The 56,980-nt window shown below is 69.0% G+C and carries 51 protein-coding genes, 1 tRNA gene and 1 pseudogene (1 of these 53 cut by a window edge); 29 read left to right on the top strand and 24 right to left on the bottom strand.

What is annotated here, in order from left to right:
• Positions 1-919: the 5' portion of an NAD(P)-dependent alcohol dehydrogenase gene (locus EXE45_RS10795; protein WP_137694330.1), read on the bottom strand. It extends 122 nt beyond the left edge of the window; only the first 919 of its 1,041 coding nucleotides appear in the window; it begins with the start codon at positions 917-919; its stop codon lies beyond the left edge, outside the window.
• A gap of 133 nt (positions 920-1,052) precedes the next feature.
• Here EXE45_RS10795 and EXE45_RS10790 point away from each other — a divergent pair, with 133 nt between their 5' ends.
• Complete coding sequence (locus EXE45_RS10790) at positions 1,053-2,114, top strand: amidohydrolase family protein (RefSeq protein WP_137694329.1); 1,062 nt, start codon at positions 1,053-1,055, stop codon at positions 2,112-2,114.
• Entirely contained in the window at positions 2,114-3,046 is a 933-nt protein-coding gene (locus EXE45_RS10785) for an iron-sulfur cluster assembly protein (RefSeq protein WP_092921241.1), read from the top strand. Before EXE45_RS10790 ends, EXE45_RS10785 begins: the two co-directional genes overlap by 1 nt.
• Positions 3,047-3,129: 83 nt before the next feature.
• Here the strand turns inward: EXE45_RS10785 and EXE45_RS10780 are convergent, their stop codons facing one another.
• From EXE45_RS10780 to EXE45_RS10760, 5 genes are all read right to left on the bottom strand, one after another.
• Positions 3,130-3,330, bottom strand: a complete 201-nt coding sequence (locus tag EXE45_RS10780) for a hypothetical protein (protein WP_137694328.1) — start codon at positions 3,328-3,330, stop codon at positions 3,130-3,132.
• A gap of 32 nt (positions 3,331-3,362) precedes the next feature.
• Positions 3,363-4,154: a metallophosphoesterase gene (locus EXE45_RS10775; RefSeq protein ID WP_137694327.1), complete on the bottom strand. Its 792-nt coding sequence runs from the start codon at positions 4,152-4,154 to the stop codon at positions 3,363-3,365.
• Complete coding sequence (locus EXE45_RS10770; protein WP_137694326.1) at positions 4,151-4,981, bottom strand: J domain-containing protein; 831 nt, start codon at positions 4,979-4,981, stop codon at positions 4,151-4,153. Before EXE45_RS10770 ends, EXE45_RS10775 begins: the two co-directional genes overlap by 4 nt.
• A gap of 107 nt (positions 4,982-5,088) precedes the next feature.
• The gene (locus tag EXE45_RS10765; protein ID WP_092921237.1) at positions 5,089-5,346 is read right to left on the bottom strand and encodes an MTH865 family protein; all 258 of its coding nucleotides are present in this window, start codon (positions 5,344-5,346) and stop codon (positions 5,089-5,091) included.
• A gap of 7 nt (positions 5,347-5,353) precedes the next feature.
• Entirely contained in the window at positions 5,354-5,572 is a 219-nt protein-coding gene (locus tag EXE45_RS10760; RefSeq protein ID WP_137694325.1) for a hypothetical protein, read from the bottom strand.
• Between the two features lie 95 nt (positions 5,573-5,667).
• Between EXE45_RS10760 and EXE45_RS10755 the strand changes: the two genes are divergently transcribed.
• Together EXE45_RS10755 and EXE45_RS10750 are read left to right on the top strand one after the other, a co-directional pair.
• On the top strand, positions 5,668-6,846 hold the full coding sequence (locus EXE45_RS10755; protein WP_092921236.1) for an inorganic phosphate transporter: 1,179 nt from the start codon (positions 5,668-5,670) through the stop codon (positions 6,844-6,846).
• Between the two features lie 113 nt (positions 6,847-6,959).
• Complete coding sequence (locus EXE45_RS10750; RefSeq protein ID WP_137694324.1) at positions 6,960-8,018, top strand: M42 family metallopeptidase; 1,059 nt, start codon at positions 6,960-6,962, stop codon at positions 8,016-8,018.
• A gap of 23 nt (positions 8,019-8,041) precedes the next feature.
• Here EXE45_RS10750 and EXE45_RS10745 read toward each other — a convergent pair whose 3' ends face one another.
• Positions 8,042-9,343, bottom strand: coding sequence for an MFS transporter (locus tag EXE45_RS10745; RefSeq protein WP_137694323.1), 1,302 nt, complete (start codon positions 9,341-9,343; stop codon positions 8,042-8,044).
• Positions 9,344-9,636: 293 nt separating this feature from the next.
• Between EXE45_RS10745 and EXE45_RS10740 the strand changes: the two genes are divergently transcribed.
• Positions 9,637-10,527: a substrate-binding domain-containing protein gene (locus EXE45_RS10740; RefSeq protein WP_137694322.1), complete on the top strand. Its 891-nt coding sequence runs from the start codon at positions 9,637-9,639 to the stop codon at positions 10,525-10,527.
• Positions 10,528-10,580: 53 nt separating this feature from the next.
• Here the strand turns inward: EXE45_RS10740 and purN are convergent, their stop codons facing one another.
• Entirely contained in the window at positions 10,581-12,185 is a 1,605-nt protein-coding gene (purN, locus tag EXE45_RS10735) for a phosphoribosylglycinamide formyltransferase (protein WP_137694321.1), read from the bottom strand.
• Between the two features lie 168 nt (positions 12,186-12,353).
• Between purN and purB the strand changes: the two genes are divergently transcribed.
• The 6 genes from purB (at position 12,354) to EXE45_RS10705 (ending at position 18,319) form a co-directional block, all read left to right on the top strand.
• Positions 12,354-13,835: an adenylosuccinate lyase gene (gene purB / locus EXE45_RS10730; RefSeq protein ID WP_137694320.1), complete on the top strand. Its 1,482-nt coding sequence runs from the start codon at positions 12,354-12,356 to the stop codon at positions 13,833-13,835.
• A 93-nt stretch (positions 13,836-13,928) separates the two neighbouring features.
• Positions 13,929-14,267, top strand: coding sequence for a zinc ribbon domain-containing protein (locus tag EXE45_RS10725; protein ID WP_092921230.1), 339 nt, complete (start codon positions 13,929-13,931; stop codon positions 14,265-14,267).
• Positions 14,268-14,316: 49 nt separating this feature from the next.
• The gene (locus EXE45_RS10720) at positions 14,317-15,231 is read left to right on the top strand and encodes a sensor domain-containing protein (RefSeq protein ID WP_137694319.1); all 915 of its coding nucleotides are present in this window, start codon (positions 14,317-14,319) and stop codon (positions 15,229-15,231) included.
• Positions 15,232-15,273: 42 nt separating this feature from the next.
• On the top strand, positions 15,274-15,954 hold the full coding sequence (locus EXE45_RS10715) for a hypothetical protein (RefSeq protein WP_092921228.1): 681 nt from the start codon (positions 15,274-15,276) through the stop codon (positions 15,952-15,954).
• A complete protein-coding gene (locus EXE45_RS10710; RefSeq protein ID WP_137694318.1) occupies positions 15,955-16,632 on the top strand; it encodes a metal-dependent hydrolase in 678 nt (225 codons plus the stop codon).
• 85 nt (positions 16,633-16,717) lie between these two features.
• Complete coding sequence (locus EXE45_RS10705) at positions 16,718-18,319, top strand: NAD(P)/FAD-dependent oxidoreductase (protein ID WP_137694317.1); 1,602 nt, start codon at positions 16,718-16,720, stop codon at positions 18,317-18,319.
• Between the two features lie 39 nt (positions 18,320-18,358).
• On the opposite strand, the gene EXE45_RS10700 is transcribed toward EXE45_RS10705, so the two are convergent.
• The gene (locus EXE45_RS10700) at positions 18,359-18,916 is read right to left on the bottom strand and encodes a PAS domain-containing protein (RefSeq protein WP_137694316.1); all 558 of its coding nucleotides are present in this window, start codon (positions 18,914-18,916) and stop codon (positions 18,359-18,361) included.
• A 162-nt stretch (positions 18,917-19,078) separates the two neighbouring features.
• Between EXE45_RS10700 and EXE45_RS10695 the strand changes: the two genes are divergently transcribed.
• On the top strand, positions 19,079-20,599 hold the full coding sequence (locus tag EXE45_RS10695; RefSeq protein WP_092921225.1) for a Matrixin: 1,521 nt from the start codon (positions 19,079-19,081) through the stop codon (positions 20,597-20,599).
• Positions 20,600-20,949: 350 nt separating this feature from the next.
• Here the strand turns inward: EXE45_RS10695 and EXE45_RS10690 are convergent, their stop codons facing one another.
• Complete coding sequence (locus EXE45_RS10690; RefSeq protein ID WP_092921393.1) at positions 20,950-21,270, bottom strand: hypothetical protein; 321 nt, start codon at positions 21,268-21,270, stop codon at positions 20,950-20,952.
• Between the two features lie 201 nt (positions 21,271-21,471).
• On the opposite strand from EXE45_RS10690, the gene EXE45_RS10685 reads away from it, so the two are divergent.
• Positions 21,472-21,675, top strand: coding sequence for a type II toxin-antitoxin system HicB family antitoxin (locus tag EXE45_RS10685; RefSeq protein WP_092921224.1), 204 nt, complete (start codon positions 21,472-21,474; stop codon positions 21,673-21,675).
• Positions 21,672-21,920: pseudogene (locus EXE45_RS10680) on the top strand (type II toxin-antitoxin system HicA family toxin); the annotation flags it as partial. The gene EXE45_RS10685 and the pseudogene EXE45_RS10680, both read left to right, overlap by 4 nt.
• Positions 21,921-22,111: 191 nt before the next feature.
• Here EXE45_RS10680 and EXE45_RS10675 read toward each other — a convergent pair.
• A tRNA-Ala gene (locus EXE45_RS10675) sits at positions 22,112-22,183 on the bottom strand.
• A 69-nt stretch (positions 22,184-22,252) separates the two neighbouring features.
• On the bottom strand, positions 22,253-22,828 hold the full coding sequence (locus tag EXE45_RS10670) for an SRPBCC family protein (RefSeq protein WP_137694315.1): 576 nt from the start codon (positions 22,826-22,828) through the stop codon (positions 22,253-22,255).
• 501 nt (positions 22,829-23,329) lie between these two features.
• Here EXE45_RS10670 and EXE45_RS10665 point away from each other — a divergent pair.
• On the top strand, positions 23,330-25,414 hold the full coding sequence (locus EXE45_RS10665; RefSeq protein WP_137694314.1) for an ABC transporter ATP-binding protein: 2,085 nt from the start codon (positions 23,330-23,332) through the stop codon (positions 25,412-25,414).
• 18 nt (positions 25,415-25,432) lie between these two features.
• On the opposite strand, the gene gltB is transcribed toward EXE45_RS10665, so the two are convergent.
• The 3 genes from gltB to EXE45_RS10655 all read right to left on the bottom strand — a co-directional run bounded on the left by gltB (position 25,433) and on the right by EXE45_RS10655 (position 31,953).
• Complete coding sequence (gltB, locus tag EXE45_RS10660; RefSeq protein WP_137694313.1) at positions 25,433-30,178, bottom strand: glutamate synthase large subunit; 4,746 nt, start codon at positions 30,176-30,178, stop codon at positions 25,433-25,435.
• 232 nt (positions 30,179-30,410) lie between these two features.
• Positions 30,411-30,578 carry an HEWD family protein gene (locus EXE45_RS20450; protein WP_167603374.1) on the bottom strand — a complete coding sequence of 56 codons (168 nt, stop codon included), beginning with the start codon at positions 30,576-30,578 and terminating at the stop codon, positions 30,411-30,413.
• Between the two features lie 100 nt (positions 30,579-30,678).
• A complete protein-coding gene (locus EXE45_RS10655) occupies positions 30,679-31,953 on the bottom strand; it encodes a PGF-CTERM sorting domain-containing protein (RefSeq protein ID WP_241989463.1) in 1,275 nt (424 codons plus the stop codon).
• Position 31,954: 1 nt separating this feature from the next.
• Here EXE45_RS10655 and EXE45_RS21300 point away from each other — a divergent pair, with 1 nt between their 5' ends.
• A complete protein-coding gene (locus tag EXE45_RS21300; RefSeq protein ID WP_241988333.1) occupies positions 31,955-32,227 on the top strand; it encodes a hypothetical protein in 273 nt (90 codons plus the stop codon).
• A gap of 1,956 nt (positions 32,228-34,183) precedes the next feature.
• Here the strand turns inward: EXE45_RS21300 and EXE45_RS10650 are convergent.
• Entirely contained in the window at positions 34,184-34,867 is a 684-nt protein-coding gene (locus tag EXE45_RS10650) for a DUF6517 family protein (protein ID WP_137694312.1), read from the bottom strand.
• Positions 34,868-35,007: 140 nt separating this feature from the next.
• Between EXE45_RS10650 and EXE45_RS10645 the strand changes: the two genes are divergently transcribed.
• Positions 35,008-35,748 carry a hypothetical protein gene (locus tag EXE45_RS10645; RefSeq protein WP_137694311.1) on the top strand — a complete coding sequence of 247 codons (741 nt, stop codon included), beginning with the start codon at positions 35,008-35,010 and terminating at the stop codon, positions 35,746-35,748.
• A 58-nt stretch (positions 35,749-35,806) separates the two neighbouring features.
• Here the strand turns inward: EXE45_RS10645 and EXE45_RS10640 are convergent, their stop codons facing one another.
• Together EXE45_RS10640 and EXE45_RS10635 are read right to left on the bottom strand one after the other, a co-directional pair.
• Positions 35,807-36,316, bottom strand: a complete 510-nt coding sequence (locus tag EXE45_RS10640) for a hypothetical protein (protein WP_137694310.1) — start codon at positions 36,314-36,316, stop codon at positions 35,807-35,809.
• Between the two features lie 79 nt (positions 36,317-36,395).
• Positions 36,396-37,742, bottom strand: a complete 1,347-nt coding sequence (locus EXE45_RS10635) for an alkaline phosphatase family protein (RefSeq protein ID WP_137694309.1) — start codon at positions 37,740-37,742, stop codon at positions 36,396-36,398.
• Between the two features lie 177 nt (positions 37,743-37,919).
• Here EXE45_RS10635 and EXE45_RS10630 point away from each other — a divergent pair, with 177 nt between their 5' ends.
• The 8 genes from EXE45_RS10630 (at position 37,920) to EXE45_RS10590 (ending at position 46,180) form a co-directional block, all read left to right on the top strand.
• Positions 37,920-38,828 (top strand): PhzF family phenazine biosynthesis protein, encoded by a 909-nt coding sequence (locus EXE45_RS10630; RefSeq protein WP_137694308.1) that lies wholly within the window; start codon positions 37,920-37,922, stop codon positions 38,826-38,828.
• Positions 38,829-39,230: 402 nt separating this feature from the next.
• Positions 39,231-40,181 (top strand): calcium/sodium antiporter, encoded by a 951-nt coding sequence (locus EXE45_RS10620; protein WP_137694337.1) that lies wholly within the window; start codon positions 39,231-39,233, stop codon positions 40,179-40,181.
• 82 nt (positions 40,182-40,263) lie between these two features.
• Positions 40,264-41,718, top strand: a complete 1,455-nt coding sequence (locus tag EXE45_RS10615; protein ID WP_137694307.1) for a D-aminoacyl-tRNA deacylase — start codon at positions 40,264-40,266, stop codon at positions 41,716-41,718.
• Positions 41,719-41,868: 150 nt separating this feature from the next.
• Complete coding sequence (ftsZ, locus tag EXE45_RS10610; protein WP_092921213.1) at positions 41,869-43,023, top strand: cell division protein FtsZ; 1,155 nt, start codon at positions 41,869-41,871, stop codon at positions 43,021-43,023.
• Positions 43,024-43,084: 61 nt separating this feature from the next.
• The gene (locus EXE45_RS10605; RefSeq protein WP_006628863.1) at positions 43,085-43,261 is read left to right on the top strand and encodes a protein translocase SEC61 complex subunit gamma; all 177 of its coding nucleotides are present in this window, start codon (positions 43,085-43,087) and stop codon (positions 43,259-43,261) included.
• Positions 43,261-43,713, top strand: a complete 453-nt coding sequence (locus EXE45_RS10600) for a transcription elongation factor Spt5 (protein ID WP_092921212.1) — start codon at positions 43,261-43,263, stop codon at positions 43,711-43,713. The genes EXE45_RS10605 and EXE45_RS10600 overlap by 1 nt, the downstream gene beginning before the upstream one ends.
• Positions 43,714-43,813: 100 nt before the next feature.
• Entirely contained in the window at positions 43,814-44,776 is a 963-nt protein-coding gene (artA, locus tag EXE45_RS10595; protein ID WP_092921211.1) for an archaeosortase A, read from the top strand.
• Between the two features lie 156 nt (positions 44,777-44,932).
• A complete protein-coding gene (locus EXE45_RS10590; RefSeq protein WP_137694306.1) occupies positions 44,933-46,180 on the top strand; it encodes an MgtC/SapB family protein in 1,248 nt (415 codons plus the stop codon).
• Positions 46,181-46,224: 44 nt separating this feature from the next.
• On the opposite strand, the gene EXE45_RS10585 is transcribed toward EXE45_RS10590, so the two are convergent.
• The 3 genes from EXE45_RS10585 to dph5 all read right to left on the bottom strand — a co-directional run bounded on the left by EXE45_RS10585 (position 46,225) and on the right by dph5 (position 47,983).
• Positions 46,225-46,599: a cyclic nucleotide-binding/CBS domain-containing protein gene (locus EXE45_RS10585; RefSeq protein WP_092921209.1), complete on the bottom strand. Its 375-nt coding sequence runs from the start codon at positions 46,597-46,599 to the stop codon at positions 46,225-46,227.
• 102 nt (positions 46,600-46,701) lie between these two features.
• Complete coding sequence (locus EXE45_RS10580; protein ID WP_092921208.1) at positions 46,702-47,088, bottom strand: CBS domain-containing protein; 387 nt, start codon at positions 47,086-47,088, stop codon at positions 46,702-46,704.
• A gap of 97 nt (positions 47,089-47,185) precedes the next feature.
• Positions 47,186-47,983, bottom strand: a complete 798-nt coding sequence (gene dph5, locus EXE45_RS10575; protein ID WP_092921207.1) for a diphthine synthase — start codon at positions 47,981-47,983, stop codon at positions 47,186-47,188.
• A 173-nt stretch (positions 47,984-48,156) separates the two neighbouring features.
• Between dph5 and EXE45_RS10570 the strand changes: the two genes are divergently transcribed.
• The 3 genes from EXE45_RS10570 to lrpA1 all read left to right on the top strand — a co-directional run bounded on the left by EXE45_RS10570 (position 48,157) and on the right by lrpA1 (position 51,506).
• Positions 48,157-50,052, top strand: coding sequence for a 2-oxoacid:acceptor oxidoreductase subunit alpha (locus EXE45_RS10570; RefSeq protein WP_092921206.1), 1,896 nt, complete (start codon positions 48,157-48,159; stop codon positions 50,050-50,052).
• A 3-nt stretch (positions 50,053-50,055) separates the two neighbouring features.
• Positions 50,056-50,994, top strand: coding sequence for a thiamine pyrophosphate-dependent enzyme (locus EXE45_RS10565; RefSeq protein WP_092921205.1), 939 nt, complete (start codon positions 50,056-50,058; stop codon positions 50,992-50,994).
• 83 nt (positions 50,995-51,077) lie between these two features.
• A complete protein-coding gene (gene lrpA1, locus EXE45_RS10560; protein ID WP_092921204.1) occupies positions 51,078-51,506 on the top strand; it encodes an HTH-type transcriptional regulator LrpA1 in 429 nt (142 codons plus the stop codon).
• Positions 51,507-51,539: 33 nt separating this feature from the next.
• Here the strand turns inward: lrpA1 and EXE45_RS10555 are convergent, their stop codons facing one another.
• Both EXE45_RS10555 and ileS read right to left on the bottom strand, forming a co-directional pair.
• Positions 51,540-52,010 carry an N-acetyltransferase gene (locus tag EXE45_RS10555; protein ID WP_092921203.1) on the bottom strand — a complete coding sequence of 157 codons (471 nt, stop codon included), beginning with the start codon at positions 52,008-52,010 and terminating at the stop codon, positions 51,540-51,542.
• Between the two features lie 140 nt (positions 52,011-52,150).
• The gene (ileS, locus tag EXE45_RS10550; protein ID WP_137694305.1) at positions 52,151-55,303 is read right to left on the bottom strand and encodes an isoleucine--tRNA ligase; all 3,153 of its coding nucleotides are present in this window, start codon (positions 55,301-55,303) and stop codon (positions 52,151-52,153) included.
• Between the two features lie 107 nt (positions 55,304-55,410).
• Here ileS and EXE45_RS10545 point away from each other — a divergent pair, with 107 nt between their 5' ends.
• Positions 55,411-55,716: a hypothetical protein gene (locus EXE45_RS10545; protein ID WP_137694304.1), complete on the top strand. Its 306-nt coding sequence runs from the start codon at positions 55,411-55,413 to the stop codon at positions 55,714-55,716.
• A gap of 45 nt (positions 55,717-55,761) precedes the next feature.
• Here the strand turns inward: EXE45_RS10545 and EXE45_RS10540 are convergent, their stop codons facing one another.
• Positions 55,762-56,883 (bottom strand): pyridoxal phosphate-dependent aminotransferase, encoded by a 1,122-nt coding sequence (locus tag EXE45_RS10540; protein ID WP_137694303.1) that lies wholly within the window; start codon positions 56,881-56,883, stop codon positions 55,762-55,764.
• Positions 56,884-56,980 lie beyond the last annotated feature (97 nt).

Genomic DNA, 56,980 nt, shown 5'->3' with positions numbered 1-56,980 from the left:
CGACGAGCTCCTGGAGCTCGGCGTACCGGCCGACGATGTTGCCGACGAAGGAGAACTCGCCGTTCACCAGCGCCTGCGACGGCTCGTGGACGTGGCCGCCGTAGCCGATGATGTGGTGGTCGCCGCCGGCGGCGGTGATCTCGGGGGCGTACGAGGTCGTCACGTCCTCGCCGACGAAGTCGAGCACCTGCGCCGCGCCGGTGCCGTCCGTTATCCCCTCGATCTCGGCCGCGACGTCCTCCTCGCCCGGATTTATCAGGTGGTCGGCGCCGTACCCCTCCGCCAGGTTGAGCGCCGACTCCTTCAGATCGACCGCGGTGATCCGGGCCGCGCTCATCGCGTCGAGGCACTGGAGGCCGATGTGGCCGAGGCCGCCGACGCCGATGACGACGGCGTGGTCGCCCGGGTTCAGGTCGGCGACCGCCTTCTTCGCGGCGTGGTACGCGGTGATCCCGGCGTCGGCGTGAGGCGCGATGTCGATCGGCTCGACGCCCGACGGGAGCGGGATCACCGAGCGCTCGCTGGTGTGGAGGTACTCGGCGAAGCCGCCGTCGGTGGTGAGCCCGTTGAACGCGTCGTTCTCGCAGTACATCGTCTCGCCGAGCCGGCACGGGCGACACGTCCCGCAGGTCTGGACCGGGTGGCAGATCACCGGGTCGCCCGGCGAGACCAGGTCGACGTTATCCCCCGTCTCGACGACGGTACCGGCGTTCTCGTGGCCCAAGGTCAAGGGGAGCTCCTGCGGGACGTACTCGGTCCACATCCCCTCGATGATGTGGTTGTCCGTCTGGCACCACCCCGCGCCCTCGACCTCGACGATCACGTCGTCCGGCCCCGTCGCCGCCGGTCGGTCGACCTCGTCGATGCTGAGCCCCTCGCTCATGTCGTCGGTGTACTCGTGGAGTCTGGCAGCTTGCATGTGACGTACTCTCTCGCAGCCTATGTCATAAACGTTCGTTCTGGTGTCAGTAGCGAGGTAAACGGGAAACGAACAGGTAATTTACCTGAACGATCCTTATAGTTATATGTAAACACGTCACAGAGTAACTCGTATGTACGAGATGGACGGCGAGGAGATCTTCGTCATCGACGGCCACGTTCACCTGTGGGACGCGCGGGAGGAGAACATCATCCACGAGGGGGGCGAACAGTTCCTCCAGTGCTTCTACGACTACCACACCGGGTTCACCCCGGAGGAGGAGCAGTGGGACATCGACACCTATCGGCACTACGGCGCCGACAAGATGACCGAGGACCTGTTCGGCAACGCGGCCGCCGACATGGCGATCTTCCAGCCCACGTACCTCGACGACTTCTACGACGAGGGGTTCAACACGACAGAGCAGAACGCCGAGCTCGCCGAGGAGTATCCGGAGCGGTTCGTGTTGAACGGGAGCTTCGACCCGCGCGACGGGGAGGAGGGTCTGCGCTACCTCGAACACCTCAAAGCGGAGTACGACATCCCCGGCGTGAAGCTGTACACCGCCGAGTGGCGCGGCGAGTCGAAGGGGTGGCGCCTCGACAGCGACGAGGCCTTCGAGTTCCTCGAGAAGTGCGCCGACCTCGGCATCGAGAACATCAACGCCCACAAGGGGCCGACGATCCGCCCGCTCAACCGCGACGCGTTCGACGTGAAGGACATCGACGACGCCGCCTCGTCGTTCCCGGAGCTCAACTTCATCGTCAACCACGTCGGGCTCCCGCGGCTCGACGACTTCTGCTGGATCGCCGCCCAGGAGCCGAACGTGTACGGCGGGCTCGCGGTCGCCTCCGCGATGTCGACGAACCGCCCGCGGAAGTTCGGCGAGATCATGGGCGAACTGCTCTACTGGCTCGGCGAGGACCGCGTCCTGTTCGGCTCCGACTACGCGCTGTGGAACCCCGACTGGCTCGTCGAGCAGGTGCTGAACGCGGAGCTCACGGACGAGCAGCGAGACGAGTACGGGGTCGAACTCGACGTGGAGACGATGAAGAAGGTCATGGGCGAGAACGCCGCGGAGCTGTACGACATCGACATCGAGGAGAAGAAGCGCCAGTTCCGCGACGACGAGGTCACCGAGCGGTTCGATCTCGAGTCCCACTACGGCGGCGACGCGGGGGCCGCGGCGGACTGATGTCGGGGAGCAGCGCAGGCCCGACGAGCGGTCCCGGCGGCGACGCCGCGAGCGACATGACCGGCGACGCCGGCGACTCGACGGACGACCCGAGCGGAGATCCGGACGGAACGTCGACGGTCAGGGACCGACTGGACCGCGTCGAGGACCCGGAGCTCGCCCGCTCGATCGTCGAACTCGACTACGTCGACGCGATCGAGGTCGACGGCGACCGCGTCGAGGTCCGATTCACGCTTCCGACCGCGTGGTGTTCGCCCGCGTTCGCGTGGATGATGGCCACCGACGCCCGCGACGAGGTCGAGGCGCTCGACTGGGTGCGGGAGGCCCGGATCGAGCTGTGCGACCACATGCACGGCGAGGAGATCACGACCGGCGTGAACGCGCGCGACACCTTCGGGGAGACGTTCCCGGACGCGGACGGCGGCGTGGCGGCGGTGCGTGCGGCCATCGCCGACAAGGCTCGGGTCTCGACGCAGCGCGAGGCGGTCAGCGAGCTGCTCGACGCCGGCGTCGACCCCGAACAGGTCGTCGCCCTCGAACGCTCGGAGGTCGAGGTCGCCGGCGACGAGGCGCACGTCTCGCTCGACGGCCTCGCGGTCGTCGTCGACGCCGAACCGGTCGCCGACTACCTCGACCGCGTCGAGACGAGCGGCCACGTGACGGAGCCCGACGACACGCTGTTCCTGACGCCGGAGGGCGACCCGATCCCGGCCGAGCGACTCGACGTGGTCCAGAAGCGCTCCCGGCTGGCGAGCGTGAACATGGGCGGACAGGGCGCCGTCTGCGACGCGCTTCACCGGGCGCGCCACGGGCCCGACGGCCCGGACGGGTCCGGCGCGTCGTACGTCGACCAGTCGGGCGACGGTCCCTCGGCGTACGACGGCGACGTCGACGAGTTCACCTCGACGTGGACGCTCGGCAGCAACGACTGACTCGCGGTCGGCCCCCCGCCTCGTCCGCTGTCGCGTTCCGCGCCCTCGGTCTCGTTCCTCTCCCTCCGTCGCGGTTTCCCGCCTCAGCGGATCGGTCCGAGTCCGCTGAGCCCCCCGCCGCCTTCCGACCGGCCGTCCGTCTCTGGCTCGCCGTGCCCCTCCCTCTCCAGTCCGTGTCGACCGCTCGCGGCCCACTCGTCGCGGTCCCAGCCGCACGCCGGACACTCGCTTTCCCCCCAGTCGAACGGCTCGCCGCAGCCGAGACAGGCGTTTTCCGTGTTCATGGGTCACAGTACTCACGAGAGGGCAAAAGCGTTCACAACAGCTCGCGAAACCGTCCGAGCGGCGGGAACCGTAGCGACTCCTCGCGGTCGGGATCGTACACCACCGGGGCGAGGGCGGCGGCGTCGGAGAGGAGCGGGGAGTCGAGTCCCGCCGTCGTCGCGTCGTTGACGGTCACGCCCGGGGCGAGTCGGGTGAACGCGGGGAGCACGAGGAGGTCGGCGTCGCGGTACGTCCCGTCGCCGCGGAGGAAACAGGGGCGCCTGTCGCCCTCGATCTCGATCGTCGGGTGGACGTGACCGATCACGTATCGGTCCGCCGCCGTCGCGGGCGCCTCGTGACCGTGACAGACGACGGTGCGGTGCGCGCCCGGGTCGCCGTCGGTCGCGTCGTCACCCACCCGCGTCCCCTCGGTGTCCCGATCGCGTTCCGCGCCGAGGACCAATTCGTCGCGGATCGGCCCGTCCCACGCGTTCGCGAGCGCGGCGTCGTGGTTCCCGGCGACGAGTTCGAGGGCGGCGCCGTTCGCCTCGCAGACGTCGCGGAGCGCGTTCAGGGTCTCGCGGCTCCGGCCGGTGACTCGGTCGAAGGTGTGTATCGCGTCGCCGGCGACGACGACCGTCGCCGGGTCGAACCGATCGAGGAGCGCGCCGAGGCGGTCGCGGAGGTCCGCACGCTCGCCGAGCGGGAGGGAGACGGCGGAGGCCTCGTCGCGGCCGACGTGGAGGTCGGCGACGACGAGCGCGTCGGGTCCGGCGAGGTGTATCGCGCGCTCCGCGAACGCGACGCCGCCGTCGGGGGCGGGGTCGACGTCGGGATCGGTCACCGTCCGAACCCGGGCGACCGCTCCCCGCGTCGGCCCGCGTCGGGGTCGCCGGACCCCTCGGTGCGGTCCGCGTCCCGGCCGCCGGAACGGCCCCGCCCCCCGGCGTTTGCTCCGCCGTCGGCGTGGTTGCGGGCGGTCGCGTACGCCTCTCGGACGCGTCGGAACGACTCCTCGTCGCCGCCTTGGTCCGGGTGGGTCTCCTTGGCGCGCTCGCGGTAGGCGCCCTTCACGGCGTCGAGGTCGGCGTCGCGGTCGAGGCCGAGTTCGTCGAAGGCGACGCCCACGGGGTCGGCCCCGCCGCCGGGACCGCGGGGCGTCGACCGCCCGACGGATCGGTCACCGCCGAACCGGTCGCTCCCGAATCGACCGCCGTTGAACGGGCCGGAATCTGAGCGATCGGCGCCCGAGTCGTTCGGGCTCGCCCAGTCGGGTTCGTCGACGTCGAAGGGGAGGCGACGACCGAGTCCGCGCCCCGGCATCTCGTGTTCACAGAGGACGGTGTAGACGCCCTCGCCCTCCAGCCGGAAGTAGTCGTGCGCGTCGAAGGTGATCGCGACGCCGCGGTCGGGGAGGTAGAACGGGACGGCGACGTCGTCGAACGCGTGGTCCTCGTCGAAGCGCTCGCCCGCGGCGTTCAGGTACGACCGGATCTCGCGACGGCGACGCTCGTCGCCGGCGGCGCCGCGGCGGCCGGTCTCCGCGGCGCGGGGCGGCGCGAACCGGTCCCCGAGGTAAAAGGCGAGCGCGACCACCCCGGTGGCGGCGGTCCCGAGGGCGATCCCCCAAAGGACCCACGGCGGCAACAGTCCGATCAGGTCGGCGGGCACACCCGCGGTAACGGCTCCGCGGTAATCAACCTCCCGCCGGCGTGTGGGCTACGGGGCACCGGGCGCTGCGGATCGTCGGCGGGACAGTCCCGCTCGTCCCGAGCGACTCAGATCATCTCCTTCGCCTCGAGCCCGTCGAGGATGTCGTCGACGAGGGCCTCGGCGGAGTCGTAGGGGAACTCCTGTTCGCTGCCGAGCTTCGCCGCCAGCTCCATGGCGGTGAGGCTCACGTCGCCGGCCTCGAACTTCGTCGCCGGACCGTCGGGCAGCGCCGGAACGAGGTCCATCTGGTTCTCGACGGGGAAATCTGCGCCGCCGAACGCGTCCAAGAACTGTTCGCGGAGTTCCGCTCTCACGTCGCTCATACACGTTTCATCCCGAGAGCGACCGCAAAAGGGTTCCGAAACAACGCTGAACTCGTTTAGCGTTGAACGGAGCCGCGGGACCACCGATCTCGATGACACGAATACGGCGTTCGGAGACCGGTTCGGTGGAACCCGCCGACGCGTCGATGCTCACCGGTTTGGTGGAACCCGCCGACGCGTCGACGCTCACCGGTTTGGTGGAACCCGCCGACGCGTCGCCGCTCACCGGTTCAGTGGAACCCGCCGACGCGTCGACGCTCCGACGACGCGTCTTCGGCTATGACGCTACTTATTTTACGGGGGTGCGTGTACCGTTCGATAATGGTCGAGACCGTTCTCGTAGTCGGCGTTATCGCGGCTATCTTCGTCGGATTCAATATCGGCGGCTCGTCGACGGGAATCGCGTGGGGGCCGCCCGTGGGGGCCGACATCATCAGGAAGACGACCGCCGCGGGGCTCATGACGTTCTTCGTGTTCCTCGGCGGGTGGACGGTGGGACGGAACGTCATGGACACGCTGAGCGAGGGCATCATCACCACGGAACTCGGGCTCTCGGCGGGCGTCGCCATCCTCTTTTTCATCGGACTGGGTATCCTCGTCGCCAACATCTTCGGCGTCCCCGTGCCGACCTCGATGACGACCGTCGGCGCGATAGCCGGGCTCGGACTGGCGACTGAGACGCTCAACTACGAGACCATGTCCGGCATCATTTCGTGGTGGATCGTGACGCCGATCATCGGATTCTGGGTCGGCGGCGTCGTCGGACGCTACCTGTACCCCGAGGTGAACCGACGGGTGGAGATCGACAAGTCGGACGGTCCGCTACTGGTCTTCGACCGGAGCGGAGGAGTTCCGAAACCGGAGTTCGGTCCGAACACGACGTGGTCGGAGCTCCTCAGCACGGTGGTCGTGATCCTTATCGGCTGTTACATGTCGTTCAGCGCCGGGGCGAGCAACGTCCCGAACGCCGCCGCACCGCTGGTCAGCGGCGTCGGCGGACTCCCCGACGACACCGCGATTATCATCGCCACGCTCGCTATCGGCGTCGGCGGCTTCACGATCGCTCGCCGGACGATGGAATCGGTCGGCGGGGAACTGAGCGACATTCCGCTGCTTGCGGCCCTGTTCGTTATGCTCACCGCGTCGACGATCACGACGGCGCTTTCCGCGATCGGCATCCCGATCAGCCTCGTGATGGCGACGGTCATGACGATCGTCGGGATCGGCTGGGGCCGCGCGACCCGTCCCGTCACCGTCCGCGAGGCCGTCACTCGGGACACGGGGGAATCCGAGATCGTTCCCGGCGCGATCACCGCCGAAGAGATGGCGGGGAAACCAGCCGCACCGATCGGGGAAAATGAGCCCGACGAGGTGCTCGAAGCGGGAGACCTGTTCAACCCCCGGGCGATAATGAAGTACGTCTCGATGTGGATCATCGGCCCGTCCGTCTCGACGATTCTGGCCTACGGGTTCTTCCGCCTCGTCCCCGGGATCGCCTGACGACGGAACGTCCGTAGCCGGACGGCGTCCTCGAAAGTCGTCCCGCGAACTCCCGATCCGAGCGGCGTACCGGATCCTGCGGAATTTAGTCGGTGGCGCGGTCACCACGTGGTATGCCACGCGAGTTCGACTTCGAGTTCGACCTGCTCCGAGAGCTGACCGAGGCCCGCGGTGTCCCCGGCTACGAGGACGACGTCCGCGAGATCGTCCGCCACGAGTTCGCAGACCGCGTCGACCGCGTCCGGAGCGACGCGATGGGCAACGTCGTCGGGACGATCGAGGGCGACTCCGACTACTCCGTCGCCGTCGCGGCCCACATGGACGAGATCGGCTTCATGGTCCGCCACGTCACCGACGAGGGGTTCGTTCAGGTCGACCCCCTCGGCGGCTTCGACGCCCGGGTGCTTCGCGCGCAGCGCGTCACCGTCCACGGCGACGAGGACCTGACCGGGGTCATCGGTTCGGTCCCGCCGCACACGCTCACGGAGGAACAGCAGGAGAAAGCCGACGAGGTGAAAGACGTCTTCATCGACCTCGGGCGCGACGCGGAGACGGTCGCGGACCTGGTGAGCGTCGGCGACCTCGTCACCCTCGACCAGACCACGACGCGCATGGGCGACCGCGTCACGGGGAAGGCGCTCGACGACCGGATCTGCCTGTTCGCGATGCTGGAGGCCGCCCGCCGGATTGAGGATCCGGACGTGACGGTCCACTTCGCGGCGACGGTCCAGGAGGAGGTCGGCCTGCGGGGGGCGCGGGCGCTCGGCGTCGACGTCGACCCCGACCTGGCCGTCGCCTTGGACGTGACCGTCGCCAACGACGTGCCGCAGATCGGCAGCCCGGCCGACGCCGTCACCGAACTGGGCGAGGGGACCGCGGTGAAGCTGAAGGACTCCTCGGTGATCACCAGCCCGAAGGTCCACGGTCGGCTCACCGAGGTGGCCGAGGAGGAGGGGATCGACCACCAACACGAGGTGTTGCCGGCGGGCGGCACCGACACCGCGGGGTTCCAGACCGGGGCGGGCGCCAAGCCCGTCGGGGCCATCTCGATCCCGACGCGATACCTCCACACCGTCACCGAGACCGCCGACGGCGGCGACGTCGAAGCGACGATCGACCTGCTGACGGCCTTCTTGGAGTCCGAAACGGGCGAACACGACTACACGCTCTGAACGAGATTTCCCGCTGATCGGTGTCAGTCGTCGCCGGGGACGGTCGGTCCCGGATCCCGGCCGGCGCGGTGGGCCCGCCGCGCCTGCCACGCGAAGCCGGTGGTCGCGAACGCGATGAACCCGGCCGCCAGCAGGAACCCCGTCTCGGTGGTCGTCACGTCCATCGTGGTCCCGACCAGCACGGGACCGACGACCTGGCCGACCTTCCACGAGACGGAGCGCAGGCTCATCGCGCTGGCGACGGAGTCGTACGCCTCGCCCTCGCTGACGAACAGCGACATGCTCGCCGGCAGCCGGATCGAGTCGGCGATCCCGAGCAGCGAGTAGGCGGCGAACAGCGCGAAGAAGGCCCCGCCGAGCGTCTGGAAGCCCCCGAGGTACGAGACGGTGACCGGCGAGAGCGTGCCCTCGAAGTACGCCGCGAGGGGGATGATCGCGGTCCCGACGCCGTAGAGGAGCGCACCGACCGCGACGAACGGGTACGTGCGCTCGTAGCGGTCGGTGAGGTCGCCGACGAACCCCTGCGTGAGCGCCTTCGTCGCCTTCCCGCCGGCCATGATCCAGCCGATGGCGAACGCGGAGATGTCGAACGACGTCCGCGCGTAGATGGGGAGGAAGATGATCACCGCCATCTTCCCGACGCTGAACGTGAACCGGAAGAAGACCAGCGCGCGCAGCATCGGGAGCCCGAGCAGCGACCGGAACGTCTCCAGGCCGCCCGCGTCATCGGGGTCCTTCCGGCCGCCGGGGTTGTCGCGGAGGAACGCGAACACCAGGACGAACGCGGCGAGCGTGACGAGCGTCAAGACGAGGTACGTCTCCGCGAACCCGTAGGCGTACAGGAGGTAGCCGCCGACGAGGTCGCCCGCGAGCGACGAGACGGAGGCGAACTGGTTGTACGAGCCCAGCCACCGCCCCTGTTCGTCGTCCGGGCTGATCTCGCCGATCACGGTCGCGCCCGTGATCCAGAGGACGCTCGCGCCGAGCCCCTGAACCATCCGCACGAGGATGACGTGGACCGAGCTGTCGACCAAGGCGAAGCCGACGAAGACGGCGACGTTGATCAGGAAGCCGCCGAGCAGCCACCGCTTCGCGTTGCCGGTGTCGACCTTCCGCCCCAGCGGGAGGACGATGACCAGTTGAACGACCGCGAACGCGGTGCCGAACAGCCCCTCGATGAACCCCGTGGTGCCGAAGAGGTCCGCGTACAGCGCGAGGGCGATGAGGATCGTCGAGTACGCCTGACTGCGCGCGAACGCGGTCCCGGCGAGCGCCGCGAACTCCCGGTCCCCGAGCAGCCGTACCGAGTTGCCGAACTGGGCCACGGTCGTCTCCGATCGGGGCAACGACGGCCCGAGAAAAAAGCGCCGTCGATCCGGCGGTCCGCGTGGGGTTATCGTTTCAGGCGGTCGATATTCGGGTCGGACTGTCCGCGTGAGCCACCGACGGCGGAGACGCCGCTGCTGACTCCGATCGGCGGCGAGAACTCGCGGGGAAGACTCGCGTCGCGGTCGAAGAGACGATCCGCCGCGCGGATCCGACGCGTATCGCGCGAATCCCGGCTGGGATAACGAAAAATGCGTACTTTTTTCACGAGATGTAACTATATTCGGCTATCGTGGGTACGCGTCGGCGACAGTATCTGCGGGCACTCGGCCTCGGTGGCGCCGTCTCGGTGGCCGGCTGTGCGAATCGGACCGAGGAGACCCGACCACGCCTCGGCTCGTTGACGCTCGCCACCGCCACGACCGCGTACGACAGCGGTGTACTAGCCGTCCTCAACCGAGCGTACACCGGCCGGTTCGGGTCGGGGGTCGACGCGGTGGCGCGCGGAACGGGCGCGTCGCTCCGTACCGCCCGGGACGGCGACTGCGACGTCGTCCTCGTCCACGCCCGCCCGCTGGAAGACGAGTTCCTCAGGGAGGGGTACGGGATCAATCGGCGCAGCGTGATGGTCAACGACTTCCTCGTCGTCGGTCCGCCCGACGATCCGGCCGACGTCGCCGGAAGGGGCCCCGTGTCGGCGTTTCGAGCGATTTCGGAGGCGGAAGCGACGTTCCTGTCGCGGGGCGACCGGTCGGGGACGCACGTTCGAGAGCTCCGGATATGGGAGGCGGCGGGCGTCAGTCCCGGCGGCGAGTGGTACCTCGAAACCGGCCAGGGGATGGGTGATACGCTCGTCGCGGCCCGGCAGTCGAACGCCTACACCCTCGTCGACCGCGGCACGTTCCTCGCCGTCGGCGGCGACGGCGGCCTGACGCGGCACGTCGACTTCGGGATCGACGACCCGCCGCCGCTGCTCCGAAACGAGTACGCGGTCATCCCGGTCAACCCCACCCGACACGACGTTTCGTACCCGCTCGCGATGTCCTACGTCGGGTACCTCACCGGCCCGGGACAGTCGGAGATCGAGGCGTTCCGGGTCGACGGGGAGCGGGCGTTCCGGCCGCTCGCCCGCTCGGCCGACCCCGAGTTCGACCAGTACGTGCCGAGCGACTGGCGGGAGTAGCGGCGCGAGCGCGGCGACGCACCGAACGGTCGGCGGGCTTCCGCCCGCCGAGATCAGTCGTGCCGGAAGCAGCGCGACCCGGTGAACGCCATCGCCATGTCGCGCTCGTCGGCCGCGGCGATCACCTCCTCGTCGTTGACGGAGCCGCCGGGCTGGATCACGGCCTCGATGCCGGCGTCGGCCGCCTCCTCGATCGCGTCCGGGAAGGGGAAGAAGGCGTCCGAGGCCATCACGGCGCCCTCGGCGGACTTGCCCTCGGCGTCCTTCTCGGCTTTCATCGCCGCGAGCGTCACGGCGTCGACGCGGGACACCTGTCCCATCCCGACGCCGACCGTCTCGGTGCCGGTCGCGAAGAGGATACCGTTCGACTTCACGTGTTTGAGCGTCTGCCACGCGAACAGCATCGTCTCGACCTGCCCGTCGGTCGGCTCGCGCTCGGTGACGAACTCGAGGTCGTCGGCGGTCGGTGACTGCCGGTCGCGCTCCTGGACGAGGCGGCCGCCAACGATGGGTTTCTCGGTGAACCGCTCGGAGAAGCGGTCCTCGCCCTCGCCGAGCGGGCCCACGTCGAGCACGCGGAGGTTCTTCTTCTCGCGGAGCACGTCGAGCGCGCTGTCGGTGTAGCCGGGCGCGACGACGACCTCTTTGAACGAGTCCGCGACCGCGGTGGCGGTGTCGGCGTCGCACTCCCGGTTCAGGGCGACGATGCCGCCGAACGCCGACTTCGCGTCGGTCCGCAGCGCGCGGTCGTACGCGTCCGCCAGGTCCGAGCCGACCGCGCAGCCCGCGGGGTTCGTGTGCTTGATCACCGCGGCCGCGGGGTCGTCGAACTCCTTGACGAGGTCGAGGGCGGCGTCGGCGTCGTTGTAGTTGTTGTACCCCATCCCCTTCGCGCCGGGGTTGCGCTGGTCGGCCTCGACGACGCTCGCCTCCTCGCAGCCGTCGTCGACGTACAGCGCGGCGTCCTGATGCGGGTTCTCGCCGTAGCGCAGCGAGGCGGTCCGCTCCTCCGAGACGAAGCGCCGCTCGGGGAAGTCGCCGCCCACGTCGCCCTCGACCGCGACGTCGACGGGCTCGCCGTCGGCGTTCCGCTCGACCGTCACGCGGTCCTCGGCGAACCAGCGGACCGCTCGCGGGTACGCCGTGAACTCCGCCTCGCGGAGGACGCGCGCCTTCAGCGAGTCGGTGTCGTCGTCCTCGTACACCGGGATCGGCTCCTGGGTGACGACCGGCCCCGCGTCGACCTCCTCGGTGACGACGTGGACCGTACAGCCGGTCGTCCGGACGCCCGCGTCGAGCACCTGCTCGTGGGCGTCCGTGCCGGGGAACGACGGGAGCAGCGAGGGGTGGACGTTCAGCGTCGTCGGGACGGCGTCGAGGAACTCGTCGGTCAGCACCCGCATGTAGCCGTCCAGACAGACCAGGTCGACATCGTAGTCCGACAGGCGCTCGACGATCCGGCGCTCGTGCGACTCGCGCGACTCGCCCTCGTCGCGCTCGACGACCTCGGTCGGGATCCGGCGCTCGGTCGCGGCCCCCAACACGGGCGCCTGCTCGCGGTTCGTCAGGACGACCGACAGCGCCGCGCCGCCCGGCGCGGCGTCGGCGATGTGTCTGAGGTTCCGTCCCCGGTTGCTCGCGAGTCCCGCGATCTTCATGTCCGAACCCTCCGACCGATCGGGTATATCGATTGCGGTCCGCGCCGCAGTCCTGTCCACGTTCACGGATCGGAACGGGGTATCGTCGCGGCGCGAGGACGCCACAGATCCACGTCCGTGCGTCGATCCATCGACACGCTTTTGCTGGCTCCGGGGGCAGTCGCGGACATGACCGACGACTTCGAACCGACGGCGGACGACGCCATCCCGGGGCTCTCTCGGTCGGACCCGCTCGCGGCCGTCTCGCCGCTCGACGGCCGGTACGCCGGTCGGACGGCGCCGCTGTCCCCGTACGCGAGCGAGGCCGCGCTGATGCGCGCGCGGACCCGCGTGGAGGTCGAGTACCTGCTCGCGCTGGGAGCGCTCGACGCGACGCCGATCGCGTTCGACGAGGCGACCGAAGCGGCGCTCCGCGGGGTTTACGAGGCGTTCGACGCCGAGGACGCGCGCCTGATCAAGGCGCTGGAGACCGAGGGCGCCGCGGGGTACGACGCGACCAACCACGACGTGAAGGCGGTCGAGTACTTCCTCCGCGTCCGGCTGGCGGAGTTCGCCGAGGACGGAGCGGACGGGGACGCCGCCGCCCCGCTCGACGACGCCGAGTCGCTGTTCCCGTGGATCCACTTCGGGCTCACCAGCGAGGACGTGAACAACCTCGCGCACCGGCTCCTCGTCAAGCGCGCGGTGAGCGAGGTGATCGTCCCCGCGGTCCGCGAGGTACGCGACGCGCTCGTCGAACTGGCGCACGAGTACCGCGACGCGCCGATGCTGGCGCGCACGCACGGCCAGCCCGCGACGCCGACGACCTTCGGGAAGGAGATGGCCGTCTACGCCGCGCGGCTCGGCCGCGCGCTGGGGCGGGTCGTCGTCGCGAACGAGGACCTCTCGGGGAAGCTCGCGGGCGCCTCGGGCACCTTCGCCGCCCACCGCGCGGCCTACCCCGACGTCGACTGGCGGGGGTTCTCCGCGTCGTTCGTGCGCGGCCTCGGCTTAGAACACACCGCGCTCGCGACGCAGGTCAACCCCTGCGACGACCTCGCGGCGCTGTTCGACGCCCTGCGGGGGGTCAACGACGTCCTCCTCGATTTAGACCTCGACGCGTGGCTGTACGTCTCCGACCGTTACCTCGGGCAGGAGGCCGTCGAGGGCGAGACCGGCTCGTCGACGATGCCGCATAAGGTCAATCCGATCGACTTCGAGAACAGCGAGGGGAACCTCTCGAAGGCGAACTCCGATCTCACCTTCCTCGCCGACTACGTGACGACCTCCCGGCTCCAGCGCGACCTCTCGGACTCCACCGTCAAGCGCAACGTCGGCGCCGCCCTCGCGCACTGCCTGATCGGCTACTCGAAGACCGCGGACGGGCTCGGGAAGGTCGTCCCGAACGAGACCGTCATGCGGGAGGAGCTGGACGCGACCCCCGAAGTCATCGGCGAGGCGGTCCAGACGATCCTGCGCCGCGAGGGCGACACGGAGGCCTACGAGCGCGTGAAGGCGCTCTCTCGCGGCCGGTCGGTGACGCTCGACGACTTCCGGGAGCTGTTCGACGACCTCGACGTCGACGACGCGGTGCGCGCGGAGCTGAAGGCGCTGAGCCCGACCGGCTACACCGGCTTCGCCGACGAACTCGTCGACGAGATCGACGAGTAGCGCCGGCGCGGGAGCGGCGGCGTGGGCGGCGTAGGCGACGGGCGGCCGGCGACGGCACAAGAGGTTTATCCCTCGACCGACGACTCGCGGCCGATGCCCTCCGAGAACGACGAGACCGAGTACTCGGTCTTCGACGACGAATCGAGCGACGAGCGGGACGGCGCGGGCGACGGCTCGGTCGAAGACGGCGACCCCGACGCCGGAGCCGACGACCGTCCCGCCTCGCTCGGCGGCGACGGCGACGACGGCTGCCCGAAGTGTGGCGGCACCGAGACGGAGACCGACGAGATCGCCACCAGCGGCACCGGGCTCACGAAGATGTTCGACGTCCAGAACCGGAAGTTCGTGGTGGTCTCCTGCGCCGAGTGCGGCTACTCCGAGCTGTACAAGGGGCAGTCGTCCGGCAACGCGATCGACTTCTTCCTCGCCTGAGTCGCCGGGGGAGCGACCGATTTTTGTCGGACGGCGAACCAGTCGCGGTATGGTCTCCCGCCGACCGCTCGCGAACCTCCCCGTCGTCGGCGTCGTCGCCGACGGCCGCACGTATCGCCGCCTCCTGTACCTCCTGGTCGCGGTCCCGCTGTGGGTCGTCTACTCGGGGGTCGCCTCGTTCGCGCTCGCGTTCGGGCTCGTCTTTTCGGTCGTCCTCGTGGGGATCGGGGTCCTGGCCGCCGCCGTCGTCGGCTCGCGGCCGGTCGCGGGCCTCGAACGGTGGTTGGCGAACCGCCTGCTCGGCACCGACCTCGTCGCGGCGGACGACATCCCCGCGGCCGCGAACGACGGTTCGACCGGCGCGATCGCGACCGTTCGCGCGTACCTCGCCGCGCCGTCGACGTGGCGCGGGCTCGGGTTCCTCTCGCTGAAGTTCTGGGTCACGCTGCTGGCGTTCGCGCCGCTCGCCGTCCTCGCGAGCGCGCTGTCCCTCGTCGCCGCGCCGGTCCGGTACCCCTACTCCCCGGAGTTCGGTGAACTGAACGGCGAACCGGTGGTGTGGACGGTCGACGCCGCGCCCGAGGCCGCCCTCGCGACGGGGCTCGGGGTCGTCGGCCTGCTCGTCGGGCTCCACCTGGCGAACCTGATCGCGGGCGGCGCTCGGCTGATGGCCGTCTCGCTGCTCGGCGGCGGAAAAGGAGACGGTGACAGCGACGCGAGCGGCCGGGCGGGCGAAAGCGAACCCGACCGTGAGCGCGTAACCGTCGACCGCGACCGCGACGGCAACACCGACGGCGACGGCGACCGCGACGGCAACGACAACAGCAACACCGACGGCGACCGCGACGACGAGTCCGGAGAGACTCCCGACTCGACCGCCGATAGCTTCGAGTTCGACGCGGACCCCGCCGACCCCGACGCGAGTCCCCGCGATCCCGAGGCGGACCCGGAGGACCGCAACTAAGCTCCCCGGAGCGCTTATTCGGCTCCGAGCGTCAGTGGGGGTATGGCGCCGACGCCCGTGAGCGCGGCCGTGGGGGCGCTGCTCGCGGCCGCGCTGCTGGGGGACGCGTTCGACCGGCGCGCGGTGGCGGTCGTCGTCGCGGCCGCGGTCCTCCCCTCCCTCGACGCGGCCGCGAGCCTCGTCGTGCCGGGCGCGACGAACGCCCTCCTCCACGCCGTCTGGCCACCCCTTCTCGTCGGCGGACTGCTACACTGGGACACGGCGCTGCGCGCGGAGTCGACCCTCCGCGATCGAGGCGGCCGGCGCGCGGTCAGGATCGCGTGGGTCGCGCTCGCGTCGTTCGTCGTCGCCGGGATCGGCGCGGCGCTGTTCGCCGGCGAGGGCGCGGCGCTTTTGTACCCGCTGGAGGACGCGCGCTACGTCGTCCGCGGGCGGCTCGTGTTCTCGACGCAGGAGGGAATCGTCCAGACGTTCCTCGCGCTCGGCGGCGACGGGTCGGGAGTCCTGCCGCTCCGGACCGCCGGCGGCGCGGTCGCCGACCCGGTCGCCTCGTGGGTGAACCCCGACGGCCGTCCCGGCCTCGATCCGGGCGCCGACCGCGAGTTCCGGTTCGTCGACGGCGGGTGGCAGCTGGTCGTCGTCGCCGCCGCGGCCGCGACGCTCGCGGTCCGGTTCGGCAGCCGCGGCGGGGACGCGGCGGACGGCTCGGAGGTGGCCCGCTAGATGCCCTCGACGGTCGTTCACGCCGGGTTCGCGCTGCTGCTCGCGGCCGGGCTGCTCGGGGCGTACTACGACCGGCGCGCGCTCGCCGTCCTGCTGGTCGTCCTCGTCCTCCCGGAGGCGGACAGCTTCCTCGGGGTGGTCATGGAGGGCGCACACCGCACCGTCGGCCACAACTTCGTGTTCCCCGCGGTCGCCGCCCTGGCGCTGTACTACGACACCCGCGTCCGGGAGCGGTCGTGGGTCCGCGAGCGGCTCTCACCGCGGTGGGTCGCGGTCGCGTGGGTCGCCCTCTTTGTCCACGGCTTCGCGCACGTCGCGCTCGACTGGACCCACCTCGACGGGGTGAACGCGTTCTGGCCGCTCCGCGACCGCTTTTTCAGCCTCGACGGGGAGATACTGTACTCGACTGCCGACGGGTTCGTCCAGACGTTCGTCGACGTGCGGATCGACCCGGAGACGGGGAGCCGGACGATCGACGCGGGCGCCGGCGGCACCAGCGAGTCGGTCCACGTCAATAACCCGGTCCAGCCGCGCGACCCCGATCTCGACGTCGAGGAGCCGGTCGACCGCCGGTTCCCGGTCGCGAACGCGGGCTGGCGGCTCTACCTGATCGGGCTGGGGGTGTTCGCGCTCGGCGCCCGGCGGCTTCAGGGCGACGGCGTCGGAGACGACGGCTGACGGGGGCGAGGGAATCGAGCGACGGCGACGCCCCTAACATGGTATGACCGCAGGGTAAACGCTCCCGGACGCGTAGGGTGACGCGATGCCCACCCAACCGGACGCGGACCTGTCGGACGCGGCCGAGCCGCTGGCCGGGGAGTCGATCGCGGTCGTCGGCGCCGGCTTCGGCGGGCTCTCCGCGGCCTGTTACCTCGCGGACGCGGGGGCGGACGTGACCGCCTTCGAGCGGAACGAACACCCCGGCGGGTACGCCGGGCGGATCGAGCGCGACGGGTTCCGGATCGACACCGGCCCCTCGTGGTACCTCATGCCGGAGGTGTTCGACCGCTTCTTCGAGTTCTTCGGGCGCTCGACGGACGACTACTACGACCTGATCGAACTCGACCCCCTGTACGAGGTGATCTGGAAGGACGGCGACCGCGCGTCGATGCCGGCCGACCGCGCGGGACAGAAGGCGCTGTTCGAGTCGTACGAGCCGGGCGCGGGCGACGTCCTCGACGACTACCTCGCGGACGCCGCCGAGGCGTACGACCTCGGTATGGACCGGTTCGTCTACCCGAGCCGGTCGCGGCTGCGGGACATGGTCGACGCCGACGTGTTGCGGTCGGGGCGCGCGCTCCCGAAGCTCCGCGAGATGGACGACTACGTCGGCGACTACTTCGACCACGAGAAGCTCCGCCAGATCGCGGAGTACAAGCTCGTCTTCCTCGGCGGCTCCCCGTACAACACGCCCGCGATCTACACGCTGATGAGCCACGTCGACATGAACCTCGGCGTCTATCACCCGGTCGGGGGGATCGCGAGCGTCGTCGACGCGATGGCCGACCTCGCGCGCGAACTCGGCGTCTCGATCCGGACGAGCGAGCCGGTGACCGCGATCGAACCGTCGATCGCGGCGTCGGTCCCGAAGTTCACCGTCGAGACGGAGGGTCGTGCGGAGCGCGGCGACGCCGCGGCGACGCCGTCGAGCGCCCGCTTCGACCGCGTCGTGGCGAACGCGGCCCCGCCGCACGTCGAGCGCGACCTCCTCCCCGCCGGGACCGTCGACCGCGAGTCGTACTGGGAGTCGCGGACGTACGCGCCATCGGCGTATCTCGCGTACCTCGGGGTCGAGGGCGAGGTCGACCTGGACCACCACACGCTCGTGTTCCCGACCGACTGGCGGCCTCACTTCGACGCCATCTTCGACGAGCCGGAATGGCCCGAGGACCCCGCGTACTACGTCCACGTCCCCTCGAAGACGGACCCCGAGGCGGCGCCCGACGGCCACGAGGCCGTCTTCCTGCTCGTGCCGCTGGCCGCCGGGCTGGACGACGACTCGGAGACCCGCGAGCGGTTCCGCGAGCGGGTGTTCGACGACCTGGCCGAACACGCCGGGGTCGACTTCCGCGACCGGATCGTCTTCGAGGAGACCGCCTGCGTCTCCGACTTCCGAAAGCGGTTCAACGCGCCTCGAGGGACCGCGCTGGCGCTGTCGCACACGCTCGGACAGACCGGGCCGCTCCGTCCCGCGCACCGCGCGCCCGGCGTCGACGGCCTCTACTACGTCGGCGCGTACACCAACCCCGGCATCGGGATGCCGATGTGCCTGCTCAGCGGCGAGCACGTCGCCGAGGCGGTCGTCGAGGACGCGACCGGCGGCGGCGTGCTCCCGTCGGTCGTCCCGACATCGACGCTGTGGTGAGCGGCCGGATCCGTTCGATCGGCGGCGTCGGTCGCTTCCTTACTCGAACCGCGCTTCCGACCCCTCGATCGGCTCCGGCTCCTGCGCGGCGACCCAGTGCGTGACCGTGCCCGCGTCGCCGAAGAGCGGCCGCAGCGAGACGTGGGCGACGAACGGCGTCCCGTCCCGGCGGCGGTTTCGGACCTCGACCGTGACCCGCGACCACGTCGAGAGGGCCTCGCGGAAGTCGGCGCGGGCGTCGCGGAACTCGGCGCGGACATCGGCGTCCGGGTCCGCCGCCTGGAACAGGCGGGGGTTCCGGCCCCGGAGGTCGTCGAGCGCGTAGCCGGTCCAGTCGCGGAACCACCGGTTGACGTAAACGATCGGCGTATCGCGGTACGCCGGTCCGGTGAGGGTGAGGCCGAGCGGGACGTCGTCGAACGCGCGGACGCGGTCGACCAGCATCGCCTCGCGCTCCGCGCGGTCGTCGGGATCGCCGGACCGGGCCGGAACCAGGTCCGGGTCAAGCCCGCGTTCGTCGGCGAGCGCCGAGAGGCGGGTCCGAAACGAGCCGCGGTCAGCGTCGATCGCCGCGAGAACGTCGCGTCGAAGCGTCACGTTCCCGGTTGGGGGGGTGGGCGACAAGCCAGTGTCGTTCGGTGACGCGAACCTGGCGTCCGGCGTCGGTCCGAGCCGAGGCGAGAGCGAGCCCGACATCCCCGCACCTGACCCCTGGTTGAAACGAACGTTATCCGTGTCCGGTCCCGAGGGGAAGACGAGATGCGTACCGCAAGCGCCGCCGTCGCCCTCGCACTGCTCGTCGCGCTCGCCGGCTGCGGCGGCCTCGGCGGCGACGCCGTCGGGCCGGCCGACCCGTCGCCGTCGATCGAGTCCGTCTCCGCGCCCGAATCGCTCGAACACGACGAACGGGCGACGATCGAGGCGACCGCTCGGTGGGAGGGCCTCGCGAGCGACGCGGGCGGGTCGGCGGGCGAGAGCGGTTCGGACGCGACGCTCGATTCCGTCCGGGTGACGGTCCGGGTCGGTGACCGAACGCTGCGCTCGGAGAACCGGTCCGTCCCGGCGAACGGGACGCTGACGGTGACGGCCGAGGTCGACGCCGCGGCGCTCGCCCCGGGCGAACACGAGCTGACGGTGTCCGTCGGTGAGGCGACCGCGACCCGAGCGCTGGTCGTCGAGGAGGCTCGCGCGGCGACGTTCGCGGTCTCCGCGATCGAGGCGCCGGACAGCGTGGGGTACGGAGAGAACCTCACGGTCACGGCGACCGTGACCAACGCCGGCGATCTGGCGGGCAACCAGACCGTCCGGATCCGGTACGGGGCCGGCGCGAGCGCGAACCGGACGGTCGCGCTCGACGGGGGCGCGGCGGAGCGGGTGTCGGTCGCGTTCGCGAACGTGCGACTGGCCGGCGGCGAGCACCCGGTCGTCGTGACGACCGCGAACCAAACGCGGGAGCGGACCGTGTCGCTGGTCCACCCGAGTCCGTACGGGGAGACGACGCTCGGTCTCTACGTCGACGACGGCGCGGTCGACCGGAACGTCTCCGCGGTCGTCGCGGCCGCGACGGGCTACTGGGAGCGGAACGACGGGCGCTACCTCGGCTACCCGGTCGCCTACGAGCGGGTGGCGGACGAGGAACGGGCGGACGTCGTCCTCCGGTTCGACCGCGTGGAGCGGTGCGGCGTGGAGGACGGGGACGCGCGGTACTTCGGCTGCGCGGACCTCCTCGTCGACGAGCCGCGCACGCCGATGACCGCGACCGTCGACCCCCGGATCTCCGACGCGGACATGAACGCGACGGTCATCCACGAGCTCGGCCACGTCCAAGGGCTCGAACACGGCGAGGAGCCGGCGGGGCTGATGAACGCGACGAGCACGCTCGCGACCCACCGGCCGGTGAAGGTCCACCTGCGCGCCGAGAGCGGGGACGTGCCGACCCGGGTCGAACGCGAGGTGGCCGCGGCGCTCGACTACTTCGCCGGCCGCGACGACCTCGCCGGGAGCGACCGGTTCGCGTGGGAGTTCGTCGAGGACGCGCGCGACGCGCACGTCCAGGTCACCTTCGACGAGCGCGGCGACGTCTGCTTCGCGGACGGCGGCGGCTCCTGTACGGTCGAGGGGGAATTCTACGGCCAGCAGGACGTGCGGCTGGAGGCGTTAGACGACGAGGTCGTCGCGTGGCACGTCGGCGCCTCGTTCGCGCCGGTGCTGTTGGAGGAGGTGCCGCCGGAGCTCACGGGCGAGGCGGACCGGCGGGAGCGGGAGGCGTGGCCGGAGTGAGGCGGGCGTCGGGTGAGATCGGCCGATCGCGTGGGTCGGGCGCTCGGAGGATCGGTGGTCCGGGAACGCCGAGATTCGGGGGCGGTCGTCGAAAGAAAGTCTATACGGCCGCCGGTGTTCGCCTGTTCCATACGTGATACCTCGCGAACGAGTCGGGCGACGCGTTGCGGTCGGGAATCCGGCGGACGGTCCGAGTCCCTGCCTCGTCGGCCTCCCTGCGGTCGGCCGACTCCCTCGCGGGCGGTTCGTGGCCGCCTGCGGCGACCGCTCACCGGCGCGCCACCGAGATAACTGACGCTAATTGATTCGTCCGTACTGAGCGACGGGGTCGGTCGGACGCGACCGATCCCCTATTCGCGGAACTCCGCTTCGAGTTCCTCGGTGAAGCGGACGTACCGGCGTTCGACGCGTTCGAACTCCGTTCCGGGGATGGCGAGCGAATCGTCTATGGAACTGCTGTCGCGCACCGTCTCCTCGATCCGCTCGGTGGTGACGAGCCCCCTCGATTCGAGGCCTTCGATGGCCGCCTCGGCCGTTCCGTCGCCCCCGAGGACTCGGAGCTCCTCCGCGGGCAGGCCCTCCTCGATCATGAACTCGAACGTGTCCCGCTCGATGACCTCGCCCACCTCCAAGACCCCCTCGACGAGCCGTTCCTCGGCGTCGGTCAACACAGTCGATTCGCCGTCTCTCGCGGCTTCACTCCAGCGTTCGTGCGGGGAGGCGAACGGAGTGGCCTCGTCTCGCCGGGAGGGAATCTCGATCCCCGAGCCCATTTCTGTGCCCCGAGGATCGAACCGTCCGCGGCCCGGGCGTTCGAAAGCGGTGTTCGAAGCGACAGAACGCTTATTCCGCGGTGATGACTACTGACTCCCATGAGCACTGGCCGAGAGATCCGCCTAATCGAGGAGGACGAGGGCGGTTGGTCGGCGATCGACCAGGAGCTGAACGTCGCCAGCCAAGGCGAGACGCGCGAGGAGGCGCTTTCGAACCTCGACGAGGCGGTCGAACTGACGAAGGAAGCCCGTGAGGCGGACACGGACGCACCCGAGCCGGACGCTCCCTGGTTCGAGGAATGAGCGGTCCGCCGCGAAACATCTCCGGCCGAGAGATCGTCAGCGTGCTCACTTCCTTCGATTACCGCAAAGACCGACAGCGCGGAAGCCACGCGATTCTGAAGTACACGAACCCCGACACCGGCGAGGTCCGAACCGTCACTGTCCCGCTACACGACCGGGTGAAGATCGGGACGCTCCAGTCGATCGCGGACCAGTGCGGCGCGGAGGACTTCGACGCGTGGTGCCGCTGGATCGACGAGCATCGCCGACGCGGCCACACGCGACCCCTTCTAGTCGCTCACTGCCTATCTCGGCGACCGTGTCGATCTCAGCGCCGTAAGAAAGCGAGGAGATGAGGCAACCGGAGGGAGCCGAATGGGCTCACGGGGGTCCCGCGAGGGAACGGAGTGAGCGAGTGGGACCACGCGAGGGAACGAGACGAACGAAGTGAGTCGAGTGGACTCGCGGGGATTTGAACCCCGGGCCTTCCCCGTGCCAGGGGGATGATCTACCACTGATCTACGAGCCCGCGAACGCACTCGTTGGTTTCCCGGTGAATATCTTAAGGGCTTCGAATCGCGGACCCGGGGCCGCGCGCTCAGATCCGGTCGGAGTCCACGTACACGTCGAGGTCGACGTCCCGGGTCGACCCCTCTAAGTCCTGGACGGCGCGCTCGACGACGCGCTCGGCCTCGTCTCTGATCAGCGGGATCGCCTTCTTCAACACCCAGTCGAACGAGACGAGCCGCGGCAGGTCGAGCGCGTCGGGACTGGCCGACCCAGGGTCGAACTGGACTTCGAGCGCGACCTCACAGGGGTCGTCGCCGGTCGCGTCCGCGTCGCCGTCGCCCGTTCCGTCGGCGCCGTTCCCGTCGGACTCGTCGCCCTCGGGCGGAGTCACCCGCCAGCAGCCGCCGGCGTCGATGTCCTTCGTGATCTCCCAGTCGATCCGCTCGGGCGGCTCGACGCCGGTCACCTCCGAGCGGGCGGTGTAGGATATCTTCCACCACGCGAACGTGAGCGCGTACCGGGTCCCGGGGCCGCCGTCGCCGGTGACGGTCCGGACCTCCCGCAGGTACTCGGAGTAGTTCGCGTACCGCGGGAAATCGAGCAGGAACGCGTACACCTCCTCGGGGTCGGCGTACACCTCCGTCCGCACGACGAGTTCGTCCACGTGCGTGGGTTCGAGCGGCGCTTATTAAACCGTCCGGCGACGGTACTCGCTTAGTGGTTCTGTCGTGGTCGCTGTCAGAACTCCAGATCTTCGTTTATAAATAGTCGACGAGCGATCGACTGCGAACACCTCCAAAGCCCCAGCCGCGAGGGCGGCGCACGCTCGCTGCGGTCCTCGGTCGCTCGCTTCGCTCGCTCCCTGTGGTCCTTACATCGCCTGCGCCGCCCTCGCGGCTGCCCTTTTGAGTCCCACCCCGACCGCCCCGCACCGCAGCCTCACGCCTCCCCAGCCTCGCCGTTCGCTCCGGGCTCCCTCCGGTCGCCCGTCACTCACGGCGTCCCTCGCGCGTGTGACTCGCAGCCTGTCGGCCGCTCGTCGGCACGCGCCGCCGCACTCGATCAGCTATTTATTGCTAGTCGGTCAGGTAATCGCCAGTTGCCGGAACCCGGAACGAGCCGCCGAAGCCGCCGGATACATGCGGGTCGCCGCGTTCGTACGTCCATGGCCGCAGACGAGCGCAACGCATTCGAAGTGTACCGCGACCGGGTGGATCGACCCCTGGGTCGGCTGTTCCGCGAGTACGGCGCCGCCGAGGCCCACTGGCTCGTGATCGGGATGGTCGCCAACGTCGTCGCCCGCGTCGCGGGACTGGTCCCGCCGGTCGTCCTCGGCGTCGCCATCGACGCCGTCTTCACCGGCACCGGTCCGTACACGCTCCCGCTGGTTCCGGACGCGTGGCTCCCGACCGCCGAGCCCGCGCAGTTCCGGCTCTCGGTGATCCTCATCTTCGCGTCGTTCATCGTGACGGGCGTGTTCACCTACGTCTACGGTATCGCCGCGAACAACTTCGCGCACCGGGTGATGCACTCGGTCCGGACCGACTCCTTCGACCAGATGCAGCGGCTCGACATGACCTTCTTCGACGACAAGCAGACCGGGGAGGTCATGTCCGTCCTCAACAACGACGCCTCGAACCTGGAGGTCTTCTTAGACAACGCCCTCCAGAACTCCGCGCGCCTCGGCGTGATGCTCGTGGGGATCGCGGGCGTCCTCGCCTACTACAACTACGAGCTCGCGATCGTCACGCTCGCCGCGATCCCGCTGATGTTCCTCTTCACGCTCTGGTTCATGCGGGCCGTGGAGCCGCGGTACACCGCCCAGCGATCGGTCGTCGGCGACCTCAACACCGCCCTCGAGAACGCGCTCTCCGGCGTCGAACTGGTGAAGACCTCCAACACGGAGGCCCACGAGAGCGAGCGCGTCGAGGACGCATCCTACTCGTACTTCCGGCGCACGATGTCGATCCTCCGGCTCAACTACGTCTACCGACCCGGCATGGAGCTGCTCGCCGGGCTCGCCTTCGCCGCCACCTTCGCGGTCGGCGGCTTCTGGCTCGCGAACGGCCCGCCGGGCCCGTTCTCCACCGAGCTGACCGTCGGCACGTTCGTCACCTTCGTCCTCCTCACCCAGCAGTTCGTCGCCCCGCTCGCCGAGGTGTCGAACATCATCGACCAGTACGAGAACGCGAAGGCCTCCTGCGAGCGCGTGTTCGGCCTGCGCGACATCCCGGTCCGCATCGAGGACGACGACGACGCGATCGAACTCGGCGGCGGTGCGCAGGGCGACGGCGGGGCCCGAAACGACGGCGGCGTGACGCCGGCCGGCGACCCCGGTCACGGCGGCGTCGCAGGCGCCGTCGAGTACGACGACGTCTCCTTCGCGTACCCCGAGAACGCCCTCGTCGACCCAGAGGACGCCGACGAGGAAGTCCTCAGCGGCGTCTCCTTCACCGCCGACCCGGGCGACACGGTCGCCCTCGTCGGCCCGACCGGCGCGGGCAAGTCGACGCTGCTCAAGCTGCTTCTCCGGCTGTACGACGTCACCGACGGCGCCGTCCGCGTCGACGGGCACGACGTGCGCGACGTCACCGTCGAGAGCCTCCGCTCGTCGATCGGCTACGTCGCGCAGGACACGACGCTGTTCGACGGCACCATCGCCGAGAACATCCGGTACGGGCGGTTCACGCGGATCGAGGAGGCGGGCGCCGACGGCCTCGACGAGGAGGCGGTCCGCGAGCGGGTGGTCGAGGCCGCGAAGGCCGCGGAGGCCCACGAGTTCGTCTCGTCGCTGCCGAACGGCTACGAGACGCGGATCGGCGAGCGCGGCGTGAAGCTCTCCGGCGGCCAGCGCCAGCGGCTCGCCATCGCCCGGGTCGTGCTTCAGGACCCCGCGATACTCATCCTCGACGAGGCGACCTCGGCCGTCGACACGGAGACGGAGATACTGATCCAGCGCTCGCTCGACCGCCTCGCGGCCGACCGGACGACCTTCGTCATCGCACACCGCCTCTCGACGGTGACCGACGCCGACACCGCGCTCGTGTTGGAGGACGGCGAGGTCGTCGAGCGCGGCACCCACGACGAGCTGCTCGCGGCGGACGGGCTCTACGCGAAGCTCTGGGGCGTTCAGGCCGGCGAGATAGACGAACTGCCGGAGGAGTTCGTCGAGCGCGCCCGCGAGCGCCACGTCGACCGCGCGGTCGAGCGGGCGACGGAAAGCGAAGTGGACTCGGAGACGCTGGAGTAGGAGCCCCTTTTCGAAGCCTCAGTCGTCGCCGGAGACCTGCCCGGCCGCGTCGGCGTCTGCACCCGGAACCGCGGCCGCGGGCGCGGGCGGGTCCTCGCGCACGTCGGCGCCCTTGCCCTCCGCGATGACATCGGCGTACGCGTCGGGGAAGACCCGGACGAAGTCGTCGAGCGCGGTCCCCCAGTCGTCGAGCAGGTCCGCCGCGCGCTCGCTGTCGGTGTACGCGCGGTGGTTCTCGACGAGGCGGCGGAGCATCCGCTCGTCGGACTCCTCGAGCGTCTCGGAGACCGACACCATCCCGCGGTTGACGCGGTCGTCGAGGCGGTCGTCGGGGTCGTACACGTACGCGACGCCGCCGGACATCCCGGCCGCGAAGTTGCGCCCGGTGTCGCCGAGGACGGCGACGACGCCGCCGGTCATGTACTCGCAGCCGTGGTCGCCGACGCCCTCGACGACGGCCTTCACGCCGGAGTTACGGACGCCGAACCGCTCGCCGGCGACGCCGTTGACGTACATCTCGCCCGAGGTGGCGCCGTACAGGCAGACGTTGCCCGCGACGACGTTCTCGGTCGGGTCGTACCCCGCCTCCGCCGGCGTGTCGATCACGAGGCGCCCGCCGGAGAGCCCCTTGCCGACGTAGTCGTTGGCGGCGCCGGAGAGTTCCATCGTGATCCCCGGCGCGAGGAACGCGCCGAAGCTCTGTCCCGCCTCGCCGTCGAACCGGCAGGAGATCGTGTCGTCCGGGAGCCCCTCGCCGCCGTGTTCGGAGACGACGCGGTTCGAGAGCGTGGCGCCGACCGCGCGGTCGACGTTGCGCACGTCGCGGGTGAGCGCGACCGGCGCGCCGTCCTCGATTGCGGGCGCCGCCTCGTCGATGAGGTCCCAGTCGAGCAGGTCGTCGATGCCGTCGTGGGCCTGCTCGCGGACCTTGGTGCGGGACTCGCCCGCGGGCTCGGCGATCACCGCGGACAGGTCGAGGTGCTTCGCCTTCTCGTGGTCCGTCTCGCGCTGGGTGAGCAGCTCGGGGCGGCCGACGAACGCCTCCAGCTCGGTGTACCCCTGCTCGGCCATGATCTCCCGGAGCTCCTGCGCGATGAACGTCATGTAGTTGATGACGTGGTCGGGCTGGCCCGGGAACCGCTGGCGGAGGTCCTCGCGCTGGGTGGCGACGCCGACCGGACAGGTGTTCTCGTGGCACTGCCGGGCCATCACGCAGCCCGACGTGACGAGCGACGCGGTCCCGAAGATGTACTCCTCGGCCCCGAGCGCGGCCGCGACCGCCACGTCGCGGCCGGTCCGCAGGCCACCGTCCGCAGAGACGCGAATCCGGTCGCGCAGGCCGGTGGCGCGAAGCATCTGGTTCGCCTCCGCGAGCCCGAGCTCCCACGGCAGGCCGGCGTTCTTGATCGAGGTCTTCGGCGAGGCGCCGGTGCCACCGTCGTGACCGGATATGTGGACGACGTCGGCGTTCGCCTTCGCGACGCCGGCCGCGATGGTGCCGATCCCGGCCTCCGAGACCAGCTTCACGTTGACGTCTGCCTCGGGGCTGGCGGCCTTCAGGTCGAAGATGAGCTGCTTCAGGTCCTCGATCGAGTAGATGTCGTGCTGGGGCGGCGGCGAGATGAGCCCGACGCCGGGCGTGGAACACCGGACGTGCGCGATCATCTCGTTGACCTTCTTGCCGGGGAGGTGCCCGCCCTCGCCGGGCTTCGACCCCTGCGCCATCTTGATCTGGAGCTCCTCGGCGTTCGCGAGGTACTCCGAGGTGACGCCGAAGCGGCCGGAGGCGACCTGCTTGACGGTACACTCCTTCTCGGTGTCGAACCGCTCGGGCGGTTCGCCGCCCTCGCCGGTGTTCGACTTCGCGCCCAGCCGGTTCATCGCGATGGCGTTGTTCTCGTGGGCCTCCGGCGAGATGCTCCCGAGGCTCATCGCGGCCGTCGAGAACCGCTCGACGATCGACTCGACGGGCTCGACCTCCTCGACCGGCACCGGGTCGCGGTCGGAGTCGAACTCCAGGAGGCCGCGGAGCGACTGGAGCTCTTCCGTCTGGTCGTTCACCAGCTCCGCGAACTCGCGGTACTGCTCGTAGTCGCCGCCGCGGACCGCCTGCTGGAGCGTGCCGACCGTCTGGGGGTTCCAGCCGTGTTTCACGCCCGACGAGCGGTGTTCGTACTCGCCGACGGTCTCCAGTTCGGGGTCGGCGCCGAACGCCATCGCGTGGCGCGTGCGGAGGTCGTCTTCGATCTGTTCGATCCCGATCCCCTCGGTCCGGATCTCGGTGCCCTCGAAGTACTCGGCGACGAAGTCGGAGTCGAGCCCGACCGCCTCGAATATCTGGGCGCCCTGGTACGACTCCATCGTCGAGATGCCCATCTTCGCCATCGTCTTCAGGAGGCCGTCCTCCAGCGCGTGACGGTACGCGGCGAGCGCCTCGTCCTCGTCGGCGCCGTCCGGGCCGGCGACCACGTCGGCGATGGAGGCGTACGCGAGGTACGGGTCGACCGCGTCCGCGCCGTAGCCGACCAGCGTCGCGAGGTGGTGGACCTCGTGCGGTTCACCGGACTCGACGACGACGCCCGCGCGGTTGCGCAGCCCCTCGCGGACGAGGTGGTGGTGGACCGCGCCGGTCGCGAGCAGGCTCGGCACCGCGAGGCGGTCCGGACCGACGGCGCGGTCGGAGAGGACGACGGCGTCGGCCCCGTCTTCGATCGCCGTCGCGGCGTCCTCGCGGACCCGACTCACGGCGTCGACGAGCGAGCCGTCGCGGTCGTAGGTGACGTCGACGGTGACGGAGGCGAACTCGGGACCGTCGGCCGCCGCTCCGCCGCGGTCACCGGGAGTCCGCTCGCCGGGTCCGGGGAGATCGCGAAGCGCGGTCGTCTCAGCGTCCGTCAGGACCGGCGTGTCGGCGACTATCTGCTCGGCGTGTTCCGGCGTCTCCGCGAGCAGGTTTCGCTGGTTCCCGATCCGGGTCTCCAGCGAGGTGACGAGCTCCTCGCGGATGTAGTCGATCGGCGGGTTCGACACCTGCGCGAACAGCTGCTTGAAGTAGGTGAAAAGCGGGCGGTCGACGTCGGCGAGGACCGAGAGCGGCGTGTCGTCACCCATCGACCCGACGGGATCTTTCCCCTCTCTCGCCATCGGCTCGACGAGGTGGTTCAGCGAGTCGGTGGTGTAGCCGAACGTGGCCTGGTGGGCGCGGACGGTCGGTTCCGTCTCGTCCGTTTCGTCCGCCTCGTCAGCCCCGGCCGCCCCGCCTCCTCGTTCGTTCGAGTCGTCGTCGATCCCGGCCGCGACGCCGTCCCCGTCGGTGAGCGCGTCGTCCTCGTCGGTGAGCGCGTCGAGATCGACCTGCCCGCGGTCGACCCACTCGCCGTACTTCTCGTCGGTGAGCTCCTCGAACACCTCGTCGTCGGGGACGATCCGACCGGCCTCGGGGTCCGCGACGAAGATCTCCCCGGGCTGGAGCCGACCGCGGCGGCGCACGTCGGCGGGCTCGGTGGGGAGCGCCCCCACCTCGCTGCCGACGACGAGGCGGTCGTCCGTCGTCACCTCGTAGCGGCACGGGCGGAGCCCGTTGCGGTCGAGGACGCCGGCGACGCGCTCGCCGTCGAAGCCGATGACGAGGGCGGGCCCGTCCCACGGCTCGACGAGCGAGGCGTGGTAGTCGTAGAAGTCCGCGCGGTCGTCACCCATCAGGTCGTCGCCGCGGAACGCCTCCGGGATCAGCATCCGGAGCGCGTGCGGGAGGTCGCGGTCGGTCTGGAGGAGGAGTTCGAGCGCGTTGTCGACGCTGGCGGTGTCCGACTGGTTGGGGTCGTCGATCACCGGCTTGATCGTGTCGAGCTCGGCGCCGAACGCCGGGTGTTCGAGGTCGTTCTCGCGGGCCCGCATCCAGTTGACGTTCCCGCGGATCGTGTTGAACTCGCCGTTGTGGACGATGTTGCGGTACGGGTGTGCGAGGTGCCACGCGCCGAGCGTGTTCGTCGAGAACCGCGCGTGGACTAAGGCGACGTGGCTGGCGAACCGCTCGTCGACCAGGTCCGGGTAGTAGCCCACGAGCTGCGACCCCTTCAGCAGGCCCTTGTAGACGACGCGCTGGCGGTCGAGCGAGCAGACGTAGAAACGGCCGGCGCCGTCGACGTCGGACACCGCGTTCTCGATCTCGCGGCGAGCGGCGTACAGCGCGCGGTCGAAGCCGAGCAGGTCGGGGTCGGCGTCGTCCGGCCGAGTCCCCTCGCTCGTGAACCGCTGGGCGAGGCCCGCGCCCTCGACGGGGGCGACGAACACCTGCGACACCTCCGGTTCGGACTCGAGCGCCGTCGCGCCGAGGTCGGCGTTGTCGGTGGGGACGGAGCGCCACGCGAGCACTTCCAGCCCGTAGACGGCACACACCTCGGCGATGACGTCGTGGATCTCCGCTTGAACGCCCGGTTCCGGCGGCATGAAGACGGAGCCGACCGCGTACTCGTCCGGGAGGTCGGCGTCGACGACCTCGCGGAAGAACCCGTCGGGGCGGGCGACCATGATCCCCGCGCCGTCGCCGGTGTTCTCTTCCGCGCCGGTCGTCCCGCGGTGTTCGAGGTTCTCGAGCAGTTCGACCGCGTCCGCGACGGTCTCGTGAGTCGGCTCGCCGTCGAGGTCGACGACGCCGCCGATGCCGCAGTTCGATCGGTCGTCCGTCGGCGCCGCGAGCCCCCCTTCCTGACCCGAGGAATCCGAGTCGCGTACGCCCCGGGTGGTACTACGTGACTTGGTCATACGCGTTTTCACGAATGAACACTTAAAGGTATGACCCTGATAGGGGTAGGATCCATCGTACACACATTAGGGAATATAAGGTAATTATTCATCACGGGAGGTGAACAGATACCACACCGTCGGATCGATCAGTAGTCGTACCGTAACGGGCAGTAAATTGACGAAGTTTCTGCGAAAGCCACCAGACCGTTTCACACACACCGGTCAGAGTGGCAGAACGTCCAGTCGTCTACTACTCCTTGAGGGGGACGAACGAGCCGTTGATGTCCCAGTCGTGGATACAGTAGACGTTTCCGGGTTCGTCCGCGATCCGCCACCCGTCGGCCTCGTCGTCCCATCGCTCCTCGCGCCCGCACAGTTCGCACGTGCGCTCTTTCGGCGGCGTGATGGTTACGCTCATACGCGGACGAACGGCGCCGTCGAGCAAAAGGATACCGGCGGCGAGGCGCCGACGATGTGACCCCGACTCGACGGTGTGAGACGGACGGCCGCCGCTCCTCTCACGGGTCGGGCGCACGACGGCGGGCGAGCAGCGACGCGATCGTCAGCGCCACGAGGGACGCGACGGAGCCGAATCCGGGGAGATCGTACACGGTCGATCGGATCGGCGCGTCGTCGTATCCGAGGTCCCTCGCGGCGGCCTCGTCGGACTTCGACTCGTTCGAGTCGGCCGGTCCGGCCGGTTCGGACGAGTCGGCGGACTCCGACGCCGCGGATCCCTCGCTCCCGGCGTCACCGCCCGATCGCCCGTCACCCGGACGGGATCCCCGCTCCGAGGCGTCGTCCGCGGTACGTCCCGTCGATCCGGTACCGAAGCGTTTCGCCGGGTCCGTAGCGGGCGGAATCCCGGACGCACCGGGCGGGACCGTCGTTCCGACTCCGGGACGAGGCGTCGGGCGGTCCACGTCGGAACCGTTCGGTTCCCCGGACCGGCCCGGACCGGCCGCTTCGGTGGCGTTGCCGGCGCGAGCGGAGCGGGGATCGGTCTGATCGGTGGCGCTAGAAGAGCCACCGACATCAGCTGGACCGGCGGAACCGCCGGAACCGGCCGGCGGATCAGATCGGTCCGCGCTTCCCGATTCAGCGGGGGCACTCGTCCCGGCCGCCCCGGTCGGTTCACTCGATTCGCTCGACTCGGTCGATTCGTTCAGTCCGGTCGACTCGGTCGACTCGTTCAATCCGATCGATTCGGTCGGCCCGGTACTCGGTGACGGTGTCGCGGTAGACCCGTCGTCCGAGAGGTTCGCTCCGCCCTCGTCGGTCGGGTCGGCAGCGTACGTCAGTCGCGTCGTCACCCGGTGGTCGCCGTTCGCGGCCCGACGCAGTCGTTCGTCGTCGACCCTGAAGGCGGCCTCGAACGTCTCGCCGGCGGCCGGTGGCGTCTCGGTTCCGAACGCGGTCTCGCCGTCCGCGACGAGGAAGAGTCCGTCGCGGTCGAGGTGGACCGCAGACTCGTTCGGCGTCGGTCCGAGCGCGTCGCCGGTGGCAGAGGCGTCGGTGTCGTTCGCGTCTGTAGGCGTCACTCCGAACGAGAGGCCGTCGAGGCGAGCGAGGTCCGCACCGCGCTCCAGCGAGGCGTTCGCGGCCGCCGGGAGGCCGGTCAGCCCGGTCGCGTTCACGGCGTACACGACCGTGTCGTTGGCGGTGGCGTTCGTCGCGTCGGTGAGCGTTCCATTGGCGATCGCGTTCCGGATGGCGGTCGCGTCCTCGAAGTCGCCCGGGGCGGCTTCGCGCGTGGTGTACGCGGTCAGGTCGGTCGTCGAACGAGGATTCACCGTGATCGCGGCGGAGTCGTTGGCGACCGCGGCTCCGTACTCCGACCGAAGCGTGAGGTCGTACGACCCGGGCGAGAGCGGATCGGTATCCCCCGTGACCGAATCGACGCTGATACCGGGACCGGTCGTGACGAAGTCCGACGGAGATGCCGGCGACGCGTACGCGTTGATTGTGACGGGTGTTGGGCCCGTCTCAGAGGTTGTGAGTTCGAGTGTGGTTGTGGTGTTATTGGTGGTCTTATCTAGGATAATCTCCATAGATGGCACACTATGAGACACCGAAAATCGAATGAGATTACCGTTAGAAGTTTGATTCGGACCATTTTGTAGATCAATATTCTGTTTTTCTTTTCCGATGATCCTGAAACGTTCTGAATTCCCTCTCTTCGAATGAATGTAATAAGTACCAGAAGTGAGCATTGACGTATTGTACTCGATTTGAGAGGAATTATTTAATCTAGTTCCCAAAGATACAACACGGGATCTGTTTTTATTATCTATCCTGTGTAGTTCCGTATTATTTATATCTGATAGAGAGGAATTATAATGAAGGTACTGTCCGGCATATACTGGCTTATTTAGTGATTGGTTATGCTTGATCTGGACAGGAACAGTAGAATTGGATTCATTTGTGTGGACAGAATCCTCTATTAAAATTGTACCAGCGTCCGCGACACCATCAGAAACAAACTGGTTGTTCAAGTCCGAATTCCGAAGTAACTCATAGTTTTTGGGAGAAACTCGGTTACCAGCATCTAGGCCACGTGAAAGTTGGATCGCCGCAGCATAGCGGTTACTGCGGAAAATACCCGAGTTCGGATTTGTAGTATTAAAATAGAGATTGACATTCTCATTCCATCCAGTTAGCACCTTAGAATTAGCAACAGTTACGTTTTGTAGTATATATCCGCTTGAGTTGACTGGATGTAACGAAACAAAGAATGGAGTTTTATCTTCAATAGTATCTGACACTTTAGCATTAGGAATTGTGATCTTGTTTGTCTGTGATGACGCATACGAGCGATTGGCTAGATCAACACTAGCCGTAACAATTCGACCCTCACTCGTTGACAGAGCAGAGTGTGTTACGTTAGAGGGTAAGTGATCTCTTATATCGTAATCAGTAGAGCCAAGAGTAGAGTTAGCAACAAGGAATCCTTTGACATCACCACCAAGATAGGGAGTATTAACAGAGATGGCCTGATTTGTTCTGAGCACATATTCAGAGAGATATCGAATTCCGATAATTTTGTTGTCATTATTTCTGGTAATAAATAGGGTTGAATTTGTATTTCCGCTGATGTTGTCAATCGTTATTCCTGCTGTCGTACGAGTATCCCGATGAAGTTGAGGTGAAGCAGTAGCCTGATCATGGATTTCAATTGTGCCATCAATAATTTTGAACGGATTTGTTGTCAATTCCTTTGTAAATTTCGTGGGAACAGAAGTGGATCCACTAGAAACAGCGATGTCGTACTCTACTCCTGTTGACTTTTTAACATCACTCGTATCAATCCCAGAGATCCGAGCAGTGTTAACGTGTATTGCGCGGCCTGTACCGTCTGGGCGTATTGTAGCTCTTAATAAAGTATTATCTTCTGATCTTATTTGTGACGTGTTAGTTATATTTCCATGTTGAATACTATCAACAGATAGCGAAGCTGAAGATGTATCAACACCCCTTGATTCGACATTCGACAAATTAATATATAATAATATTTTGTCTGTAGCGTTTATCTGATTGTTCGGTGTGATCTCTATATTAGTGATGTTTTGCTCAGATTGACCCACGAGAACCGTGTTTGGGTCACCTGTTTTGTTTAACGTGGGAACGTCATCAGAATTTTGAGCGGAGGCTAGACTCGCTCCAAATAATAACACAATAACGCCGATCACCAAACAGAGGGCGATACCGACAGACAGCCATTGGGACGATCGCATCCGGGTCATAGCGAATGGGCCACGGATGCGAGAGCGGTCGCTTCCGGGGCAGTGCGGCGTCGAAAGCCGACCCGACGCCCGTAAAGCGCCTCTTGTCACACCGCGGGGTGTGTCACTCGGGCCGATCACTTATAAATGACTTACGGACGTGAAAGCTTCCGCTGGGAGAAATAATCGCAAGACTGCGGTGTTGTCTGTACGGACTAACGAGTGCGATTTTTGAACGTATCGCGGGAAAAGTCCGAATGGGTACGAGGCTGGAAGTGGGCGCGGCGGCGGCCGAAGTCGGTCAGTGTTCGACGGCTTCCATCATCGAGAGCAGCTGCTCGGACTGGTCCACCCCTACCGGATGGAGACCCACCAGCGCGATCACGTCCTCGCTGTCCGCGTCGTCCGCCTGGTGTTGGACGGTCGCGATATAGAGGAGGACGGGAACGTCCTCGACGGAGCCGCTCTGGTTGTTCGGGCCGTTGACGTCCGCGCTGACCGTCGTCTCGTAGATCGAGACGGTGGCCTCCTCGTCGAGGATCGTTCGGGTCTCCTCGCCGCGGTCCTGAATGTCGTCCGTTTGGATGTCGGCGCTGTCACCGCCGATCCCCTGCTGATTGACCTGATTAAGGAGCCGCCGGATAAGATCTGCGCCCTCCGCTCTGACGAGCGGGTTAACGGACTGTCCGGCGACGGACGCGTTCGGGGTGCTCGCCACGAACAGCGCCGATTGCGTCGTCGAATTGATGTACCGGGCGATCCACGTCGTCGCCGACACCTGCGCGTTCACGCCCGCGGCGTTGAACTCCTGTTCGATGGTGAACGACTCCGGCTCCTGGCCGGTGAACTCGGTGTCCGCGTACGCGCTCTCCGGTATCCGTGCCGGTTCGGCGTCGAACTCGTAGTTTCCGTCCCCGCCGGCGCACCCGGCGACAGCGACCGTCGTCGAGGCGGCGAGCGCCGCGAGAAGCCCACGTCGTTTCATGTGGACAGGTAGGTCTTCGCGGTTCTTTAATACTGTCGGCGCGGGTATCGGTCGCGAGAACGCCGCAGCCGAAGGCACAAAGTTCACGTCGGGCCGCGCGCGACGTGAGGCAAATGGAACGCCGAGGACAAACCGGGCTGGTGGAAGCGCTCTTCGTAGACGTGATTCGCCTCCACGAGACGTGGATGGAGGTCGTCTTCCCGCGACAGCTCGACCCGAGCGCGGTCCTGGGAAAGTGGAGACCGGAAACGGCCGTCCAGTCGGTGGGCTACTACCTCTGGGCGGTACTCGGCGCGCCCCTCGTCGCGGTCGCGTACCCGCTGTTGCTCGTCGGGTTCGCCACGCGCTACTACGCCGCGAAGCTCGACTCGGCGGTCACGCGTATCGGCGTCGCCGGCGCCGTCCTCGTCGCCGCCGTCGTCTGGGGAGCGCTCACGGTGATCACGCACCTCCAGCTCCCCTTCGACGCCGTGATCGCGGTCGGCGCCGCCAGCGTGGTGGCGGTCGTCTCGGCCGCCCTCGCCGCCGGCTTCTCGAGGGTCGGCGGGCGGTTCGTCAGCGTCCTGCTCGCGTACCCGTTCGCGATGACGGCGCTGTTTTTACCCCCGGTCGTCGCCGCGCTCGTCACGCCGACGCTCGAGGAGTTGATCCTCCCGCCGAGCTACGACCTCGCGCGGTGGATCCTCGACACGTTCCTCTCGGTGGGTGGGGTCAACGAGACGCTCCGCGGCGCGTTCAACCTGGAGACGTTCGGCGAGCAGTGGGGGCTCCCAGGGCTGGGGTACGTCCTGATGTGGATCGGTATCTCGGTGCCGCTGGGGTGGTTCCTCGGACTGCTCGTCGCGCTAGCGAACCTGATCCGGCCGACATCGGACGCCTGATCCGGCCGACGTCGGACGCTGATTCGGGCGCGCTCACGGTCGGAGCGGTGCCGCCGGCTCACTCCCCGGGGTCGTAGTTCTCGCCCGCGGGTTCGAACGCGGACGCCGAGCGCTGCGTTTCGCGCCGTCGCTCGCGCTCCGCGATCGCTTCCGGATCCGGACTCGCGTCGTCCCCGATCCGGGCGATCGACTCGTGGACCTTCGCGTGACACCAGCGGCACAGGCCGACCGTGATCTCGTGGGAGTCGTCGCCGCCGTACGAGAGGTGGTGTTCCTCCACGAGCGGGCGAGAGTCGTCGTGAGCCAGTCGCACGTCCGCCACCCCGCACCGGACGCACTCTTTCGCGTCGGTCGTCGACCGGTAGTGGGGACACGCGCGCCACTCGCCGTCGGCGCCGACGTGACAGTCGTAGCCGTCGGCGCGTCGGTCGGCCGCGAACTCCGGATCGTCTCCGGCCCGGGTCAGCGCGAAGCGGCATCGGCCGTCGTCGGTGAGGCGGTCACAGACGCCGGCGGCCGCGTACGGGTCGTCGACGCCGACGGGGGTCCCGTCGGGAGTGCGCTCCATACCGGTCGGTGGGGGCGGACTCACTTCAATTCGGTCGCCGGAAGCGGGACGCCGAGAGGGGTTCTGGGGTCGCGGCCGGTCAGACGAGGCTCGCGCCGTCGAAGTCCGTTCGGCCGTAGTCGACATCCAGCAGGCGGAGGATGGTCGGCGCGACGTCGAGGAGGTCGGCGTCCTCTACCGTCGCGTCCGGGTGGTCGACGAACAGCGCGGCGTCGTCGAACGCGTGCATCCCGGTTCGCGGTCCGTCGGCGTCGAACACGCCGTCGTGTGACCGGAATCCGGATTTGAGGTCGAACCCGTCGTTCGGCACGACGACGAGGTCGGGCGCGATGGCGGCGTGGTCGCCTCGGAACACCGTCTCGCGGTCGACCACGCGGTCGGCGACGGGGGTTCCGTCGGGGCCGGTCCACGACTCCAGCGCGTCGCGAAGCTCCGCGCGCGTCGCCTCGTACTCGGACTCCGGGACGACGCCGTTCGGCTCGCGGTCCTCCACGTTGAGGTAGAAGCGGCCGGGAACGAGCGAGTACGCACGGGTGTCGTCGTCGATGTCGGCCAGCGAGTCGTGGTCGTCGCCCTCGTAGGAGAGCCACCCCTCGCGTTCGAGCCACTCGTTGCAGTAGACGTCGTGTCGCAGCCGAGTGAACCCGTGCGTCGAGCCGACCACGAGCGTGACGTCGCTCGGGAGCGCCTCGCGGACCGAGCCGACGTGCTCGTCGAGCGCGGCGTGGAAGGCGAGCAGCTCCTCGCGGTACGTCCCGCCGTCCTCGTAGTCGCCCCACAGGAAGTGATTGACGCGATCGGGCGCGGTGAAGACGCCGACGAAGAGGTCCCAGTCGTCCCGCTCGACGTACCGCTCGAACGCCGCTGCGCGGGCGTCGAGGGTCTCGCGGGCGTGTTCCAGGAACGCGGTCTTGTCCGCCCTGTGGCCGAGCTTCGCGTTGACGGAGAGCCGGTAGTCGCTCTCGGTGAGGTACGCGCGAAGCTCCTCGGGAGTGGCGGCCGCGTCGAGGTCGGGCGAGAGGTACCCGGAGACCATCCGCTGGACGGTCCGCTGCGGCGGGAACGTGACGGGGACGTTCAGCACCGTCGCGTCGAGCCCCGCGTCGGTCGCGCGGTCCCAGACCCGCGGTGTCTGGACGTCGCGCCCCATCGGTACGTACGTGTCGTAGGAGCCGACCTCGCGGTCCTGGAACCCGTACACACCCGTCTCGCCGGGGTTCTTCCCCGTGGTGAGGCTCGGCCAGCACGCGCTCGACTCCGCCGGGACGATGCTGTCGATCCGCCCCCCCTCACCGTCGTCCGCGATCGCCGACAGCGTCGGGAACGTCTCCGGGTTGTCGGCGACGAGCTGATACGAGAGGCCGTCGATGCCGATGAACGCCACCCGGGGGGTATCGCTCCCTCGCAGCCGGTCGAAGAGGCCCATACACACCCATCCGCGGTCGAAGGCAAAAGGATTGACATCGGGCGCTTCGCGAAACGGCGGTTCGACGCCTCGAGGAGTGGAGGGGTCGGCGGCGCGTGACGTCCGGCTCGGCAGCGCGCGAGGCCCGGGCCGCCTCCCTCGTGAGGCTTTTTGTCCGTGACCCGCGGAGGGTCCGATATGGAACACAGACGCGCGCTGCTCGTCGACGCGTTCGCCGGGGAGCCGCTGGCCGGGAACGCCGCCGGCGTCGTGCCGGACGCCGAGGGGCTGAGCGACGATCAGATGGCCGCGGTCGCCGCCGAGCTCGGCGCCTCCGAGACCGCGTTCCTGACCGCGGGCGACGGCGCGGCCGACGACCGGCTCCGTTACTTCTCGCCGACGACGGAGGTCGACCTCTGCGGACACGCCACGATAGCGACCTACGGCGCCCGCTTCGCCGAGGGGGCGATCGACAGCGGCGAGCGAACGCTCCGGACGAACGTCGGCGACCTCACCGTCGCGGTCGACGACGACGGCACCGTCTGGATGCGACAGCAGGCGCCGAGCGTCGAGGTCGTCGATGTCGACCTCGGCCGGACGGGAGACGCGCTCGGGATCGACCCCGCCGCGATGCGCGACGTGGGCGCGGACCTCCCCGTCGCGGTCGCGTCGACCGGGCTGCCGTTCCTCGTCGTCCCCGTGAACTTCTTGGAGCGGCTCGGGCAGGCCGACCCGGACGACGAGGCGGTCGAGCGCCTTTCGGAGGAGTTCGACGTCGCCGGCGTGTACGCGTTCACCTTCGACGCGCTCGACGGCGAGTCCACGCTGCACGGCCGGGCGTTCGTCCCCTCGCTCGGCGTCTCCGAGGACCCGGTCACGGGCACCGCGAGCGGGGCCGTCGGCGGGTACCTCCGTCACGTCGACGCGTTCGACGGGGACGACCCGGACGAGCTCCGGTTCGAACAGGGTCACTTCGTCGACCGGCCGGGTCACGTTCGTGTGCGCGTGGAGGCGGACGGAGTCCGCGTCGGCGGGCTCGCGACGGTCGCGCTCGACGGAGAGGTCCGGATCCCCGACGACGAGGACGACGCGATCATCGAGGCGTGAACGCCGTCGGTTCGGTCGCCGTTCGTCGCTCGATCGCGCCCGTCGACCTGGTCCCGGAAGCCGGCGCCGCGGATCGAACGCCCGGGATCGCTCCCGTCCCGTCTCTCTGGAGTTCGACCTCCCACGCGCGGCAGCGGTGCCCGTACCGATCGTCGCGGTCGGCGCCGGCGGCCTCGTCGCTGCGGGGATGACACCCCTCCGGACGACGCCGACGATGTCGCCCCGCCGATGCTCGTCTTCGGGGCGCTCGCGTTCGCGATCGGCGTGAAACACGGCGGATTCCGCGGGTTACACGCCTCGTCTCGGTCCCCGAACCGCGCCTCGTCTCGGTCAGTGGAACGGCGCCGACGCGTCCGATCCGGAATCACGGTCCTTTTGAAATACGCCCGCGAACCCGGATTCGTGCTTCCCGGGTCGCCACTCGTCGAACTGCTGTTGATCGCCGGCGGCGTCGCCCTCCTGTACGCCGGCGCCGAACTGCTCGTCGCGGGCGCGAGCGACCTCGCGCTCGCCGTGGGACTGAAGGCGTCGACCATCGGCGTCACCGTCGTCGCGTTCGCGACGACCGCCCCGGAACTCTTCGTCTCGGTGCTCGGCGCGGTCACGGTGTCGACCGACATCGGGCTCGGCGCGATCGTCGGATCGAACGTCGCCAACATCGGGCTGGTGTTGGGGATCTCCGCGATCATCCGTCCGCTCGACATCTCCGACACCGTGCTGCGCCGGCACGTCCCGTTCATGGTGCTCGCCGCGCTGCTGCTCGTCGGCCTCGGCTGGGACGGCCGGGTCGGGCTCCTCGACGGCCTCGTACTGTTGGCCGCGCTGGTCGCGTTCACCGCCGCCGTCCTCCGTCGCGTCCAGCAGAACCAGTCGGCGATTTCCGAAACGGAACGGGACGAGATGCCCGACGCGAGTGCGCGCGACGTCGCGGTCGTCGCCGTCGGCATCGCCGCGCTCGTCCTCGGCTCGCGGTGGCTGATCGACGGCGGCGAGTCGCTGCTCTCGGCCGCCGGCTTCTCGGATCTCTTCATCGGGCTCACTGTGCTGGCGCTCGGCACGTCGCTGCCCGAACTGGCCGCCAGCGTCGTCGCCGCGGTGCGCGGCGAGGCGGAGTTCAGCGTCGGCAACGTCGTCGGGTCGAACATCTACAACATCCTCGCGGTCATCGGCATCGTCGCGGTGGTGACTCCCATCGGCGTCGCCCGGAGCGTCCGCGGGTTCGAGTTCCCCGCCCTGCTCGTGTTCACCGCCGTCGCCGTCGGGATGATGCTGTACGGCGACCGCGTGACCCGCGTCGACGGCGCGGTGCTCACCGTCGGCTACGGGGTCTTCGTCTACCTGTTGCTCCCCTGACCCGGCCGGCGGGGCGGGCGACGGGGTCGCGGAGCGAATCCGAACCGACGGGTATTCGGTCGCGGGCCGCGGAGCCGGTGACGTGATAGCGATCGTCGTCAGTCGGGCCGACAGCGCCTCGGCGCACATCGGTGAGCGGCTCCTGGAGGTCGAGGACTGGGAGGCGCGCGAGGACGACTCGCGTCCCGACGCCGACGGGGGCGGGACCTACTACCGGACGGACGGGTTCGAGCTCCGCGAGTTCGACGACCTCCACATCCGCCTGTCGGACCCGACCGCCGCGTTCGACTGCGACCCCGCGTTCCTCGCGTTCGTCTCCAGACACTCGGGCGAGACCGGCAAACTCCTGACCGCGCACGCCACCGGGAACTTCGGCGGCGCCGAGCACGGCGGCGACCCCGAGTCGCTGGCGCTGGCCGCGCCCGGCGCCGAGAAGCGCGTCGTCGAGGCGCTGGCGCGACACGCGCCGGACGGGTACGAGGTCGGCATCGAGTGTACGCACCACGGCCCGACCGACGTCTCCGTCCCGTCGCTGTTCGTCGAACTCGGCTCTGACGAGCCGCAGTGGGCGGATTCCGAGGCGGCCCGGGCGGTCGCGCGGGCGGTCCTCGACCTTCGCGGGACGGGCGCGGACCTCGCCGATGATATCGAGAGTCGTCCCCGCCACGTCGTCGGCTTCGGCGGCGGCCACTACGCGCCGCGGTTCACCCGGATCGTCCGCGAGACCGAGTGGGCGGTGGGTCACGTCGGCGCCGACTGGACGCTCGCCGACCTGGGCGCGCCGGACGCGAACCGCGCCGTGATCGACGCCGCGTTCGCGCGGAGTCGGGCCGAACGCGCCGTGATCGACGGCGATCGCCCCGACCTCGCCGCGGTCGTCGAGGACCTCGGCTACCGGGTCGTGAGCGAGACGTGGGTCCGTGAGGTGGGCGACGCCCCGCTCCCGCTCGTCGAGGGCCTGGAGGCGGCGGTCGGTCCCGTCGACGAGGGGTTGCGGTTCGGCGCGGTCGTCGACGAGGCTGCCGCGGCGGTCGAGACCGCCGAAGTCGACGACCGGGACGCCTCCGACGACCAGGACGCCTCCGACGACGTCGGAGACGCGGTCCGGGTCCGTGACCTCCCGGCCGATCTGCTCGCTCGGGCGCAGGGGCTCGACGCCGAGGGGGCGCGGGAGGCCGTCGAGTCCGTCGCGGTCGCCTTCGACACGGAGCAGGGAGGAACCCGCGCGGCCGGACGCGTCGCGTTCGCGACGACCTCCGGAGCGCCGGGGTACGCCGACCTCGTCGAGGGGCTGGCGGCGGTGCTGGAGACGGCCTACGACGCGGTCGAGGTGGCGCCGGAGGTGAGCGCGGTCGTCGCCCGAGAGACCGCGTTCGACCCGTCGCTGGCGGCCGAGCGCGGCGTCCCGGAGGGGCCGGCGTTCGGTCGACTGGCCGACGGCGAGTCCGTCGACGTCGACGGCGAGACCGTCGAGCCGGAAGCCGTGTCGCGGGCGCGGACGGAACGCTTCCCGATCGACGGGGGCGCGTTCGACTGATAGATTTATAAATAGCGGCGCTTTTTCAGATTGCGAACGGAGTGCCTCTACTCGGGGCGATCGGCCGTGAACGCCGGTGATTTCGGCGTCCGACTCGCGTCAGACGAACGGGCAAAAATAAATACGTCCGGGTCGCAACCACACCATATAATGGACTCCATCGTTGAGGACGCCATCGACGAAGCCGAAGAGGCCCCCGCAGAGGACGCCGGGGGAGCCGGCGAGGGCGCCGCCGGAGGGAGCGCCGGCGCGCCGCCACAGAGCGGGACCATGACTGACGACGAGCTACAGGACGTCCTCCAGGACCTCCAGACGAACATTACGGTCGTCGGCTGCGGGGGCGCCGGCGGGAACACGGTCAACCGCATGAAACAGGAGGGGATCCACGGCGCGAAGCTCGTCGCCGCCAACACCGACGTTCAACACCTCGTCAACATCGAGGCCGACACGAAGATCCTCATGGGCCAGCAGAAGACGCAGGGCCGCGGCGCCGGCTCGCTGCCGCAGGTGGGCGAGGAGGCCGCCATCGAGTCCCAAGAAGAGATCCAGGACGCCATCGACGGCTCCGACATGGTGTTCGTCACCGCCGGGCTCGGCGGCGGCACGGGGACCGGCTCCGCGCCGGTCGTCGCGAAGGCCGCCCGCGAGTCGGGCGCCCTCACCATCGCCATCGTCACGACGCCGTTCACGGCCGAGGGCGAGGTCCGCCGAACGAACGCCGAGGCCGGCTTAGAGCGGCTCCGCGACGTCTCGGACACGGTCATCGTCGTCCCCAACGACCGCCTGCTCGACGCGGTCGGGAAGCTCCCGGTCCGGCAGGCGTTCAAGGTGTCCGACGAGGTGCTGATGCGCTCGGTGAAGGGGATCACGGAGCTCATCACGATGCCCGGACTGGTGAACCTCGACTTCGCCGACGTCCGGACCGTCATGGAGAAGGGCGGGGTCGCGATGATCGGCCTCGGCGAGTCGGACTCCGACTCGAAGGCCCAGGACTCGGTGAAGTCGGCGCTGCGCTCGCCCCTGCTCGACGTCGACATCTCCGGCGCGAACTCCGCGCTGGTGAACGTCACCGGCGGCACGGACATGTCCATCGAGGAGGCGGAGGGCGTCGTCGAGGAGATCTACGACCGGATCGACCCCGACGCGCGGATCATCTGGGGAACCTCGGTCGACGACGAGCTCGAGGGGGAGATGCGCACCATGATCGTCGTGACCGGCGTCGAGTCGCCGCAGATCTACGGCAACAACGGCGAGCCGCCGGAGGGGACGAACCCGGAGATGGAAGACATCGACTACGTGGAGTGATCGCCTAGGCCGGGGGCGCATCAAAAGGTAAAAACCGTCTCGACTCGAATCAACTGGCAACATGGACGTTCCGTACGATCTCAACAGCTACATTCGGGTGCTGAAGCTGGCGAGCACGCCGAGCACCGACGAGTTCCTCCAGGTGTCGAAGATCGCCGGCGCCGGGATCCTGCTGATCGGGTTCATCGGGTTCCTGATGTTCGCCATCATGAGCCTGCTCCCGGGGGTCGGCGCGTAATGCCGATCTACTCGGTCAAGACGACGGCGAGCCAGGAGCGCACCGTCGCCGACATGCTCGCCGAGAAGGAGACCCCCGAGATCCAGGCCGTCATCGCCCCGGATCAGCTCACGAGCTACGTGATGGTCGAGGCGACTGACGGGACCGCGTTCGGGCGAATCCTCGACGAGATCCCGCACGCCCGCGGCGTCATTCAGGGCGGCGACGGTCCCGCCGAGAGCCCCTTCTCCGAGGTCGAACATTTCCTCTCACCGACCCCGGACGTCGAGGGGATCGCCGAAGGCGACATCGTCGAGCTGATCGCCGGCCCGTTCAAGGGCGAGAAGGCGCGGGTCCAGCGGATCGACGAGGGGAAAGACCAGGTGACCGTCGAGCTGTACGAGGCGACCGTGCCGATTCCGGTGACGGTCCGCGGCGACCAGATCCGCGTGCTCGACAGCGAAGAGCGGTAGGGTAGCCGGAGGAGCGGTAGGGTAGCGGCCCTCGGCGCGTTGACGCCGGGTTCGCACGCAACGACAAGGGCTTTATTCGACGACGACGGACCGTACGGACATGTTCGGCCACGGCGCGCCGGCGGTGTTGAGCGTGATCCCCGACACGTTCACGTTCGCGTGGATCGTCGCGATCCTCTTCGCGACGGCGTGGCTGCTGGACAGTCGCGGGCTGGCCGCGGGTCGGGCGCTCGCGGCCGCGACGTGGGCGCTGTTCGGGCTCTTCTGGCTGTCGACGGTGCCGTACTTCGCGTTCGAACACCAGAGCTACGTCGAGTCGATCCTCGCGCTCGTCGGCTTCCCCGCTAGCGTGTACGCGGGGTACCTGCTGTACGACGGGCGCGCGTCGCTTTTCACCCTCACCCGGGCCATCGCGCTCATGCTGTTCATCTACCTCCCGTTCGAGACGATCCCGGCGTTCACGGTCGCCGGGTTCGCGGTCCCGGAGCCCCGTCGGATCCTCATCGAGGTCGTGGCGGCCCAGACGGGAGCCCTCATCGACCTCCTCGGATACGCGCCGGAGGCGGTGACGAGCAGGGAGGGGTACGATGCGGCGTACTCGTGGACGCTGGAGGACGGCCACACCGTCGTCATCCACATCGTGTTGGCGTGTACGGGGCTCGGGAGCATGGCCATCTTCGGCGGCCTCGTGGCCGCCGTCGAGGCCCCCATCTCCCGGAAGCTCCGCGCGCTCGCGGTGTCGATTCCGCTCATCTACGTCCTAAACATCCTCCGGACGACGTTCATCTCGGTGGTGTCGGGGAACCAGTACATGCACTGGTACCCGGACCTGGTGTTGACGATGTTCGGCGCGAGCGACCCGTACCGGGTCTCCTTCCTCATCTCCGACCGCATCATGAGCCAGGTGTTGGCGGTCGTGGCGCTCATCGCGATCACCTTCCTCGCGGTGCGGGAGCTGCCCGAGCTGGCGGTCATCTTAGAGGACGTCCTCTACCTCCTCACCGGCGAGGAACACGACCTGACGGAGGCGCTCGACCTCCCGCGCGAGCCGACGAACCGATAGGAACGGCGTCGAGTCCCCGAAGTATCTCCGAGATATATAGCGATATATAGCAAGCTATAGACGTGGCGGGCGGGTACGGGCGACCATGACCGCGAGAACGCGAAGCGGCGTCCCGGACGCCGCTCCGAGGGCCCGGTCGCGGCGAGGTGATCGGCGGTGCTGAGCGCGGTCGACCCGTTCGTGTACCTCGAGACGAACGTCGCCAAGCTGGCCTTGGCGACCGCGCTCGGCATGTTTCTCGGGTTAGAGCGCGAGTGGTCACAGAAGTCGGCCGGGATCCGGACGTTCGCGCTGGTCAGCCTCGCGGCGGCGGTGTTCTCGCTGCTCGACGAGCCGGGACTGCTCGTCGTCGGCGGGGTGTTAGTGGTCGCCAGCGCGGTGCTTCTGGCGGTTCGGAGCTTCGTCGAGGCCGACGTCGACGGGCTCTCCCTGACGACGTCGGCGTCGATGCTCGTCGCCTACGGGGTGGGAGTCCTCGTCGCCGAGGGACTGTTCATCGAGTCGGTGACGGTGGCGGTGTTATCGTCGCTCCTGCTCGTGTTGAAACGAGAGCTTCACGAGTTCGCGTGGGGACTCTCCCGCGAGGAGGTCCGCAGCGCGGTGGAGTTCACCATCCTCGCGTTCGTCGTCTTTCCGCTGTTGCCCGCGGAGACGATCGATCCGTGGGGCGCGGTCCAGCCGCGGCTGGTCTGGTCGCTCGTGGTCGCGGTCAGCGCCATCGGCTTCGTCAACTACGTGTTAGTGAAGCGGTATCAGGGGCGCGGCTACGCGGTCACGGGCTTTTTCGGCGGGCTCGTGAACTCGACCGCCGTCGTCGCGGAGATGGCGAAGCGCGCGAAAGGCCGGACGGACCTCCGCGAGATCGCGGTGGGGTCGATCCTGCTCGCGAACGCGGCCATGGCGTTCCGGAACGCCGCGGTGGTGGCCGTCTTCGCCCCCGAGGCGGCGCTCGTCGTCGGGGTGCCGCTCGGCACGATCACCGTCGCGGGGATCGGCGTCGCCGTGTGGCGGAGCGACTGGCGGACGGCGATGGAGGCGGAGCTCACCTCCCCGTTCAGCCTCGGGAACGCCCTCACCTTCGGCGCCCTCTTCCTCGTCGTGCTGTTCGTCTCCGCGGTCGCCGAGGAGACGTTCGGGGCGGGGGGATTCGTCGCCACCGCCTTCCTCGCCGGGCTGGTGTCGTCGGGGACCTCGACGACCACGGCGGTGTCGCTTCTGGGCACCGGACAGATCGGCGTCGACACCGCCGTCGCGGGCGTTGTCGCCGGCACCGCCGCCAGCATCGTCGTCAAGACCGCCTTCGCGGCGAGCATCGCGCGCGACCTGGTCAGGCCGGTGTTCCTCTGGAACCTCCTGCTGATCGGCGCGGGCGTGATCGCCGGGCTGCCGCTGTTGCTGGTCTGAGGGCGAGGACGCCCGGCCCATCGGACACCGTCGCCGGAACCCGCTCAAGAGAGGTGTTCGGCGACGTCCGTCGTGGAGACCATCCCCACGTAGTCGTCGTCGACCACCGGGAGGTGTTTCACGCCGTACATCGTCATCATCGCGGCGACCTCCTGCATCATGAGGTCCGGCGTCACCGTCTCGACGTCCTCGGTCATCACGTCGCGGACCGTCGTCGCCGCCGGGTCGAGCCCGTCGGCGACCGCCCCGACGACGTCGCTCTGCGTGACGATACACCCGCCGCCCGTCGTCACGACGAGCGCGCTGATTTCGTCGTCACGCATCCGTCGGGCGGCCTCCCGGAGCGGCGCGTCCGCTCCGACCGTCTCCAGCGGCGTCGACATCACGTCCGCGACGCGGGTCCTGTCGTCGAGATCCATACCCCGATGTGTGTTACTGTATCTCATTACTCTTCCGGAACGCACAACGCGGAGAGGCTCCGCCCGGACTCCAGCTCGGTCGACGTCCCCCTCGGCACTCTCTCACTTCGCCCGAGAGAGGTGTGCCGTGAGGTCCGTCGTCGAGACCATTCCGATCGGCCTGCCGTCGCCGTCGGTCACCGGGAGGTGCGTGTAGCCGTGGGCGGTCGGCTCCGCCAGCTCCGCGACGGTGTCGTCGCGCCCCACCGTGACGACGTCGGTCGTCATGAACGCCTCGACCGGCGTCCGGTCGTTCGGATCGTTGTCACGGACGAGCGTGACGAAGTCCGTCGCGGTGATGAGCCCCGCCAGCGTTCCGTCCGCCTCGACGACGAGGATCGAGCTAACGCCGGTCTCACGCATCTGCGACGCCGCGTCGGCCGCGGCGGCCCCGCGTTCGATCGTCGTGAGGTCGGTCGACATGAGCCGATCGACGGGAACGTCGTTCATGAGTTACGATAACGCGAACCATGATAATTAATCATCCGGTCGGTCCGGCGGGCCGGCCGGCCGGCGGGCGGCAACTCACTCACCGACGAGCGCTACCTCACTCACCGACGAGCGATTCGGGGGCGCCGGCGAGGCCGACGAGCGCGTCGGCCTCGACGTGGTGGAGGTCACCGGGGATCACGAGCAGGTGGAGCGGGTCACCGAACTCGCGGTCGGCGAGCGCGCTCAGTCGGTCGGCGGCGACGACCGCGTCCGGCGATCCCGCGCGGGCGACGACGACGCCGAGCGCGTCTCCCCACTCCTCGGCGAGCAACCCGGCGGCGACGTCCGCGGTCATGTACTCCTCGTGGTCGGGGTCGGGTCCCGTCGGTCCCGTTCCGACCTTGATGTCGAGGTAGACGACGGTGTGCAGCCCGCGCTCTCGGTTCGCTTCGATGGTCTCGACCACGCTCGCGGGGACGCCGTCGCCGCCGTGCGCGTACGGGAACGGGAGCGTCGTCGCCTTGCCGAACCGGTAGTTCTGGAGGCCGGTGAGGCTCGACGCCGCCGACTGGGCGGTCACGCCGTGGACCACCCGCGTGTCGATCCCCCGCTCCTCGGCGCGGAGGCGGAGGTCGGTGTGGGTGGTCGAGATCATCGTGTCGCCGGCGGTGAGGAAGGCGGCGTCGCCGGACGCGGCCGCCTCGAAGATCGGCTCCGGATCCCGCTCGACGCCGGCGCGGTCGCGCACCTCGATGTCGACCCCGTGGTGCGCCTCGAGGGCGGAGACGTCGGCGCCGACCAGCCGGCTGGTGTAGAACTCCGCGAAGACCCGGTCGGCCTCGCGGAGCGCCGCTCGCCCCTCGACGGTGACGGAGCGCTCGTCGTAGAGGCCGAGTCCGATGAACGTGAGCATGTCCGCGCTCGGCGCGCGCCGGCTAAAAGGGCGCGGAAACCCCGTCCGATATCGTGGAAACGTTTGACACCCTAATAGACCTTCATGATTGTCCCTTGGGATTCCATAGCAAGCCATAAGAGGGAACCAACACAACTTCCGGCCACGAGGCCCACTCGGGCTCACACACCACTATGACTGACGACGAACTCATCTGGCGGATATCGGGGGGATCCGGTGACGGGATCGCTTCGACCAGCCAGAACTTCGCGAAGGCCTTGATGCGATCGGGGCTCAACGTCTTCACGCATCGGCACTACCCGTCGCGGATCCGCGGCGGTCACACCTACACCGAGGTCCGCGCGTCGGCGGACCCCGTCGAATCCCGGGGCGACGGCTACAACTTCCTGCTCGCGCTCGGCGACTCGTTCGCCCGCAATCCGCAGGAGGAGGCCGTCTACGGCAACGAGGAGATCAAACCGCTCTCGGAGAACCTGGACGAACTCCGCGAGGGCGGCGTCATCGTCTACGACGAGGGGCTCTTGGACGCCTCCGATATCCCGGACTTCGACGAGCGCGTCGAGGAGAACGACTGGCACGTGTACCCCCTCGACCTCCGCGGGCTCGCCCGCGACATGGGTCGCGAGGTCATGCGCAACACCGCCGGCGTCGGCGCGACCTGCGCGCTGACCGGCATGGAACTCGACCACGTCGAGGACCTGATGCGCGACGCCATGCCGGAGAAGATCCTCGAGCCGAACATCGAGATCCTCGAGACCGCCTACGACCAAGTCAGCGAGGAGCACGACGTCGACGCGTCGGACGTGTCGGTCCCGGCCGGCGAACACGGCGAGACCCAGCTGCTCATGTCCGGCTCGGACGCCATCGCCTACGGCGCCATCGACGAGGGGTGCCGCTTTATCGCCGGTTACCCGATGACGCCGTGGACCGAGGTGTTCACCATCATGACGCAGAACCTGCCGAAGCTCGGCGGGATCTCCGAGCAGGTGGAAGACGAGATCGCCGCTGCCGCGCTCGCGGTGGGCGCCTCCCACGCCGGCGTCAAGGCGATGTCCGGCTCCTCCGGCGGCGGCTTCGCGCTGATGTCCGAGCCGCTCGGGCTCGCGGAGATGACGGAGACGCCGGTCGTCCTCGTCGAGGCCATGCGCGCCGGTCCCTCGACCGGGATGCCGACGAAGCCGGAGCAGTCCGACCTCGAACACGTCCTCTACACCTCGCAGGGCGACTCCCAGCGGGTCGTCCTCGCCCCGGGAACCGTCGAGGAGGCGTACGAGCAGTCGCGGCTTGCCTTCCGGCTCGCCTACGAGTACCAGATCCCGTCGATCCTCCTGTACGACCAGAAGCTCGGCGGCGAGATGACGAACGTCCCGAAGAGCCACTTCGACCGCGAGCCGAACCCGGCCCTCGGGAAGACGCTCTCGGAGGACGCGCTGGTCGACGAGCCGCACAGCGGGGACGGGAAGTTCCACCGCTTCCAGCACGACGTCGACGACGGCGTCTCGCCGCGGTCGATCCCCGGCCAGAAGGGCGGTCGCTTCCTCGCGACCGGCAACGAGCACGACCCGACCGGCCACATCAGCGAGTCCCCGGACAACCGGGTCGCGCAGATCGATCGCCGGACCCAGAAGCTGGAGGCGATCCGCGACGACCTCGACACCGTCGACACCGGCTCGTACGCCGGTCCCGGGGACGCCGAGTACGGCATCCTCACGTTCGGTAGCCAGCAGGGCACCGTCGAGGAGGCGGTCGGCCGCCTCAACGACGCCGGGGTCTCGGTGAAGTCGTACGGCGTCTCGGACATGGCGCCGTTCCCGACCGAGCAGGTCGAGGCGTTCGTCGAGAGCGTCGACGAGGTCCTCGTCGTCGAGATGACGGCGTCGGGACAGTTCCGCGGGCTCGTCCAGAAGAACCTCGGCCGCTACGGCGAGAAGCTGTCGAGCCTGCTGAAGTACAACGGGAACCCGTTCGAGCCGGCAGAGGTCGTCGACGGGTTCGAGGCCGCGATCGTCGAGGGGGACGGCGACGCGTCCGGCCACCAGACCACCTTCGTCCCAGCCGCAGGTGACTAACCAATGAGCACGTTTTCAGCGATCGGCGACGAGCGAGAGATCGACCGCGACGAGTACACCCCTAGCGTCGAGCCGCAGCCGACCTGGTGTCCGGGCTGCGGTGACTTCAGCGTCCTGAAGGCGCTGAAGCAGGCGCTGCCGGAGGTCGGGCGCACGCCCGAGGAGACCCTGCTGTGTACCGGGATCGGCTGTTCGGGTAAGCTGAACAGCTACCTCGACACGTACGGGTTCCACACGATCCACGGGCGCTCGCTGCCCGTGGCCCGCGCCGCGAAGCTCGCGAACCCCGACCTCGAAGTGATCGCCGCCGGCGGCGACGGCGACGGCTACGGGATCGGCGGGAACCACTTCGTCCACACGGCCCGGGAGAACCACGACATGACGTACATCGTGTTCAACAACGAGATCTTCGGGCTCACGAAGGGGCAGACCTCCCCGACCAGTCCGAAGGGCCACAAGTCGAAGACGCAGCCCTCGGGCAGCGCAAAGGAGCCGATCAAGCCGCTCTCGATGTCTTTGAACGCCGGCGCCTCCTACGTCGCCCGGACGGCCGCGGTGAACCCGAACCAGGCGAAGGAGATCATCACCGAGGCGATCGAACACGACGGGTTCGCGCACGTCGACTTCCTCACCCAGTGTCCGACCTGGAACAAGGACGCGCGCCAGTACGTCCCGTACATCGACGTCAACGAGTCCGACGACTACGAGTTCGACAAGACGGACCGCGTCGAGGCCGCCGAGATGATGCGCGAGACCGAGGAGTCGCTGTACGAGGGCGAAGTCCTCACCGGCCGCTTCTACGTCGACGAGGACCGCCCCTCGTACGGCGAGGAGAAGCAGGCCATCGGCGAAATGCCCGACGAACCGCTCGCCGAGCGCTACTGGGACGACGACTACGAGTGGGAGCGCTCCCACGACATGTTCCTCGACAAACACGCCTGATCGAGGCCGGCGACCGTTCACGGCGCTGCGAGTTCGTTTTTTGATTCGGAAGGTATTTTTTCATTGGTGACAAACGAAGTGATATGAGTACGGTATCGACGGAAGAGCGGATCCTCTCCGTGTTAGAAGAGGACGCGCAGGCGTCCTGCGGAGAGATCGCCGAGCGGGCGGACGTCTCGAAACCGACGGTTCGGAAGTACATCGACCGCCTCGAAGACCGGGGCGTGATCGTCGGCTACTCCGCGGAGGTCGACCCGAAGAAGCTCTCCTCGCAGTCGATCGCCATGGTGGGAATGGACGTCGATTCGGGCCAGTACGTGGAGGCCACCCGAGCGCTGAAGTCGCTCGACGAGGTCCAGGCGCTGTACACCTCCTCGGGCGACCACATGCTGATGGCCGAGGTCCGCGCCGGCGACGGCGACGAACTCGGCGACGTCATCTCCGAGAAGCTGCTCGGCGTCGACGGCGTCACCGCGGCGCACCCGTCGTTCCTCCAGGAGCGGCTGAAGTAGGCCGCCGCTCCGGTTTCCGCCGTCGCGCCCGCGTCAGGCGAGCGCTCGCGGGTCCGCGACGACGACCGACTCGTCGCCCGCCGGGCTCCGGCGGGTCCCGCGCCGCGCGAACCCGTGCGCGCTGAAAAACTCCTCCGCACTGGGGCGGTCCGGCGGGACCGTCGCGCGCAGCGTCTCGACCCCGCGGTCGGCGAGCGCGTTCCCGACGCGGGCGAGGAGCTCGTCCGCGACCCCCTCCCCCGCGCGGTTCGGGTGGACCCACAGCGCCAGCAGCTCCGCCTCCGTCCCGTCCAGATCCGGGTGTGCGATCGCCAGGCCGACGGGCCCCTCATCGCTGTCCATCAGGAAGGACCACTCCGCCTCGGCAGCGGCCTCGCGGACGCCGGCGGCCGACACGTCGAGCAAAGGCGCGCCGATGTCGTCGAACACCGTCTCCTCGCGGGCTCGCGACACCGCGGTCCGCAGCGTCTCCGCGTCGTCGGGACGAGCCGCCCGGAGCTTCATGGTCAACCGTGAGTAAAGAACGCACCTATAGGTTTCGGCGGCGGCGCGATTCGCTGCCGGCGGCGGCGCGATTCGCTGCCGGCGGCGGCCGACCAACACGGCCGGGAGCACGGAAGCGAGCGCGGGAACCGTCGGAAGCGCTACTCCACCGGTTCGATGCCGATCGCGACCGCGATACCCTCTACCTCCCACTCCTCGACGAGACCGCCGTCCGCGTCCGCCGCGTCGCTCGGGTCGTCGAGCCACGCGTCGGCGCGCACCTCGCCGGCGATCAGGTCGGCGTGGTCGTCGACGAAGCCGGCGACGCGGTCGTCGTCGACCGCGACGCCGACGCGGATCCGCGCTTCGACGTCCAGGTCGAGTTCCTTCCGCATCTCCTGGATCCGGCGGATCACGTCGCGGGCGTAGCCCTCGGACTCGATATCGGGGGTGAGGGAAGTGTCGATGTAGACGGTCCCGCCCTCGAAGTCGGCGCCGGAGACGTTCGCCGGCGGCTCCGCGACGTACTCGACCATCCCGTCGTCGAGGTCGACCGGCTCGCCGTCGACGGTCACCTTGCCGCCCTCGACCGCCGCGCGGGTCGCGCCCTGGACCGCCTCCATCACCTTCTGCGCGTCGCCGCCGAACGCCGGCCCGATGGCGGCCATCTGCGGCTCCGCGGTCTCGACCAGTTCGTCGAAGGCGTCGGTGACGACCACCTCGCGAGCGTTGACGCGGTCGGCGATCAGGGCTTCGAGCCGGTCGACCGCGGCCGCGACCGTCTCGTCATCGGTCTCGACGACCACGCGCGGCACGGGCCAGCGGAGCTTACGGCCGGCCTGCTGGCGCGCGTTCGCGGCCGCCTCCTCGACGTCGCGGAAGACCGCCACGTCGCGCTCGAGGTCGGGGTCGCGCAGGTCGGCGTCCGGTTCGGGATACGACAGCGCGTGGACCGTCGTCGCCTCGCCGTCGAGCCGCTGGTACATCCGCTCGGCGAGGTACGGCGCGATCGGCGCGAGCAGCCGGATCACCTCGTCGAGGACGGTCGCGAGCGTGGCGTACGCGCCGCGCTTCGAGGCGGAGTCGGCCTCCTCCCACATCCGGTCACGGACCGCCTTCACGTAGAACCGCGAGACGTCCTGCGTGACGAACTCGATCACGGCGTTGACCGCGTCGCTCACGCGGTAGTCGTCCCAGGCGTCGGCGACCTCGGCCTCGACGGACTGGAGCCGCGAGAGCACCCACTCGTCGACGAGCTCGAGCTCGCCGTCCGAGAGGTCGGCGTCGGCGGGGTCGTAACCGTCGAGCTCCATGTACTCCAGCGGGAACCGGAACACGTTCCAGAGGATGTTGAGCTTCCCCTGGATCTCGCCGAGCCCGTCCCACTCGAACGCGAGGTCGACCCCCTGCTGGTCGTGGCTGAGCAGGTACGTGCGGAGCGGGTCGCGCCCGGCGCGGTCGATCGCCTCCTCTGGCGTGACGATGTTGCCGACCGACTTCGACATCTTCCGCCCGTCCTCGTCGTTCGCGAAGCCGTGCATCAGCACCTCCTCGTAGGGGATCTCGCCGACCGCGGCGGTCCCCATTCCGAGCTGCGACCAGAACCAGCCGCGGGTCTGGTCGTGCGCCTCGACGACGAGGTCGGCGGGCCACAGCTCCTCGTGGGCGTCCGTCTCGCTCGGGTAGCCGAGCGTGCCCCACGTCGCGACCGAGGAGTCGAGCCACACGTCGAACACGTCCTCGACCCGGCGGTACGTCGTCCCGTCCTCGACGATCGTGAGGTCGTCGACCGAGGGGCGGTGGAGGTCGATCGACTCGGGGTCGACGTCTTCCTCGACTCGCTCGGCCAGCTCCTCGCGGGTGCCGATCACGATCATGTCCTCGTCGAGGTTCCCTGCCGCCGCGTCCTCAGGGACCCAGATGGGGATCGGGATCCCCCAGTAGCGCTGGCGGGAGACGTTCCAGTCGGGCGCGTCCTCGATGAAGTCGCGGAAGCGGTTGTCCCGCGCCCACTCGGGGTGCCACTCCGAGTCCTCCATGTTGTCGAGGAGCTCGTCTTTCACGTCCGTGATCGAGATGAACCACTGGTCGGTGACCAGCTGGATGATCCCGGTGTCACACCGCCAGCAGTGGCCGTAGCTGTGCTCGACGGTGCCGTGCGCGAGCATGTGGCCGTCCGCGACGAGGTCGTCGACGATGTCGGCGTTGGCGTCGCGCACGAACTGCCCGGCGTACTCGCCGGCCGCCTCGGTGAACTCGCCGTTGGGCGCGACCGGACAGAAGATGTCTAAGCCGAGCTCCGTGCCGCGGTGGAAGTCCTCCTCCCCGTGACCCGGCGCGGAGTGGACGAGGCCGGTGCGGTCGGCCTCGACGTAGTCGGCCGCGTACACCTCGCCGGCGCCCTCGAAGTCGGGGTACTCGGCGACGCGGTCGGCGAGCGGGTGGTCGTACGCCCAGCCGACCAGCTCGTCGCCGGTGAGCTCGGCCTCGACCTCGTAGCTCTCGTATCGGCCCTCCTGTAACACGTCCTCGACGCACTCCGCGGCGACGTAGATGAGCTCCGCCTCGCCGTCCTTCTCGGCGCGGACGGCGTTGTACGTGAGCTCCTCGTCGACGGCGACGAAGGTGTTCGCGGGGACCGTCCACGGCGTCGTCGTCCAGATGACGAGACTCCCCTCCCGGTCCGCGAGCGGGAACTTCACGTAGATGGAGGGGTCCTCGACGTCCTCGTACTCGACCTCGTTGTTGGCGAGCCCCGTCTCACAGCGCGGGCACTGAGAGATGGAGCGTTTCCCCTGCTCGACGAGGCCGTTGTCGGCCACCTCGGAGAACGCCCACCAGGCGGCCTCCATGTACTCCGGCGAGATGGTCTCGTAGGGGTCGTCCCAGTCCATCCACGCGCCGATGGACTTGAAGTCCTCGTCCATCGCCGCCCGGTTCTCGAGGGCGAACTCCTTACACTTCTCGATGAACGGCTCCATGCCGTACTCCTCGATGTCTCGCTTGTTCTCGAAGCCGAGCTCCTCCTCGACTTTCACCTCGATCGGGAGCCCGTGCATGTCGTAGCCGGGGCGGTCGGTGACGCGGTGGCCGGTCATCCGCTCGTGGCGGATGATCGCGTCCTTCAGCGTCTTGTTCCAGGCCGTCCCGAGATGCATCTGCCCGGAGGTGTACGGCGGGCCGTCCACGAAAAAGAACGGCGGGTCGTCGGCGTGCGCCTCCTTCGCCGCCTCGTAGGCGTCGTGGTCGTCCCAGTACTCGTCGACCGCGGCCTCGACGTCCGCGGGCGCGTACTGGTCGTCGATCTGCTCCATACGCGTTGGTCTGCGCGCGCGTATTTGAATACGGCGGAGTCGTGGGAACGGTTCAGCGGCCGGGGGACGGGACAAGACACTACTGCCGGGAGCCGAACGCTCCGGACATGGAGACCCCGCGAGTCGTGCGCGAGAACCTCGGGTACGCGCTCCTCGGCGGGCCGGCGCTGGCCGCCGTCTCGTTCGTCGCCGGCGCTGAGTTCCTCGGCGCGGCCGCGGGCGTCGTCGCGGCCGCGACGTACGCGCTCGGCTGGGCGCTCTCGGCGCGGCGGTCCGAGTCGGCGGCGGCGCGGTCGGCGGCGGCGCGGTCGGCGGCGGCGCAGTCAGCGGCGGACGCGGACGGCGATCGCGAGCGTCGCGAGCGAGAGGCCGAGGCGGAGAAGGGCGGCTACGGCGGGGGCGGCGGCGGGTAGCGGTCGAGGCCGCCGTCGCTCATCGCGGAGCGGCGGAGTCGCCGCTCACCGCGGGTCGGGCGCGCCGTCGGAGAAGTAGTCGGCGAGCCGCTCGGCGGCCTCCGTCGCGCGCGGCGTCACCAGGGCGAACCGGACCCACTCGTCGCGAGCGGTGCCGAACGCGTCGCCCGGCATCCCCGCGACGCCCGCCTCGTCGACCAGGCGCTTGACGTTCGCCATCGTGCCGGGGAATCCCTCGAAGCGCGCGAGGACGTAGAAGGCGCCCGCCGGACGGCTGTACTCCGCGCCCGCCGCGTCGAGCGCGTCGGTGAACGCGTCGACGCGGTCCGCGAGCAGGCCGCGCGCCTCGGCGTAGTAGCGCTGCGGCGTTTCGGCGAGCGCGTGAGACACCGCGTACTGGGAGGGGCGCGCCCCGGCGACGTTCACGAGCATGTGTCGCGTCTTGGCGTCACCGACGTGCGCCTCCGGGAAGACCCCGTAGCCGACGCGGAACCCCGTGATCGCCATCGACTTCGAGAAGCCGCCGGTGACTATCACGCGGTCCGAATCGAGCGTCAGCGCCGACTCGAACGAGCCGGAGAGGTCGAACCGGTCGTACACCTCGTCGACGACGACGAGCGCGTCGACCGCCTCCGCGATACTGACGACCTCGCGGACCGCGTCGAGGTCGTACACCGCCCCAGTGGGGTTGTTCGGCGTGTTGAGGACGATGAGGGCGGTGTCCGCGCTCGCGGCCTCGCGGACCGCGTCCACGTCGAGGCTTCCGTCGCGGGCGGTCGGCACGAGCGTCGGCTCCCCGCCGAGCAGGTGGGTCTTTCCGGGATAGTACGGGTACACGGGGTCCATGAGCAGCGCCTCGTCGCCGGCGCCGCGGTCGAGGGCGCGCGCCATGGCGAGGTAGTTCGCCTCGCCGGTGCCGTTGGTGACGACCACGCGGTCGGGGGCGACGCCCTCGCGGGTCGCGATGGCCTCCCGGAGCTCGCGGAGCCCCTCGCTCGGCGGGTACTGGAAGTCGGCGGGCGGGAGGTCGGCGTACTCGCGGAGCGCCTCGCGCAGCGCGGCGGGCGGCTCCCAGTCGGGGTTGCCGCTCACCATGTCGATGACGTCGCCGTCGGCGGCCGCGGCGTACTGCATCACGTGGAAGAACTTCGGCTCCTCGTACTCCATACGGTCGGGTCGGGCGCGCCCGCCGTGGCTCTTTCGACCCGCGAGCGGCGCCGCGGGCGGAGCGGGGCGTCGCGGGGCGGAGCGCCGCGGAGCGGGG

Source organism: Halorubrum sp. SP9 (assembly GCF_005435015.1).
Classification (GTDB): domain Archaea; phylum Halobacteriota; class Halobacteria; order Halobacteriales; family Haloferacaceae; genus Halorubrum; species Halorubrum sodomense.
Note: the sequence above shows the minus strand (reverse complement) of the source record. Positions and strands in the feature narration are given on the sequence as shown.

Bases quoted from the DNA above. Each gene is read 5' to 3' on its own strand.
- EXE45_RS10650 (WP_137694312.1), bottom strand. From the start codon at position 34,867: ATGAAACGACGTGGGCTTCTCGCGGCGCTCGCCGCCTCGACGACGGTC.
- EXE45_RS10785 (WP_092921241.1), top strand. From the start codon at position 2,114: ATGTCGGGGAGCAGCGCAGGCCCGACGAGCGGTCCCGGCGGCGACGCC.
- EXE45_RS10540 (WP_137694303.1), bottom strand. From the start codon at position 56,883: ATGGAGTACGAGGAGCCGAAGTTCTTCCACGTGATGCAGTACGCCGCG.
- EXE45_RS10705 (WP_137694317.1), top strand. From the start codon at position 16,718: ATGCCCACCCAACCGGACGCGGACCTGTCGGACGCGGCCGAGCCGCTG.
- EXE45_RS10685 (WP_092921224.1), top strand. From the start codon at position 21,472: ATGAGCACTGGCCGAGAGATCCGCCTAATCGAGGAGGACGAGGGCGGT.
- artA (WP_092921211.1), top strand. From the start codon at position 43,814: ATGTTCGGCCACGGCGCGCCGGCGGTGTTGAGCGTGATCCCCGACACG.
- gltB (WP_137694313.1), bottom strand. From the start codon at position 30,178: ATGACCAAGTCACGTAGTACCACCCGGGGCGTACGCGACTCGGATTCC.
- EXE45_RS10715 (WP_092921228.1), top strand. From the start codon at position 15,274: ATGGCGCCGACGCCCGTGAGCGCGGCCGTGGGGGCGCTGCTCGCGGCC.
- EXE45_RS20450 (WP_167603374.1), bottom strand. From the start codon at position 30,578: ATGAGCGTAACCATCACGCCGCCGAAAGAGCGCACGTGCGAACTGTGC.
- EXE45_RS10755 (WP_092921236.1), top strand. From the start codon at position 5,668: ATGGTCGAGACCGTTCTCGTAGTCGGCGTTATCGCGGCTATCTTCGTC.
- EXE45_RS10565 (WP_092921205.1), top strand. From the start codon at position 50,056: ATGAGCACGTTTTCAGCGATCGGCGACGAGCGAGAGATCGACCGCGAC.
- EXE45_RS10570 (WP_092921206.1), top strand. From the start codon at position 48,157: ATGACTGACGACGAACTCATCTGGCGGATATCGGGGGGATCCGGTGAC.
- EXE45_RS10665 (WP_137694314.1), top strand. From the start codon at position 23,330: ATGGCCGCAGACGAGCGCAACGCATTCGAAGTGTACCGCGACCGGGTG.
- EXE45_RS10780 (WP_137694328.1), bottom strand. From the start codon at position 3,330: ATGAACACGGAAAACGCCTGTCTCGGCTGCGGCGAGCCGTTCGACTGG.
- EXE45_RS10720 (WP_137694319.1), top strand. From the start codon at position 14,317: ATGGTCTCCCGCCGACCGCTCGCGAACCTCCCCGTCGTCGGCGTCGTC.
- EXE45_RS10640 (WP_137694310.1), bottom strand. From the start codon at position 36,316: ATGGAGCGCACTCCCGACGGGACCCCCGTCGGCGTCGACGACCCGTAC.
- ileS (WP_137694305.1), bottom strand. From the start codon at position 55,303: ATGGAGCAGATCGACGACCAGTACGCGCCCGCGGACGTCGAGGCCGCG.
- EXE45_RS10695 (WP_092921225.1), top strand. From the start codon at position 19,079: ATGCGTACCGCAAGCGCCGCCGTCGCCCTCGCACTGCTCGTCGCGCTC.
- EXE45_RS10765 (WP_092921237.1), bottom strand. From the start codon at position 5,346: ATGAGCGACGTGAGAGCGGAACTCCGCGAACAGTTCTTGGACGCGTTC.
- EXE45_RS10600 (WP_092921212.1), top strand. From the start codon at position 43,261: ATGCCGATCTACTCGGTCAAGACGACGGCGAGCCAGGAGCGCACCGTC.
- EXE45_RS10585 (WP_092921209.1), bottom strand. From the start codon at position 46,599: ATGGATCTCGACGACAGGACCCGCGTCGCGGACGTGATGTCGACGCCG.
- EXE45_RS10710 (WP_137694318.1), top strand. From the start codon at position 15,955: ATGCCCTCGACGGTCGTTCACGCCGGGTTCGCGCTGCTGCTCGCGGCC.
- EXE45_RS10605 (WP_006628863.1), top strand. From the start codon at position 43,085: ATGGACGTTCCGTACGATCTCAACAGCTACATTCGGGTGCTGAAGCTG.
- ftsZ (WP_092921213.1), top strand. From the start codon at position 41,869: ATGGACTCCATCGTTGAGGACGCCATCGACGAAGCCGAAGAGGCCCCC.
- lrpA1 (WP_092921204.1), top strand. From the start codon at position 51,078: ATGAGTACGGTATCGACGGAAGAGCGGATCCTCTCCGTGTTAGAAGAG.
- EXE45_RS10725 (WP_092921230.1), top strand. From the start codon at position 13,929: ATGCCCTCCGAGAACGACGAGACCGAGTACTCGGTCTTCGACGACGAA.
- purN (WP_137694321.1), bottom strand. From the start codon at position 12,185: ATGAAGATCGCGGGACTCGCGAGCAACCGGGGACGGAACCTCAGACAC.
- EXE45_RS10630 (WP_137694308.1), top strand. From the start codon at position 37,920: ATGGAACACAGACGCGCGCTGCTCGTCGACGCGTTCGCCGGGGAGCCG.
- purB (WP_137694320.1), top strand. From the start codon at position 12,354: ATGACCGACGACTTCGAACCGACGGCGGACGACGCCATCCCGGGGCTC.
- EXE45_RS10750 (WP_137694324.1), top strand. From the start codon at position 6,960: ATGCCACGCGAGTTCGACTTCGAGTTCGACCTGCTCCGAGAGCTGACC.
- EXE45_RS10790 (WP_137694329.1), top strand. From the start codon at position 1,053: ATGTACGAGATGGACGGCGAGGAGATCTTCGTCATCGACGGCCACGTT.
- EXE45_RS10635 (WP_137694309.1), bottom strand. From the start codon at position 37,742: ATGGGCCTCTTCGACCGGCTGCGAGGGAGCGATACCCCCCGGGTGGCG.
- EXE45_RS10545 (WP_137694304.1), top strand. From the start codon at position 55,411: ATGGAGACCCCGCGAGTCGTGCGCGAGAACCTCGGGTACGCGCTCCTC.
- dph5 (WP_092921207.1), bottom strand. From the start codon at position 47,983: ATGCTCACGTTCATCGGACTCGGCCTCTACGACGAGCGCTCCGTCACC.
- EXE45_RS10555 (WP_092921203.1), bottom strand. From the start codon at position 52,010: ATGAAGCTCCGGGCGGCTCGTCCCGACGACGCGGAGACGCTGCGGACC.
- EXE45_RS10580 (WP_092921208.1), bottom strand. From the start codon at position 47,088: ATGAACGACGTTCCCGTCGATCGGCTCATGTCGACCGACCTCACGACG.